Below are 54,378 nucleotides of genomic sequence, written 5' to 3'. Positions count from 1 at the left end.
AGGGCTTCTAAGATCCTTTGAGAGATTTTGGAGAGACGAACAATGCTCGAGGACGGAAAGATCTTCATCGGCAAAAGCACCAAGCCCGAGTATCTGGACTTGCGGCTTGCCAATCGCCACGGGCTCGTCACGGGCGCAACCGGCACAGGCAAGACAGTTTCACTGCAGGTTCTGGCGGAAGGTTTTTCGAACGCGGGCGTTCCGGTCTTCGCCGCCGACATCAAGGGCGACCTCTCCGGCATAGCGGCACCCGGCAACGCCAAGGAGCCTCTGGTCAAGCGCGCGCAGGAAATCGGCATCGAGTACAGGCCGGATCAGTTTCCCGTAGTGTTCTGGGACATCTTCGGCGAGCAGGGGCATCGCGTTCGCGCGACGATCTCCGAGATGGGGCCGCTGCTGCTCTCCCGCCTTCTCGATCTCAACGACACGCAGGAGGGTGTTCTCAACATCGCCTTCCGCATCGCGGACGAGCAGGGATTGCTGCTGCTCGACCTGAAGGATCTGCGTGCGCTGTTGCAGCTCATCTCGGACAATGCGAGCGAGCTCACCACCACTTACGGCAACGTGTCGAAGGCCACCATCGGCACGATCCAGCGTCAGCTCCTCGTGCTCGAAAACCAGCAGGGCGACGAGTTTCTCGGCGAGCCTGCCCTCGACATCAAGGACCTGATGCGCACCGACCGCGACGGGCGCGGCGTCGTCAACATTCTGGCGGCGGACAAGCTCATGAGCAATCCGCGCCTCTACGCCACCTTCCTGCTGTGGCTCATGTCCGAGCTGTTCGAGGAGCTGCCCGAGGTGGGCGATCTGGACCAGCCCAAGCTCGTCTTCTTCTTCGACGAGGCGCATCTGTTGTTCAACGATGCGCCGAAGGCTCTTGTCGAGACGGTGGAGCGCGTGGTGCGTCTCATCCGCTCGAAAGGCGTGGGCGTATATTTCATCACGCAGAATCCGGTCGACATACCGGAGACGGTGCTGGCCCAGCTCGGCAACCGCGTGCAGCATGCGCTGCGCGCCTACACGCCGCGCGAGCAGAAGGCGGTGCGTGTCGCCGCCCAAACCTTCCGGCAGAACCCGGCCTTCGATACGGAAAAGGCGATTACGGAATTGAGCGTCGGCGAGGCGCTGGTCTCGACGCTGGAGGGCAAGGGCGCGCCTTCCATGGTGGAGCGCACGCTCATCGCGCCGCCCATGGCGCAGGTCGGTCCCATCGAGCTGAGCGAGCGCCAGCAGATCCTGAATGCGAGCCCCATGAAAGGAAAATACGATCAGGCGATCGATCCGGAATCCGCCTATGAAATGCTGGCGAAGCGCGCCGAACAGGCGGCTGCCGACGCCAAGGCGGCAGAGGGCGGAGGCGGCATCCTCGACATGATCGGCGGTCTCTTCGGCACCGGTGGCCCGCAGCGTAAAGGCTCGATGACGGTGGGCCAGAAGGTCGCCCGTGAAGTCACCCGCACGGTCGTCAACCAGACGGTCGGCAACATCGCGGCCCAGATCGGCAAGTCCATCGGCGGACGCCAGGGCAGCTCCATCGGCCGCGCGATCGTGCGCGGAACGCTGGGCGGGTTGTTGAGGCGGTAAGTCTTGCGCAGGTGAGCCGGGAGCGTCGAAGGATGAGGCGCGTGTTCCCTCCCCCTTGCGGGGAGGGGTAGGGGTGGGGGTCGATCGACCGGGTGAGCGGCTGAACCAGTGAAGCGCTGATCCAATTCTCCCGAGCGGTTAGGACTGAGCCTTGTCCGGAGAGAGCACTCCCTCACCCCTGCCCCTCTCCCATCCGGGAGAGGGGATGTGCCGTAGGCCTGTCGTGCGGTCTGGATGAAGCGCAGCGCTTTGACTGCCTGACCCTTACCTCTGCCCGTAAGAGGGAGGGACGCGCGCCATTCCCGTCTTGTGATCCCAGGTTCCGCTCCGCACCCTTGGAATAACGGCCTTGAACTCTGCCCCCTTGCGGCCCGCCTGACTTAGGAGCACCTTGCCGCGCAACCGGACAGATTCTTCAACCTAAAGGACCCTCATGTCCCAGCTCGACCAAGTTCTCTCCAAGATCGATGCCGATCTCGATGCCTCCCTGGAGCGCCTGTTCCAGTGGCTGAAGATGCCCTCGATCTCCACCGACCCCGCCTACAAGGACGATTGCCGCAAGGCCGGACAGTGGCTCGTGGACGATCTGAAGAGCATCGGCATCGAGGCCTCGCTCCGCGAGACGGGCGGTCATCCCGCCGTCGTGGCTCATGCGAAGGGCGAGGCGAAGCCGCATGTGCTGTTCTACGGTCACTACGACGTGCAGCCGGTCGATCCGCTGGACCTGTGGGAGACGGCACCCTTCGAGCCGCGCATCATCACGCTGCCCGATGGCCGCAAGGCCATCAGCGCCCGCGGCTCCTCGGACGACAAGGGCCAGGTGATGACCTTTGTCGAGGCATGCCGCGCATGGAAGGCGGTGACCGGTTCTCTGCCGATCAACATCACCTTCCTCGTGGAAGGCGCGGAGGAGGACGGCTCCAAGTTCCTGCCGGAGTTCATCGAGGCCAACAAGGATGAATTGAAGGCCGATGTGGCGCTCGTCTGCGACACCGGCATGTGGGATCAGAACACGCCCGCCGTTACCTCGTCGCTGCGCGGCATGGTCTATGAGGAAGTGATCGTGCGCTGCGCGGATCGCGACCTGCACTCCGGCATGTTCGGCGGCGCGGCCCGCAACCCGATCCATGTGCTGTCGAAGATCATCGCCGACATTCACGATGAGAACGGCCGCATCACGATCCCCGGCTTCTACGACGGCGTTCCGGAAACGCCGACGCAGGTGCTCGAGCAGTGGAAGGGTCTGGGGCTCACGGAAGAGAGCTTCCTCGGCCCGATCGGCCTCAAGCATTCGGCAGGCGAAAAGGACCGCATGCTCATCGAGCAGATCCAGTCACGCCCCACCTGTGACGTGAACGGCATCATCGGCGGCTATACGGGCGAAGGCACGAAGACCGTGATCGCGGCGGAAGCCCGCTGCAAGATTTCCTTCCGCCTCGTCGGCGATCAGGATCCTGCGAAGATCTCCGACAACTTCCAGGCCTTCGTGCGGGCGCGCATTCCCGCCGACTGCTCGGTGGAGTTCATCAAGCACAAGGGCTCCCGTGCGCTGGCGCTGCCGCATGACTTCCCGGCGCTGACGGCGGCAAAGTCCGCGCTGCACGATGAATGGAAAAAGGAAACCGTCGTGATCGGCTCAGGCGGTTCGATTCCGGTCGGCGGCGACTTCAAGCGCATCCTCGGCCTCGATACGCTCTTCGTGGGCTTCGGCCTCGACGACGACCGCATCCATTCGCCGAACGAAAAGTACGACCTCAAGAGCTTCCACAAGGGCACGCGCTCATGGGCGCGGATTCTCGCGGCGCTTGCGAAGTAGGAGCAGGTCTAGCTGACGCACCTCTCCCCACCGGGGAGAGGTGGGGCTGCGCCCACGAAGTCCTGAACGGATCAGGTCAGCAACCCATACAGGCTATCGATGACCGCACGCGGAGGGATGTCGGTGTATTCGTCCGGCATTCCAAGCCTGTTGACCCAGACCGGCGTGAAGCCGAAGACGGCGGCGCCCGCGACGTCCCAGCGGTTGGAGGAGACGAAGACGATTTCGTCCAGATTCAGCGACAGCTCTTCGAGGGCCAGTTGATAGGCGTCCGGGCTCGTCTTGAAGATCTTCGCCGCATCGACGGAGAGCACCGCATCGAGAACGTTGCCGAGATCGGAAGAGGAAACGGAAGCGCTCAGCATGGCGGGATCGCCATTCGACAGGATGGCCGTGCGCAAGCCTCTGTCTCGAAGGGCCTGCAGAGTAATGCGGACCTCCGGATAAGCATCGAGCCCGCGATAGGCATCGAGCAGGAGAGGGCGGACGGAGTAATCTGCCGTGGAGCAGCGGGCAAAGGCGTAGTCGAGCGCCTTCTCGGTCAGGGACCAAAAGGATTCGTAGCGTCCGGCGAGAGAGAGAACCCAGGAATATTCGAGCTGCTTGGCGCGCCACAGCTCCGACAGCCGCGTGGCCTCCGGGCCAATCTGCGCCGCATGCCGCGCCACCGCCGAATGAACATCGAACAGCGTGCCATAAGCGTCGAAGACAACGGCTTTGGTGCCGGCGGGAATGACGGATGGCAACGGTGTAGCTCCTGGTAAGGTGGATCGACCGATCATCTCCCTTCATGCATCCCATCACAAGACTTTATCTTGTCCAAGCCTATCGGATGATTGACGCGTGGAGCCCGAAGGGATTCGATAGGGCAGGCATTCTGACCCAAAAGGACGAGACACGTGGCTTGGTATTCGCAGACCTGGAACTGGTTCAACGGCGCATGGCAGGAAGGCAATCCGCCTCTCATCGGTCCGCGTTCCCACGTGTCCTGGCTTGGCTCCTCGGTATTCGACGGCGCGCGCGTGTTCGAGGGCGTGATGCCCGATATGGACCTGCACTGCGCCCGCGTGAACCGTTCGGCGAGCACCATCGGTCTGAAGCCCACCATGGATCCCCAGGCCATCGTCGATCTGGTGCGCGAGGGCGTGAAGAAGTTCGCTCCCAACACGGCGCTCTACGTGAAGCCCATGTATTGGGGCGAGGCCGAGGGCCTGGCCACCATCGCGCCCGATCCGGAATCGACCCAGTTCTGCCTCTCGCTCTTCGAGGCCCCGATGCCGGTGCCGGGCGGGTTGTCGGTGATGAAATCGAGCTTCCGCCGCCCGACCCTGGAATCCATGCCGACCGATTCCAAGGCCGGCGCGCTTTATCCGAACAATGCCCGCGTGATCCGCGAGGCGAAGGAAAAGGGCTTCGACAACGCGCTCGTCTGCGATGCGCTGGGCAATGTGGCCGAGACAGCGACGTCAAACGTGTTCATGGCGAAGGACGGCGTGGTCTACACGCCGTTCCCGAATGGCACCTTCCTCAATGGCATCACGCGGCAGCGCGTGATGCAGCTGCTTCGCGACGACGGCGTGCAGGTGGTCGAGGGCACGCTGCGCTATGAGGATTTCGCGGCTGCGGACGAGATCTTCATTTCGGGCAATTACTCCAAGGTGATGCCGGTGCTGCGCATCGACAGCCGCGATCTCCAGCCCGGCCCGTTCTACCGTCGCGCCCGCGAGCTGTATTGGGCCTATGCCCATTCGCAGCCCGTCACCAAGGCGGCGTAAGGTAGCCGACCGTCATCCCCGGACTTGATCCGGGGGGTCATGCCTTCACCAGATAGCCTCATCCTAAAACGCTGGCTCGTAAAGCGCAGGAACCTCTCCTCCCCCTTGTGGGGAGGAGTTGGAGGTGGGGGTGTAAGCGCCACTGCTTCAAGACGTAACGCCGACAACCCCCACCCTGGCCCTCTCCACAAGGGGGAGGGAAATCTCGCCGCCGCTTGATAAGGCAGACTCTCGGGAAAGGGGAGAAGACAGGATAAAAAGCGAATGGCCGGGTCAAGCCCGGCCATGACGCAGTTGTGAATCTTAAAGTGCAGCCTTGGTGTGCTGCTGCCCTACATGGCTTCGGATCGTGCCCTCTCCCGGAGCCTCCGATGCGCCTGATCCTCAAAAGCCTCCTTGCCCTCAGTCTCATGACAGCGCCGGCCCTCGCGGAATCGGTCGATCTGGAACTCGTCTTCGCAGCCGACGGCTCCGGCTCCATCGACGACGACGAGCTTCGCCTGCAACGCAAAGGGTGGGCCGATGCGCTGACCAGTGCCGAGGTTCTGAACGGGATCAATGACGGCCCCACTGGCGCGATTGCGGTGGCCTATATGGAATGGGGCGGACCGAGTTCGCAGGTTCTCATCGTCGATTGGCATGTGATCCGGGACGAGGCGAGCGCGAAGGTGTTCGCCGACAAGCTCATGAGCGCTCCTCGCGGAGCCTATGGCTACAATTCCATCTCCAACGCCATCGATTTCTCCGTGCGCCTCGTGGAGCAGAACGCGCATGAGGGCACGCGCAAGGTCATCGACGTGTCGGGCGACGGCCCCAACATGAACGGCCGATCGCTGGAGCAGGCGCGGGCCGATGCGCTGGCCAAGGGGTTCACCATCAACGCGCTTGCTATCCGCAGGCCGGGCAGCGGCCGTCCGGGCGGTCCGGGCGGCATGTCGCTCGAGGATTATTACGGGCAGAACGTGATCGGTGGTCCGGGCTCCTTCGTGGAGATCGCCGACGAGACGCAGCCCTTTGCTCTTGCCGCGCGGCGAAAGCTGCTGACGGAAATCGCAGGGACGGGCGGGGCGACACGCCACGCCGCCCGCTGAAGCTCAACGGCGCGCGAGCCTGACTCCTGCCACCTTCATCCCGGCGAGAAGGACGGCGCCATAGATCGCTGCGCCCAGGATACCAAGCCCGCCAAGCAGGGTCTCGTTCTGCCAGAAGGGGAGGAGCGCGGTCCATCGGCTCAAGAGAGCAGGGGCGAACCATGCGAAAGCAGCAAGCGGCACGCTTGCGGCGGCCACGATCATGCAGGTTTTGCCGAGGGCGCGGTTCGGCGCCGTCCATCCGCGCCGATAAGCGAGGACGAAGAGAAGGATCAGGTTGACCCAAACGCCGATCGCCGTACCGATGGCAAGGCCGACGACGCCGTAAGTGTCCATCAGCAGGACCTTCACGACGATGTTCACGCCGACCGCCGTGAGCGAGGCGATGAGCGGTGTCGTGGTATCCGAGCGTGCATAGAAGCTCGAGACGGCTGAGCGGATCAGCACGGCTGCAGGAAGGCCCAGGCCGTAGGCCGCGAGCACAGCGCCTGCGCGCTGCGCCGCATCGGCGCTGAATGCGCCGCGCTGGAAGAGCGCGGACATGATGAGATCGGGCATCGCCAGAAACGCCACGAAGAACGGCGCCGCGAGAGCAAGCGTCAGGCCAACGGTGCGGTTCTGCGCGGCATAGGCGCTTGCCTCGTCGCCCGCCGCGATGCGGCGGCTCATCTCGGGCAGAAGCACGGTGCCGGCGGCAATGCCGATCACGCCGAGGGGAAGCTGATAGAGGCGGTCTGCGTAATAGAGCGATGAGACAGCGCCCGTCGGCAGGAACGAGGCGATGATCGTATCGGCGAAGATCGCAAGCTGCACGCCCGCGGAGCCGACGATGGCGGGGCCGAGCGCCTTGAAGAAACGTTTCATGGCCTTGTCGCCGCGCGGCTTTTCAAGGCGGGGAGAAACGTTCAGGCGGCGCGCCGATGCCCAGACCAGCAGCAATTCGAAAATGCCTGCGGCAGTGACGCCCCAGGCCGCCGCATAGCCCGCATTCGGGAAGAGGAACGCGACCGCAAGCGCCGCGATCATCGTCACGTTCAGGAGAACCGGTGCGGCCGCCGCCGCCCAGAAACGATCATGCGCGTTGAGGATGGCTGAATAGATCGTGACGACGGTGATCAGCAGAAGATAGGGAAACGTGATCCGCGTCAGCGACACGGCGAGTTCAAACTTCGCGGGATCGTCGGCGAAGCCGGGCGCCAGAAGCCGCACGACATAGGGCATGGCGAGAAACGCCACGATGAGAAGCGCGATCTGCACGATCAGCATGAGCGTCGTGATGCGACTGGCGAAAGACTTCGCGGCGCTCTGGCTCTCGCTTTCGAGCACCTGCGCATAGGTGGGCAGGAAGGCGCTGTTGAAAGCACCCTCGCCGAAGATGGCGCGGAAGTGGTTGGGAATACGGAAGGCCACGAAGAAAGCGTCGGCCACGGGGCCGACGCCCATCACGGCGGCGATCACCACATCCCGGATGAAGCCGGTAAGGCGTGAGACCAGCGTCCAGCCGCCGACGGAGACGATTTTTTTGAACATCGGTCAGGCCCGGCGCAGCATGTAGTTTTCGGGAACGAGTTGGTTCGAGACTTCCGCCGCGCCGCCGATCCGCTCGGCCACCACATAGAGCGGGCGGCGCTTCACCTCTGCGAAGATGCGGCCCACATATTCGCCGATGATGCCGAGCGACATGAGCTGGATGCCGGAGAAGAACATGATCGACACGATCAGGCTCGGGAAGCCGGGGAGGTCGGTGCCGAACAGAAGCGTCCTAACCACGAAGAAGAAGGCGGTTGCAATCGAGAGGAACGAAATCAGGAAGCCGAGATAGGTCCAGATCCGCAAGGGAACCGTCGAGAACGCGGCGATGCCGTCAAAGGCGAAGCGGAAGAGTTTTCTGAAGCTCCACTTGGATGCGCCGAACTGGCGCTCCTCCACCACGAAGGGCACGCCAGTGCCCTTGAACCCAATCCAGGCGTAAAGCCCCTTCGAGAAGCGCGCCTTCTCGCCGAGCAGGCGCAGAACCTCGACGCCCCTGCGGTCGATGAGGCGGAAATCGCCTGCGCCTTCGGGCAGGGTGATTTCGCCGAACCGCGCGAACAGGCGATAGAACAGGTGCGCGAAGCCGCGCTTCGTGCGGGTCTCGTCGGAGCGGTCGGTGCGCTGGCCGTAGACCATGTCGTAGCCCTCCCGCCAGCGCTCGACGAAAGCCTCGATCATCTCCGGCGGATGCTGGAGGTCCGCATCCATGATGACGACTGCGTCGCCCCGTGCATGGTCGAGACCGGCGGCGATGGCGATTTCCTTGCCGAAGTTGCGGCTGAAGGAGACCGCCCCGACGCGGGGCTCCGTGAGGCTCAGGGTTCGAATGGCCTCCAGGGTATCGTCCCGGCTGCCGTCATCCACGAAGATCACTTCCCAGGGAAGGCCGATCCTCTCCAGGACCGGAAAGAGGCGCGAGGAGAGCGGGCCGATATTGGCGCTCTCGTTATGGACCGGGATGATGACGCTGAGCTTGGGAGACGCCACGACTTTGAAACCCTTCATGTTCGGCCGCATCAAGAACCGAGTTTGCGCCTTTCCTCAAGAGGGGTAGGGTGCGGCAAAGCCGATTTTGAGGGGGCTATGCCTATATTCCGCAACGTCATTTTGTGCGCCGACGATTATGGCCTCACCGATGGCGTAAGCCGAGGCATCGCGGAGCTGGCGCAGATGGGCCGTATCTCGGCGACAGGCGCCATGACCAACATGCCGGGCTGGCGGCGAAACGCGGGGCATCTGGAGCCCCTGAAGGGACGGATCGGGATCGGCCTTCATCTCAACCTCACGACCGGCTCGCCTTTAGGCGAAATGCCGAGGCTTGCTCCGTCAGGGCGGCTGCCCCTTCTGGAGGCTCTCCTGGGCATGTCCTTCAAGGGGCGGCTCGATCGCGACGAGATTGCGCGCGAGATCTCGCGCCAGCTCGACGCGTTCGAGGATGCATTCGGTGAGGCGCCGTCCTTCGTCGACGGCCATCAGCACGTCCATGTGCTGCCCGACGTGAGAGCCGCCTTGCTGCAGGTGCTCAAGGAGAAGGGCTATGCCGGGCGCGTCTGGCTGCGGGATCCGTCGGACAGGGCGGTGGCGATCCTGAGCCGCTCCGTGGGACGTGGAAAGGCACTTCTCGTCAAAGGCCTCGCCCGGGGCTTCGCGCGGCAGGCGAATGCTTCCGGCTTTGCGACGAACAGGGGCTTCTCAGGCTTTGCTCCCTTCGACCTCTCTGTGCCTGTGGAGCGGATCTTCGAAACGGCGCTGTCGCGGTTGGGAGCAAGCCCGCTTGTCATGTGCCATCCGGGCCATGTGGATGACGAGTTGCGAACGCTCGATCCGGCCGTCGAGAGCAGGGCTGCGGAATTCGAGTACCTGAAATCCGACGCTTTCGGCGCCATGCTGCAGGATCGGGGGATTAGCCTCGTTCCCGGATTGTAGCGGCCAAAGCAAAACGGGCCTCCGAAGAGGCCCGTTTCATATCGCGTCAAAAGCCGGCTTACTTCGAAGCAGTCTCGAACATTTCCTCGACATGCTCCCAGTTCACCAGGTTCTCGAGGAAGGCCTTGAGGTAGTCCGGACGGCGGTTGCGGTAGTCGATGTAGTAGGAATGCTCCCACACGTCGCAGCCGAGGATCGGCTCGGCGCCATGGACCAGCGGGTTCTCGCCGTTCGGCGTCTTCATGATCGTGAGCTTGCCGTCCTTCACGGCGAGCCACGCCCAGCCGGAGCCGAACTGGCCGACGCCGGCCTGGATGAAGTCTTCCTTGAACTTCTCGACGGAGCCGAGGTCCTCGACGATCTTCTTCTCGAGCTTGCCGGGAAGCGCGCCGCCGCCATTGGGCTTCATCCACATCCAGAAGTGGATGTGATTGTAGTGCTGGCCGGCATTGTTGAAGAGAGCCTGGTTCTTGCCGTAGGAGCCCTTCACGACCTCCTCGACGCTCTTGCCTTCGAATTCCGTGCCTTTCAGCAGGTTGTTGCCGGTGTTGACGTAAGCCGCATGATGCTTGTCGTGGTGAAACTCCAGGGTTTCGCGCGACATATAGGGTTGCAGGGCATCATAGGCGTAGGGCAGTTCGGGCAGAGTGAACGACATCGGCGTCTCCTTCATCATTGAGCGACCTGTGATGCGTTAGTTAAAGCTCCCCCGGCTCAAGAGCAACGGCTGACGCGCGGACTTTTTTCTGCCCAATCTTTCCATGAGGTTGCCTTTCGCCTATAGAGGCATAGCTTTGCCTATGAAAACCTTGGTTTGCGTATGATGGAGACGGCATGATCATCGCTCTTCTGGCCCTCGCTTTTGCGATGATCGTAGGCGGGTTACTGGCCGTTTTCTTCGGCTGGGAAATCGTTCTGATAGAACGTGGCTGGACCATGGTCATCGCTGGCAGCTTCAGCGCCGCGTGCGGTGCTCTTCTGCTCGGCATCACGGCTGCCGTATCCAAGCTGACCGGTATTCAGACCGAGCTTGCCCGCCTTCAGGTTTCGTTCGATGAAGAACTCCGGGAGGAGGCGCCGACCTCGTCGACGGGACTTTCCATGGCCGCTCTTGCCGGCGGCTTGCTCGGTGGCCGCATGCTCGGTCGCAGCGAGAGCAAGGATCAGCCGGAAGAGAAGCAGCCAGACCTGCCGCTTTTCGGGGACGACAACAGACCCGACGAGCCTGTCCTCGAGAACCGCGAAGATCGGGAAGAGCCCGAGGCTGCGAAGCCCAGCGAGCCGCTGGTTCCGTTCCCGCCCAGGACTGTCGCTGAAAACGTGGAGCGCCGGGACGAGGACCTCGAGGTCAAGGTGCCCGATTTCCTGCTCGCCGACCGGCTGCGGGACACCTATGTGGAAACGCGGACGACGCCTTCCGAGACGTCCTTCTTCGACGATGAGCCCAAGCTGGACGAGCCTGAGGACGAACGCCGGAGCGAGCTTGATCGCGACGACATCCTCGAGCCGGCTGTCGAGCCTGTCGCAGAGCGCGAGCCGGAGCCCGAGTTTGAACCCGAAACCGAAATCCTGCTGGATGAGCCGGTTGCAGAGCAGGCTTCCGAGGAGAAGGCAGAAGAAGAGCCGCGCTCCGATGCTATGATCATCGGCACCTATAATTCCGGCGACAACACCTATGTGATGTTCTCCGACGGCTCCATCGAGGCGCAGACTCCCGGCGGCGTCTTCCGTTTCCAGTCTCTCGATGAACTGAAGGCCTTCATCGCCTCGGGCGGAGAAGGCGGAAGCTCCGCTACTTGAACAGGGGAGAGAGGGCCCGGAAATCGTCCGTCGCAGCCCTCTCCATCCATTCGAAAACCGTCATCTCCGTTGTCACCCAATGACAGCCTGCATGAAGCAGCCGCGCGCAGGCAGCGCTAACGCTGTGCGGTGAGCGGCTCGATACCGCATCGGCGACCACGAAGACGTCCAGGCCTGCGCTTCTGAGATCCAAAGCCGTTTGCAGGACACAGATGTGCGATTCCGCGCCGCAAAGGACGACCTGATTGCGGCCCTCGCCGCGCAGGAGTGACATTCTCTCCGCCGTCGCGGAATCGCGCATGGCCGAGAAAGTCACTTTGGGCAGGATCACAGTATCGTTGGGAAGGCTCTCGATGACGTCGGGCACCGTCGGGCCAAGGCCTTTCGGGTACTGCTCCGTGACTGTCATGGGGACGCCAAGCCGCGCGGCTGCCCGGAGAAGGATCTTCGTGTTTGCGACAACCGCTGCGCCATCGTGAATGGCGGTCATGAGACGGGCCTGCAGATCGACGACAACAAGGCTTGAATGCTTCGCGCTGAGGATCATGAGTTTGGTTCATCCCGATTGCTAAGGAGCGGATGGCTGGAGCGCGAGGTCCCGGCAGTCAGCCGCAGGCGCTCCTGCGCCTCGCGCAGTTTCTGCTCAGTGCGCGCTTTCTCCACGGCCATCCAAGTACGGTCGGCCACATCCCGCACCAGAGCGATATCCTCGGCGGGCCACACTCGAGGCTGGGATGAGCTCACGTAGAAGATCGCTACCAATTTGCCTTTTTTGAGAAGCGGGGCTGAGAGGATCGTCCTGACATTCGAGCTTGTATAGAAAGCTACCTTCTCGGGATCATCCTTTATCCAAGGATCATTCAGGGCGTCTTCCGTGGCGACAGGCAATCCCTTCCGAAAGGCGTTCAGAAGTTCGGGGGAAGATCGCTGATCTTTTCGACGCGTCCCTCATTGCTCAAGAGACCCTTCGACCACTCTCTTTCGACCACGACGAGATCTCTGTCCTCGAAGATCTCGCCGTAGCCTGAGCTGTCGACTTTCAGGAATTGAGCGAGATTCCTGGCTGACGTTTCGATGATTTTGAAAGGATCGTCCTCATTTCCAATCTGGTCGCTGAGCTTCGAAAGGAACTCCTGACGACGCTGCGCGAGGCTCAGCTCGTCTTTGATTCTTTCACGCTCGGTCAGATCTTGGACCACGCCGACGAGCCGGATGGGCCTGCCATGATCGTCATAGACGGCGGCGCCTCTGACCAGGACGCGCCCGAGCCGTCCGTCGATCCGGATGACCCTATGCTCGATTTGAAAGTCCGTTCTCGTTTTCAGGGAGAAAGCAACGGCCTGATCGAGGCGGTCGGCGTCGCTGGGATGGATCATGCCCTGAAGCGCCTCGAAGGTGAGGGAGGCGTCGGGCGGCAAGCCGAAACACATCTTGCAGATCGAGGTGCCCGTTACTTCACCGGTTTCGAGATTTCTCTCCCACGCTCCCAGCTTGCCGATGTCCAAGGCCATCCGCAGCTTGTCGCTGCTCAGTAGATATTCCAACTCGCCCGTTGAGCCTGCAGAAAGGTCTGCGTTTTTGAGTTGCCTCAAGCCGCCTGACGATAGGTTAGGCGCCCCAGCTGAGTTCGTCATCATAGATGCTCTTAAAGATGCTTTTCCCAGCCTCTAAGGTATTTCGCACACTCCGTCACTTTCATCTTTCGCATGCCCAATGCCTGCCGAGATGCGGGCTTTGCATTACTTGTCCGGATTGAAGAGGGGAGGCTCGCCTGGAATGGGCATCGTCATGGTGAAATGCAGTCCATGCTCCTGAAAATCCATCTTCACTTCTGCCTGCAACTGCGTGGTCAGCACGCGCTGCAAAAGACGCGATCCGAAGCCCTGGCGCGCCGGAGCAGTCACCCGTGGACCACCGTTCTCAATCCAGTTGAAATGCAGCATCGGGCGCTCGGCGCCAGGCTCGATATGCCAGCGCACTTCCACCTGTCCGCCGAAGGTCGACAGGGCTCCATGCTTGGCGGCGTTGGTTGTCAGCTCGTGCATGGCCATGCCGATCGGCACCGCGGCCTCCGAGGGCAGTTCCACATGCGGGCCTTCGATGATGATGCGGTTGCGCGTTTCATCCTCATAGGGCCCGAGCTCGGTTTCCACGAGCTCCTTCAGGTCCGCTTTCTGCCAAAGGTCTTCGGTGAGGAGATTGTGAGTGCGGGCAAGCGAAACGATGCGCCCGACGAAGCCCTGGTAGAAATCGTCGATGCTGGTCGCGGTGCGGGCAGTCGACCCCACGATGGCCTGGACGGTGGCGAGAGTGTTCTTCACCCGGTGATGCAGCTCACGGATCAGCAGCTGCTGTCGTTCTTCCGCATGCTTTCGATCGGTGATGTCCTGAACCACCCCGGACATCCCCATGAAGGCACCGTTCATGTCGTAGATCGTCCGCCCCTGAGACGCGACCCAGATGCGCTCTCCGGTATCCGCCCTTCGGATCCGGTACTCCAGGCTATAGTCCGCCCGTGCCTGCGCAGCCTTTTCCATGGCAGCAAGTGCCTTGGCAGCATCCGGGGGATACAGCTGCCCGGACAGCTGGGTCCAGGTCCGTTCCGTGCCGTGAGGAAGCCCGAAGATTTCGGTGCTTCTGTCGGATAGGGTCATGGCGTCTGTAGCTATGTCCCACGTCCAGTCGCCCATCTTCGCGGCATCAAGGGCGATGCGCAGCTGCAGCTCGCTGCTGCGCAACCGCTCCTCAGTCACTTTCAGGTCGTGGATGTCGACGCTTGTTCCGACCCATCCCTTGAACTCGCCGGTAGCCGAGTGGATGGGCGCTCCCTGAATGAGGTGCCAGCGATATTCGCCTTGCGCCGAACGGTAGCGCGCCTCCGTCTCGTAGGGGGTTTGACCGCTTACCACCAGCTTGAGTTCCTCGGTCATTCTGGCCCAGTCATCCGGATGAATGGCGCGGGTCCAGCTATGGCCGAGAGCCTCTTCCGGCGGGAAGCCCGAGTAAGTGACCCACCACTGATTGGTGTAGGTAAGCTCGGTATTGGGGTTGAGAACCCACACGAAAGCCGGGAGAGATTCGGCGATCATCTGGAAACGGGCTTCGGTCTCGCGCAGCTCCCGCTCGGCGCTGGCTTTCTCCACCGCTATCCAGGTGCGCTCCGCGACATCTTCCACGAGCGCTATTTCTTCGCTCGTCCACTCCTTGGGCTGCGAAGTGCTGGCATAAAGCAGCGCCGTCGGCCGCCCATTTCTCAAAACAGGCGCGCTGATGGTGGTCCTGACATTGGTGCTGGCAAACATCTCCTGAAGTTCCGGGGCACTCAGTCGAGGGTCTGTCTTTACGTCGTTTACGACAAGCGGCTGACCAGCTCTGAAGAGGTTCCAGACGTCCTGAGGAATGCTGCTGTAAGGCTGTATGTGCCCCTCATTGTTGATGAGGCCTTTCGACCACTCCCGCTCGATCAGCACGCTGCTTCTCTCGTCGCGGAATTCTCCGAGGCCTGAGGAATCGAGCTTGAGGAACAGGGCGAGGCTGCGGGCGGCCGTCTCCATGATGAGGGCCGGATCGTCGAGGGTGCCGATCTGATCGTTCAGTTCCAGCAGGAACTCCTGACGGCGGTGGGCGAGGGTCGCTTCTTCCCTGGCCTTTTCCCGGTCCGTTACATCCAGAAGAATCCCCGCGATGCGGATGGGCTTGTCTCCCTCAAAGACCGGGCCGCCTCTCGCGAGAACGCGCCCGACACGACCGTCACCGCGAATGACGCGATGCTCAATGTTGAAGTCGGTTCTGGTGCGAAGGGAATAGGCAACGGCCTGCGCGATGCGCTCCGCATCGCCGGGGTGGAAGGTCTTCTTCAAATCCTCGTAGGTGAGTTCGGCATCGAGCGGCAGTCCGAGATAGGTCCTGAAGGCGGGAGAGCCGGTAACGATATTGGTTTCGAGATCACGCTCCCACGAGCCGAGCTTGCCGATGTCGAGCGCCATGCGAAGCTTGCTGGTGCTCAAGCGCAGGGCTTGGTCCGTCGCTCTCAGCCGGTTTTCGAGTTCCGCAATCCTCTGCTGATCGGCGGCGCGGGACTGGTCTCCCTCTTTTGGAGGGGCCTTGTCTCGCTTGGGAGATGTCTTGTCCCGGGATGCCGACACACTTTCGCGCTTACTCATTCACGCTCACTCTCGACAGGGCTGCAGGTTATCGTGACGACAGGCTGCATCAGGCATGAAACCCTTCAATGCACTTGATCGCGAAAGCATAGGCGAGAGCAACCTCCTCAAGGCGGTCGAAGCGCCCTGCGGCCCCGCCATGGCCTGCATCCATGTTGAGCCTGAGCAGGATCGGACCGCCTCCCGTCATCGTAGCCCTGAGCCGCGCCACCCATTTGGCGGGTTCCCAATAGGTCACACGCGGGTCGGTGAGACCGGCGAGCGCCAGGATTGCAGGATACACCTGGGACTTAATGTTATCATAGGGCGAATAAGACAGAATGGTATGGAAAGCCGTCTCATCGGATGCCGGATTTCCCCATTCGGGCCATTCGGGAGGGGTGAGGGGTAGGTCCGCATCCAGCATCGTGTTGAGCACGTCGACGAAAGGCACCTCGGCGACGATCCCGGCAAAGAGCTCCGGCGCCATGTTGGCCACCGCCCCCATGAGCATGCCGCCCGCGCTGCCGCCATGGGCGACGATCCGTCCGCGGGAGGTATAGCCCGCCTCGATCAGGGCCTCGCCGCTGGCTATGAAATCCTTGAACGTGTTCGTCTTCTTCTCGCGCTTGCCGTCGAGGTACCAGCGCCAGCCTTTTTCCGTGCCGCCGCGGATATGGGCGATGGCATAGAGGAAGCCCCGATCCACGAGGGAGAGAATGCTCGTGCGGAAGCTGGCGGGCATGGACATGCCATAGGAGCCATATCCGTAGAGGAGGCAGGGAGCCGAACCGTCGAGGACGACCTCCCGCCGGTGCAGGATCGAGATCGGCACCTGCTCCCCATCGGGCGCGATGGCGAACAGGCGGCGGGTCACGTAATCGGCGGGGTTGTGCCCGCTCGGAACCTCCTGCCGCTTGCGCAGCGTGCGCTCGCCGGTGCGGAGATTGTAGTCCGTGACCTCGGTCGGAGTGGTCATGGACGAGTAATGGTAACGGATCACATCCGTGTCGAACTCGTAGCCGGGGCTGAAGGCGAGCGAATAGGCCTCCTCGGGAAAGGCGATGCTTTCCTCCCTGCCGCTTTCGATCTCCCGCAGGACGATCCGCGGATTCGCGTTCTCCCGCTCCAGGCGCACCAGATAGCGTGCAAGCGCCACGACGGAGAGGATCATCGTTCCGGGGCGATAGGGAACGAGATCCTTCCAATGGGCACGGCCGGGGGTCGCGACCGGCGCGGTCATGATCTTGAAGTCTTCCGCGCCATCGGCGTTCGTGAGGAGGATCAGGCTGTTCCCATGATGCTCCACGTCATATTGCAATTGCGGGGTGCGGGCTTCGATGAGGCGTGGCGCGGCGGAATCATCGGACCGGTCGAGGAGCCAGACCTCCGAGGTCTCGTGATCGCTCGCCTCGATCAGAACGAAAGCGTCCGATTGGGTCACTCCGAGCTTCACGAAGAAGCCCGGGTCCTTTTCCTCATAGATCGCCTCGTCCTGAGCCGGGTCAGTGCCGATCAGGTGGCGGCGGACCCTGACGGGCCGGTGGTTCTCGTCGAGCTCCACATAATAGAAGCCTGAATTGTCATTGAGCCACACGACCCCGCCCGAGGTGTGGGGCACCGCATCGGCAAGGTCTTGGCCGGATTCAAGGTCCCTGATGCGGATCGTGAAGTATTCGGAGCCCTTGACGTCCGAGCCCCATGCCAGAAGGCGATGGTTCGGAGAATGGTCCGCGCCTCCGAGTTGGAAAAACGCATGGCCCGCGGCTTCCTTGTCGCCGTCGAGCATGATCGTCTCATCGCCGCCGTCTCGAGGCTGGCGGCAGACGAGGGGATGCTGCCCGCCTTCCCGGTAGCGGGTGAAATAGGCGAAGGGGCCGTGCGGCTGGGGGACGGATGAATCGTCCTCCTTGATGCGTCCGCGCATCTCGGCCACGAGTTTGGCCTGAAAATCCTCTGTGCCGGCGAAGGCGGCAGAGGCATAGGCGTTCTCCTGCTCCAGGCAGGCGCGGATGGACGAATCGAGGGCTGCTGGATCCTTCAGAACCTGTTTCCAGTTCTCGTCCTTCAGCCAGGCATAGTCGTCCCGGATCGTCCTCCCATGCACCTCGAAGCTGTACGGCTTTGCCGGCGTGACCGGCGCAGCGGGCAGGGGGCGGGACGGAAGGCGCTCGATTTTCATGAAACTGTCCGGGTCAGGGGCTTGGGCAGGGATGATTATGCATACATAACTCGGATTTCCCATGCGAGGTCCGCGCCTTCGGCTTACAGTATCGTCGCCTTGTTTCTTCAGTCCGCGCTTTATAGCTACTTCTTCTGATTGCAATGACTACGAATTCAATATTGTGCTGCTGCAATCCGTTTCCGTGTTGCGCGTTCGTTAAACCTATGTTTATTGCACACTGAAAGTTGACCCCAAGTTTTCCAAAGTTTTCCTTTGAATGATCTTGTGTTCGGGGTGAATTTGACATACCTGAACGGGCAGGCACGGTCTCTGTGCGAGTAAAGTGCGGTTCAAGAATGACGCAAGCATTGCTTGCGCAATGACTGCTCGAAAATGGGGCCGAAAGGCATTTGAGCTGTTCTTGTGGGCCGGAAAGGAAGAAAATCAAAATGAGCGACAATATCGCTTCATCGAACTACATTGAGCTGGCTGCAGATATCGTCTCGGCCTATGTGAGCAATAATTCCGTTCCTTCGTCCGATCTTCCGATGCTGATCAACGAGGTTCACTCCGCCCTCATGCGTGTTGGCGGCGGCACCGTCGAGGCTCCGACCGAGGCTCCGAAGCCGGCCGTTCCCGTGAAGAAGTCAGTAACGCCCGACTACATCGTCTGCTTGGAAGACGGTAAGAAGTTCAAGTCGCTGAAGCGCCACCTGCGCACGCAGTACAACATGACCCCCGAGCAGTACCGCGAGAAGTGGGCCCTGCCGGTCGATTATCCGATGGTCGCTCCGAACTACGCCAAGGCCCGCTCCGAGCTGGCGAAGGAAATGGGCCTCGGCCAGCAGCGCCGCAAGCGCCGCTCCACCCGCAGCTGAACCCTGCGAGGTCTCACTGATCAAGCCGCCCTCCGGGCGGCTTTTTTATTTGGCCGGCCTGAGATTGAGGATGCTCTCATCGTGGCGTTTGTTGGCCCGTAAGCGCCTTTGACCGAGTTATCCTCACTCTTATCAACAGTTTTGAATCTCGTTGACAACTAGGAATATGAGCCCACTATCAGGAGTGGAGGGGCGAGTCCTTTCTTTCTTTATTTATAGGAACAAAACATGAACAAAAAAGAGAACGAAAACGTTCATCAAGTGATTGCTCCGACAGGGATTGTGGCTTCACGCAAGGCCCGTAAATCAAGGCGCTCCGGGTCGGCGAGGGGACTTGTTCGCCCTAAGCAGACTCTCTCAGGCGCCGATTCTCTCCCAAGCGAGGCCGGCAGACTTCTGGTTGTGCTGGACGGAGCGGAAACTCGCGTCTTGGTCGATTCCACTGACGCCGACAGCCTCATCGTCCACAGGAAGCGCGCAGGTATCTCGGTCGGCGCGGGACGCTTCGCGGTTGCGACTGCCGAGTCTCTCGTCCGGCAGGATCTGGCTCGTTGGCAGCCGGGTGCCAAAGGGCCTGCGCAGCTTGTTCTCAGCGAGGCGGGACGCTCCTACCTGCGGCGGCGCGCCTGTGCGGACCAGCCGGACATGTCTTACCTGCATCAGCACCGGGAGATCGTCATCGCAACGGTGCAAACCGAGACCGGTCCAAGCCGTGTGCGCATGGATTCGGAGGAAAGCCCGCTCGACTGGCTCCGTCGCCGCAAGGATCGCAATGGAGCGCCGATGATCGACGAGGCGGCGTATCAGGCCGGCGAGCGGCTGCGTACGGACATCATGCTGGCGGGCCTTCTGCCCGGCGTGACGGCCCGTTGGGACGCCATGCCTTCCGGCGGTGGACCCGCTTCACCCTCGGACGCGACGGATCGCATGATCGCGGCTCGCCAACGCATCCGGCACGCCTTCGATGCGGTAGGCTCGGACTTCAGCGATCTTCTCATGGACCTGTGCGGCTTCCTGAAGGGCCTGGAACAGATCGAGCGGGAGAGGGGCTGGCCGCAGCGTTCCGCCAAGATCGTCGTGCGCCTCGCCCTGGCGCGGCTCGCTGAGCATTACGGCATCGAGGCTGCCGCGCGCGGGCCAGCGGCTTCCCGCGGCATCAAGACGTGGCGGGCGGTCGTGATCGAGGGCGGGCGCGCCTAAAGGGTTGGGGTCACAGGGCGGCCTGAGCCGCCTGCGCGTCATGGCGAATGCGCTCGACCATGGATCTGACGCCGTTCGATCGTTGCGGCGTCAGATGCTCCGCGAGGCCGAGCTCCTTGAACAGGCCGAGGGCATCGGTGGCGAGGGCCTCGTCAGGCGTCTTGCCGTTGTAGAGAGCGATCATCAGGGCCACGAGGCCGCGCACGATATGGGCATCGCTGTCTCCAAGGAGATGAAGCGCCGGCTTGCCGCTGGAGCGGTCGAGGCGTGTCTCGAGCCATACCTGGCTGGCGCAGCCGCGCACCTTGTTGGAATCGGTATGCGCCTCTTCGGGCAGGGGCTCCATCATCCGCCCCAGCTCGATCACGTAGCGATAGCGCTCTTCCCAGTCGTCGAGCAGCTCGAAATTGGAGACGATCTCGTCGATATTCGGCAGCATGGCATCCCTGCTTTGTCTGCCGGTCATATAATCAATGCGAATGCTTTTGGCGACGGGGAGACCGCATATCAGCCACGAGGCTTGTGCGTCGTGGGGGCGCGGTCCTCCGCATTCAGCGTATCGCTCGGCTTGGGAGAGGCGGGGGTGAGGCCGGAGGTGGTGAGGATCTTGTCGACCACCGCCTGCTTGGCGGTATCGGGCAGGGCTTGCCACATGGTCTCGAGGTGTCCGGCCGATGCCTCCGAAGCGGACGGCGCGGCGGAGGGTGCCGCCGACTCCGTCTTCGGTGCGAAGAAAGCCTGGAGCGGATCCGGCCCTTCGCCACGCTGGCGCACAGGGGAGTAGTAGAAGATCGCACCGACGATGAGAACAAAACGCAGAATCGAAAACATGGGGCGGCTGCCGTGCCTGAAACGAATGAAAGGTGAAGCATCATAACGTGCCGCGCCTGCTCCGCGTAGGCGAGGGGACGGGAACCTGCGAACAGGATGAATGAAAGGTTAATCGACCGAGCGTTTTCTCCTGAGGCGTTAAGACCTTTGAAATCCAAGGAAAAAGAAACAGGGCTCGCTCGGTGTTCGTTTCCGCTGGCGTTCATTCTCCCGTCAGCGAGCGTGATCATGATGGGTGGGGAACGCGGGGTTTAGCGTTCGTTAAAGCGCGTCTGCCACGCTTTCGACAAGAAGAGAGAGGAGCGCCACAAAAGGCTCTCGACCCGTGACGTTCGGAGTGCCGGATCGTCATGGGAGAAGCGGCGTTTCTCCAGAAAAGGAAGATGATTGTGCGTGACGCTTTCGCTGCCGATACGGATGACGATCTGGACCTGCCCGCCGTTGTACGGCGCAAGGCCCCGCCGCGTCCGCAGCAGAAGCGCTCGGCCAGGCACGTCCCACGCAAGGCCGGTGCAGTCGAGCGCCTCCTTGCACAGGCCCTGAAGCATCCGGGCCGTGTGGCGGCCTCCGTATTCCTGACCGGCTGTGCCGGCATGATTGCCTGGAACGCGCTGCTTTTGCAGAACGTGCGTCATCCCGCGCCCCTGTTCACCCAGCAGGATCCGGCTGGTGAGCCCATGTCTCCCGCGCCGGCTCAGGTGGATGTCGCGGCACAGCCGCTCCCGCCGGTCCGTCCAGGAACCGAGGCTCCCGAGGCGCATGCCATGGCGGCACAGGACCATTATGTTCCGGCGGCGCCGGTGGAGGCTGCTCCTGCACCGGCGACGGCACCGCGTCCTGCAGCGCGCAGCGGTATCGGCGATCTGATCCGCAACAACGGGGTCCCGAGCCCTGCGCCGCAGCGCACGCAGCAAGCAGCCGTTCAGGCTCCTGCCCCTGCCGCCGTGCCGTCCCGTTCCCCGACGGTGCGCGATCCTATCGCGGAGATGATCCGCCTCGGCGGTCCTGTGCCCACGCCGCCTGCCAATGTGGGACGCTCGGATGGCGGAGACATCGTGCTTGCCGGCCAGCGCGCGCTGGCGCGGTTGGGCTACGGCGTGAAGGTCGATGGAGCCATGGGCCCCGGAACCCGTCAGGCCATCGAGCGCTTCGAGCAGGACAGGCGCCTGCCCGTCACGGGCACACTCAATGCGCGCACGGCGCGCGAACTCTCCACGCTGTCGGGCATTGCCGTCCAGTAATGGCCCGTCTGCGCTCCGATTTCTGGGTATCCGCTTATCTGCGCCGCTGCGGCGTCGAGGGTGTCGATGCCGCATTGCGCAAGCGCGGGTCTGCGGAGGCGGGGGCGATTTTCGTGAAGGTCGATCATCTCGATGGCACCGCAAGTCTCTATGGACCGGCGCCGCAGCTTTTCGTCGAAGACACGAGCGAGCGTCTCTTCGCGCCCATCCTTCAGGACGTGATGCCCCTCGATGTGGAGGAGAGGATGGCAAAGGAACTGCGCTTCGACTCCGATCTCTGGCTGGTGGAGGTGGATGACCGCGAAGGCCGTCACTTCCTCGATCTCGCGCCTGACGCTTAAGGCTTTCCAGCTCTATCCGCAGAGAGCTTTCCTACCCAGGATCGACTCGACGAGAGCGAGAGCGACCGGCTGAGGAACATCCCGCATCTCGTGCATGAGTTCACGGATCGCGGAGAGTGGATAGGAGAGGGCAGGATGCAGGGACAGGAAGATGCGAGCCGCTTCCTTGTTCTCCAGTCCAAGCGCTTTCAGCGCCAACGCGAGAAGCGCGTGGCGGCCGATCTGCAGAATGCGCCATTCCGTCGAATTCGGAAAACCGAATCCTGCGCTCAGCAGCCGTTCGAAATGCGCGATATCTCCATCTGCAGCGGCTGCCGATAGGCACTTCACGTCTTGCTCGGATGCGCGGAACGATGAGGACGCCGCTTGTATAGGATCGTGTGCGATGCGCTCCCGGATCACGGCGCGCCTCTCGCTTGAGGCGGACAGATAAAGGCAGGCCTCATGCGCCAGCGTGAGGTCGGTGCGCTGAAGCAGGATTTTGGCGAGGGCATGACGTTCGACGGCCCGCCTGACCAATTGGTGAAACGCGGGAAGTGATGGCAGGAATGCGGGATTCGCCGCGAGAGCATCTTCGCTTGCTTCCTCGCGCAATACGAGAATCCGGTCGATGGTTGCCGCATCGAGTTCATTGGACGATGCCAGATACAAACGTCCCGCGGGCGTAGCGAGATATTGCACGGCGGGCCCTGAGACGGATTGCGTTCGATGCGGCTGCGCGCCGGGGTGCAATTCAGGCGTATATCGTTGTAGGTAATCGAGAACCGAGGCGGGCGTATCCGGGCACCGAATGAGGATGCGCGCGATATCGGCCAGCGTCTCGCGATCCGCTTTGGGCAGGAAGCCCAGTGCCAGCGCCTCGAATGTTTCGATGCTCTCGCGGTCGCGTGCGGGAGCGGCCACGAACATTTCCGCATTGACCTTCAGAAGGGCAGCGCAGGCATCCGCACCGCTCAGATCGGACAGGTCGGACCAGAGATCCGGGTTGGCAGAGGGCGTCATACTCAACTCTCTCTTCAGCGGAAGCCCATCCGGACCTTAAAGGCCGACTGTTAGCGCATCTTTAAATCCTCGGAGCGGTTACTTTGGATGCGTGTGCGTCAATGCACACATGATCGTGTCCATCCGGAACAGAAAGCGCGGCCGTGTTGTTGTTCTGGCAACAGACTTTGCAAATTTCGGGTGAGGCATACCCGATGGAAACGGTCTGTTAACCATAAGGCATTTTGTGTGAGTCAGTTACAGAGGCAAGTCGTGACACTATAGAGGAGGACAAAATGCAGGACGCGTGGGCAAGATCGCCCGGAGTGGTCGTCGCTTTCCCGGACGCTGCGGACAGGCCGCAACGCCCGCACCTGAATGCCGGCGAGCCGCGAGGCGAGATCCTCCTCTTCACGGGCGTGCGTTATGAGCGGCCCGAACCCAATCCCGGTCCTTCTCGTCCCTACGCCAGCAACCGTCCCGGTCGCCGTCGCTCGTAATTTCCATTTGAGTTTATTTCAAAGACGAGACGCTTTTCGCGTCAGCTGATTGCCTGCGTCAGGTTGCGCACCATCAGCACCGCATCCGGTCCATAAGTGAGGAGTTTTGCCTCAAGGCCCGGAACATCCTTCACGCGAAAACCCAGGCGCTCCCAGAATGCCTGAGAGTTGTTGACGGCGACCAGTGACAGATTATCGAGCCCTGCGTCTTGCGCGTTCTGCATCAGAAGCTCGCCCGCTTGCGTGGCATAACCCTTGCCCCGCGCTTCCGGCAGCAAGGCGACGTCATGCACGTAATAGGTCGTGGCGTCGGACGGGATCGCGCCGAGCAACGCATTCAAGGCTGGCGGCGTGCCGAAATGCCAGGGATGGGTGAGGGCGTAGCCGATAAGGCGCCCGTTCTCCTCGAGCGCAAGGCAACCCTGCGGATAAAGGCGCAGGCGCTCCTCGAAGACCTGAAGATCCTCGGGGTGATCGACATGGATCGTGTCGGCGAGAATCTGAACCTGCGGGAGGTCCTGCGAAGTCATCGGGCGCCAGGGCATCTCGGTCTCAGCTTTGCTCTGCCTGCTCGGTCACGCACGAAACGGCCTTTGCGGCTTCCTCTGCCTGCGGGCGTTGGCTCGGAGTAGGGGCGGCCACGCGCACGATCACGAAGCCCTGCTGCTCAGGGGCGACGATACGCACGTCCCGGGACGGATCGTTCTCGTCCTCGGCCGCGCGGGCCTCGTCGAGCTGGCGCGCCGTCATGGCCACGATCTCAAGTTCACCACGCACTGCGGCGCGGTCGGTCACCGCGAAGAACACGCCGCCCGATTCCTTATGGAAGGAGAACGTCAACAGGTTCTGTCCGGTCTTGGCGGAGACCCGCATGGGGCCGTCACGCAGATCGAAGGCACAGGCCGCGACCGCGACCGCAGGGTCGGGCATGGGCATCCAGGTGTCTGCACCGCCGGGGGCGCTGATGATCTGCGCGGTTTCGGCGGTGAGCGTCGACTGAACTTTAGCAAAGGCATCCTGCTCGGCCAGATGCGGTGTCGCGAGAATGGAGACGATGTGAACGCCGACCGCCAGGACGAGGCCGCAGAGGGTGGCGATCAGAAAGCGGCTGAAGCCTCTCATGCACCGCACTCCACACGCTGGATGGTGGGAAAAACGCTCTCATCGAGGCCGGTGCCAGCCGCGCCGGGCGTGTCGTAGAGCCTCAGCACGATGCTGAAATTCCCCGAGGCCGGAAGCTGGAGCCAGTTTCCGTCCTGCAGGCTGCGCGAGAGGGCGATCATGAACTGGTCCCCGCCATCGCGCAGGATCTCGGCGGAAGTGAAGCTGCTCCGACCCAATTCGCTGCGCGCCAGTCGGCCGTCCTGATCATAGACCGAAAGGGTCCAGAGACGCGCCGTCGGGACGACGGAGCCGATCCGGTAGGTGCAGGCGGAATCCAGGGGGCGGCCCTCGCTGTCGGTCATGGCCGTAAACCCGAGGCCCTCACCGATCGCCAGGGGGACCTCACCGCGCTGGGCGAGAATGGCGCGCATGTAAGGGTCGGCATTGGCTGAGCCGAGGGAAGGCCAAGCCTTCCAGGGACCGATCTGCAGGCTGCCCAGAGGAGGATCGCCCTTGAGAACCCAATAGGTCGAGCCCAGCCCCAGCGCCAGGGCCAGAAGGAGCGCGTAGACGACCAGGAAGGCTGTAGGGACGATGCGATAGGTCACGGGTTTCGATACTGCCACAGGGGCGCGCATCGAAGCGGCCCCGGAGGCATCCGTCAATATGGCCTCGGTGTTCATTGTTACGGCATGGCCACTTGGCGAGAGGCTTCCACGGAGCCCGTCACGCGCGGGACGGTGCTTTCCTTCACGGTGGATATGGTTCGCTCGGCCGATTGAAACAGGCTGCCGATATTCCCCAGGGCTTCATAGGATTTCCGGGAGAGCGTACCTGCCAGGAAGGCCTGCGAGGCGGCGTTCTGGGCCTGATCGGCCGCCGGGCGGCTCGATGTCGCCACCCGGGCAAAGGCTCCGGAATCGACGCCCGGAATTGGCCTGATCTCCAGGTTCTGGTGCGCGAAGTTCATCACCTCTTGCCAGGTCTGGGCCGGAAGCGTGCCGCCGGTCATGTTGTTCATGGGCTTGGAATCGTCGTTCCCGTACCACACGGAGGCGACGAGGTTGCCCGTATAGCCGACGAACCACGCGTCCTTGTAGCCGTTGGTGGTGCCGGTCTTGCCGGCGACTGGTACGCCCTCGATCGCAGCGCGCCTGCCGGTGCCCTCGGTCACCACCTTGTTGAGCATGAAGTTCATGTCGTTGACGACGCGAGGCTCGAGCACCTGCTTGGGCGGGGCATCGCGGTCGTGGCGATAGATCACCTCGCCGGACGAGTTGCGGACTTCCCAAGCCGCATAAGGCGTCGCCTGTTTTCCGCCATTGGCAAGGACCGCATAGCCGGAGGCCATGTCGATCACGGTCACCTCGGCGGCGCCGATGGGGAGGGGGGCTTCGTTCGCCAGCGCGTGGGTCAGGCCCATCCGCTTGGCGGTGTCGATGATGATGGCGCGTCCGGCCTTGGCATTGCCCTTACCGATTTCGAGGGACATGCGGACCGGAATGGAATTGATGGAGCGCGCCAGGGCGGACGAAAGAGGCATCGCGCCGGAGAAGGAGCGGCCGTAGTTCTGCGGGCACCAGTTGCCGAGGCAGATAGGCGCATCCACCACCCGCGAATTGGGGTTCAGCTTGGGGTTCGTGGTGAGGGCGGCAGCATACACGAAGGGCTTGAACGACGATCCCGGCTGACGCAGGCCGTTGGTGGCGCGGTTGAACTGGCTCTGGCCGTAATCGCGGCCGCCGACGATGGTGCGCACGGCCCCGTCCACGTCCATCACGACGATGGCGCCTTGCCCCGCCTTGTATTGCCGTCCGTGCTGGCGCAGCTGGTTTTCCAGCACTTCTTCCGTGTGACGCTGAAGGGCGGTGTCGAGCGGCGTCTTCACGGTCAGGACGCGCTCGTTGCCGAACTTCTTCTGAGCTGCCAGCGCCTGAACCTGTTGATAGGCCCAGTCGAGGTAGAAGTCGGGAGTGGTCTCGCGCTCGCGGTTCACCGGGGTTGCCGGGTTGCGGCGGGCGGTCTGGATCTGGCCTTCGGTGAGGAAGCCTGCCTCGACCATGTTGCGCAGCACTTCATTGGCGCGGGCGCGGGCTGCGGGCAGGTTCACGTGAGGGGCGTATTTGGTCGGAGCCTTGAACAGGCCGGCCATCATGGCGGATTCGGCGAGGGTAAGATCCTTCGCGGGCTTTCCGAAGTAATACTCGGCCGCCGCCACGATGCCGTGAGCGCCGCCGCCCATATAGGCGCGGTCCAGGTAGAGCTTGAGGATCTCGTCCTTGGTCAGGTGGAATTCGAGCCAGATCGCCAGGAAGGCTTCCTTGATCTTGCGTTCGAGCGAACGCTCGTTCGTCAGAAAAAGGTTCTTCGCAAGCTGCTGGGTGATGGAGGAACCGCCCTGCACCACGCCGCCGCCCTGGGCATTGACCAGAAGGGCGCGGAAGGTGCCGATGGGGTCGATGCCCCAATGCTCGTAGAAGCGTCGGTCCTCCGTCGCGAGCGCGGCCTTGATCATGTAATCGGGGAAATCCTCGAGCTTGTAGGAATCGTCGAGGTTCAAGCCGCGGCGGCCGACCTCTTGCCCATAACGGTCGAGGAACGTGACGGCGAGGTCCTGGGTTTTGAGCCAATCGTCCTCCGTCTCACGGAAGGCGGGAAGGGCCAGGGCCAGCATCACGACGGCGCCTACCGCGCCCAGGGTCGTCGCCTCGCTGGTCAGGTCGAGAACAACGCGCAGGGGCCCCCGGAAGCGCAGGCACTTCATCTTCTCCGAATAGAATTCGTAAGCCGAGCTCAGTCCCCGCCCGCTCTGGAACAGGAACGAGTTCAACCATGCGTCCAGCCATAGCGCGGCACGCTTGATCCGTGTCGAGAGCGGGGGGGAAGGTTGCTGGGGCACGGTGGTCCTTCAGGGCAGGTCAGGAGGCCTGAGATGCCTTGCTTATGATCGTTAATTTCCCTAGCGGCAACGTTTGCACGTTACACGCCGCATTATCAACAACTCACAAACAGGTTCTGCGGTTCAAATAGATCTACCTCGTCCGAGGGGAAGGCTCGATCCGAGGAAGATTTGGCGCTTGTGCGATGCCGCACATTCCTTCAAACCGCCTCAAAGAGAGACCAAAGAGCCCGCATGTCCAAAACCGCACCCCAAACCCGCTCCAAGCCGGAGGAGCAGCCCTTCTGGCGCGTGAAGACGCTCGAGGCCCTGACCCTCGACGAATGGGAGAGCCTGTGCGACGGCTGCGGACGCTGCTGCCTGGTCAAGCTCGAGGACGAGGATACGGGCGAGGTTCTCTACACCGATGTGGCCTGTACGCTCCTCGACGACGGCACCTGCCGCTGCCGCGACTATCCGAACCGCCAGGCCAAGGTCTCCGATTGCGTTCGGCTGACGCCTGAGACGGTGCGCGGCTTGTCCTGGCTGCCCCATACCTGTGCCTATCGCCTCGTGGCCGAAGGGCGGGACCTGCCGTGGTGGCACCCCCTCGTATCGGGCGATCCCGAGACGGTGCATGCCGCCGGTGTCTCTGTGCGGGATCGGGTCGCGGGGCCCGAGGAGGAGTTTTCCATCGCGGAGCTTCTGGAGCGCCTCACCGATTGGCCGATGGAGGATGCGACCTCCGAGGAACCGGCCTAAGCGCTCCCTTTCTCTTCCGCTACATCTTCTCCAGGAATGGGCGTCTCTTCGCCAAGCGCCTCGCGCACGTAGAGCTTCTTGACCAGCACGTAGGTGACGACGGCAAGCGGGAAGCCGAAGACGAGCCCCGTGGTGCCAAACAGGATACTCCCGACGAGGATCGCGAAGAGCGCGAGAGCAGGAGGGATGCTCACCATGCTTCTGGCCACGAGCGGGAAAATCACGTTGCCCTCGATCTGCTGGATCACAAGAACCGCGAGTATCGTCCAGAGAGCCGTCTCGCCGCTGATGCTGAAGGCGAACAGGATCGCCGGAATCGCTCCAAGGATCGGCCCGAGGAAGGGGATGAAATCGGCAAGGCCTGCGATCAGGCCCAACGCATAAGGTGAGGGCAGGCCGATCAGCCAGAAAGCCAGGGTGGAGAGTACGCCGACGCATACCATTGCGATCAGCTGGGACATGAGCCAGAGCCGGAGCGCCTGGCCCGAGGCATCGAGCGAGCTCTCGACGCGCTCATGGTGGCGTTTCGGGAAGAGCTTGATGAAACCCTTCTTATAGAGATTGGGTGAGGCTGCGATGTAGATGCCGGCAATCACCACGAGCAGAAAGTCCGTGAAGCCGCTGAGAACCGCGCCGCCGATGCCCGCAATGCGCGTTGCGAGGCCGCCGCTCGGCATGTTGTTCACGATCTCGTTCAGATCGTCCGACACAGCGCCGAAACCGAGATTCTTGCTGAAATTGTCGATGACGAAGGGAAGGCGTTCCACCACGTTGGAGAACTGGGCACGGATCTGCGTGCCGAAGAGGGCGATCAGGCTCAAGAAGATGACGAAGATGATGATGCTGGCCATCCACAGGCCCCAGCGCTCCGGGACTCGGGCGTAGCGCACTAGCGCATCCGCGGATGTGTGCAGGATCAATGCGACCAGGATGGCGCCGAAAGCCAGCAGGAGAACGTCCGCCAGTTTCCATAGCAGGAGGGCGAGCAGGCCGAGGCCCATGACGATGAAGGTTTTCCGCACGAACTCGGCATCGCCCATGATCCTGCGGAAGGAATAACCGTCCTCGTCCATTCATCATCCCCTGTTTCGTCAGGGGGACAATCGAAACGGTAAAGCTGAGTTCCCTCGAAAGATCCGGCGCATATCCCGAGGGAGAATTTGGTTCATGCTTGGCCGTTGTTATTTTGAGTTATGAGTTTTTGCCGCTGGATAGGAACGTATTTTGGAGGAAAATGTTGATAAGGCAGAAGGAGGGTTCATGTAATGGCCTCTCATGTGATCTGCTTTTTGCTTGGCGCTGTTTTTCCTCTGGCGACTGTAAGCTGGATGATTGTCCATTATTAGCGTGTATTTATCAAGTATATTGAATGATATAAGCGAATACTGCTGTTTTGCTTGAGTATCAGAAGCCCGCCTCAAGGTTTGAGGCGGGCTTCTTGCTGATTGTGTCCAAGGGATTACCGTGAGGCCACGGCTGCGCGCTTGATGAGCTCCTCCCGTAACGGGGCCGGCAGCTCAATGCCGCTCAGGCGCCAGGTCGTGTCTCGCAAGCGCATAGTAATCCTGAACTGCTGATCTTTCGGGCTGTCCACGGGAACAGGGACCGTCACGCTCCGAAAGCCCTGGGATTCGGAGAACAGAAAGGTGCGCCACGCCTGCTCAATCGAACTGATGTCGAAAGTCAGGGAAGCGCCAGTATTGCCCGTGCTGCCGGCGGCCTTCTCGGGCCAGCCGTTTTCGAACAGGTCGATGAGGGCCTGAGGCGAGACGAGCTCCTCCACGACCGGGTTGAGAACGGCAGCGCCCGCTTCGGTCGCAATATCCAGCTCCGCCCCTTCGAGATCCTGCCCCTTAAGGTATTCGCCGAGGATCTGGCGGGAGAGGGAGCTTCTCAAGGCATTGAAATTCACACGTTCGGTAATCCTGGCCGTGTCCTTGGCCTCGATTGCCTTGCTGAGGTCGTAGAGGGCCACGAAGGGCGAGACCATGAAGATCGCCCAGGCGAGAAACAGAAAAAAGCTGATCCGTAATGTCCAGCGCATAAGCTCTACCAATCATAGGTTACAAAGCCTGCTGTCCTCGCGCAATTAACGGTATGGGGCAGCCGGGGAAGTTTCCTATGTGGGAATCGCCCGGCCATAAAAAAGGGCGACCGATTGGCCGCCCTTTTCGAGGTCGATGTTGATCCGATCAGCCGCGTGCGCGGGCGCGGATCATGAAGGTGTCGTAGGCGTATTCCGCCACTTGGAACCAGAGATACTCTTCGTTGCGGAATCCGCGGATCGAGTCGATGACCTTCTTGAAGTCGGCGTTCTTGGCCGAAACCTCGTCATAGACCTCGTTCGTGGCCTTCAGGGCTGCTTCCATGATCTCCTGAGAGAACGGACGCAGCTGCGTGCCGGCGCCGAGGAGGCGGCGGAGAGCTGCCGGGTTGCGGGCGTCGTACTTGGCCAGCATGTCGTTGTTGGCGTAGCCGGCCGCGGTCGTCAGGATGGCCTGATAAGCCTTGGGCAGCTCTTTCCATTTTGCGCTGTTGATGAAGAGATGGATCGAGGGGCCGCCTTCCCAGAAGCCGGGATAATAGTAGTACGGCGCGACCTTCGAGAATCCGAGCTTCTCGTCGTCGTAGGGGCCGACCCACTCGGCGGCGTCGATGGTGCCGCGCTCGAGCGACGGGTAGATGTCGCCGCCCGGGATCTGCTGAGGGACCGCACCGAGCTTGGCGAGCACCATGCCGGCGATGCCGGCGATACGCATCTTGAGGCCCTTCAGGTCTTCGACGGTCTTGATCTCCTTGCGGAACCAGCCGCCCATCTGCACGCCGGTGTTGCCGGCGGGCATGCCGTACATGTTGTGCTTGGCGAAGAACTCGTTGAGCAGATCGTTGCCGCCGCCGTGATAGAGCCAGGCGTTCTGCTGGCGGGCGTTGAGGCCGAACGGGGCTGCCGTGCCGAGAGAGAAGGTCGGGTCCTTGCCGAAGTAATAGTAGGAGCAGGTGTGGCCCATCTCGATGGTGCCGTTGCCCACGGCATCGGCCACCTGGGGAGTGCCGACGATTTCACCGGCCGCGAAAGGCTGGATCTGGAACTTGCCGTCCGTTGCTTCCGAAACGTACTTCGCGATCACTTCGGCTGCGCCGTAGATCGTGTCGAGGGATTTCGGGAAACCGGACTGCATGCGCCACTTCATTTCCGGCATCGACTGGGCGATGGCGGGGGCTGCAACCGCTGTCGAGGCGGCGCCGACTGTAGCGGCCTGAAGAAATTGACGACGCTTCATATTATTGAACTCCTCCCTGGATCGTGACTTTTGTCACTTGCGCTCAATTGACACTGAATCCAGGGAGCCCCGCAAGGAGGATTCAGGTCATTACGACCAATGACTTAGATGCCTTTTGAAAACATTGTTCCAATGCTTAATGAGCATTCGTTTCCAAGGGCACGTCAATGGTGCAGACCACTCCCTCAGGCTCGTAGGAAATGTGCGCGACGCCGTTCAATTCCCGTGCCAGGCCTCTCTGGATCAGGCGCGAGCCGAAGCCCGTGCGCCGGGGAGGGGTCACGGCAGGCCCACCGTGCTCCTCCCAGCGGAAAGCGAGGCGCGCGCATGAACCGTCCGAGATCCTGGACCAGGAAATCCGCACGCTGCCCGAGGGCGTTGTGAGGGCGCCGTATTTCAGCGCATTGGTGCAGAGCTCGTGAATGGCCATGGACAGGCTCAACGACATGGCAGGCGGAAGCCGCAGTTCCTCGCCCTGAACCACGATCCTCTTCTCGTCATCCATATTATGCATGCGGAAGGGGCCGCAGGCTTCACGGACGACATCTGAGAGATTGGCGCCTTCCCAGTTCTCCCGGGTTAGAACGTCGTGTGCGCGGGAGAGGGCGAAGAGGCGGGCCTCAAAAGAGGTTCGTGCGGCGCCGATGTCGCCGGATGCCGCGATGCCGAACTTGTGGAAGCTTTGGACGGCAAGGGATTGCACGGTGGCGAGGGTGTTCTTCACCCGGTGGTTCAACTCGTTGACCATCAGGCGCAGGTGTTCTTCCGCGCGTTTGTGGTCCGTGATGTCGTATTGAACGCCGTCCCAGATATACGTTCCGTTGCTCAGCCGTCGGGGCATGCTGATCATGCGGTGCCAGCGGATCTCGCCGGTCTTGGCGTGCCGGAGCTTCAATTCCGTGTCGAAGGTCTGGCGCTCTTTGTGAGCCTTCATTCCCCGCGCATGCATCTGCTCGCGATACTCGGGCAGGATGAGCTGGGCGATGAGGCCCATGTTGGCCAGCGCGTCTTCGGCGCGGATGCCCGTGAGCTTCTCGCAGGCCTTCGAGATGTAAACCGGGCGCCGATCCTCGTACTTTGGGGAATCGAGGAACTGGAAAACCATGCAGGAGGGCAGGTTGTCGGCAAGGGCGCTGAGACGGGCCTGGCTCTCGCGCAGTTCTTCCTCTGTCCGGCGGCGTTCCGTCCAGTCGCGGAAGCTCACGCCCAGGCCGCCATTATAGGGGAAGACACGAAGCTCAAGGAAGCGTCCCTGCACCCCTACGGCCTCCGTCTCGAACATCACGGCGGTTCCCGTGGCGGCGACCTCCTCGTAGCGGCGCCTGAGTTCGGTTCCCTCCGAGTTGGGGAACACGTCCCAGATGACGCGTCCAAGCATGTCCTGAGCGGGAGCGCCGAAATACTCCTGAGCGGCCCGATTGATATAGGCAAAGCGCCAATCGCCATCGAGCGCATAGAAGGCGTCTCCGATGCCCTCCAGGATGACGGAGAGCCGGGCCTCGACTTTCGCCTCCACGGATTGGACGATGGCGTGCTGAATGACATCCCCCACCGGCCCCGGATTCTTGTAGGAATTCGGGATGACGAGATCGCTTGAGAGTGTCTGCTGCTCTGGCAAGCTGGAGAGGGTGAGGCGCTGCACGGTCATATATTGAAATATAATCACGTTACATATGGAGCGCAATCCTTGAACTTACCTAGAGGCCCCCTAGAAAAACAAGTTAGAACAAAATCTTAAGGGTGCTTAACGCGCCAGAGTTTGGCATGCCAACCCAAGAGCGTCTTCAGAAAATCAGCTCTTAGGTTCGCTGAAGACTTCCGCTGCACAGACGAGTGCAAAAAGCGCGATAACCCCGACCAGCTCCGCAACGCTTCTCGCGAAGGTCGAAGGGTCTGCGACATAGAAAAGCGCGCCCATGACAAGCGCAACAATTGTAGCCCAAGCGATCATGGGCCGTCTCCCGGCATATTTATGTGCGCTCCGATAACTCGGAAAAGACAAAAAAGTTCCTAATCCTAATCCAGAATTTTTTCGCTCAAGCCCGCTCGTGAATGTCGCCGCCCGCCATATCTGCCAAGTTTGACCGGAGGGGGGAGGGGTAGAGCCTTGCGTTCCATCATCAATTGCCCTGTCGAGACTCTCCCTTGCCCGCCGGATACGCTTTTGGACGAAGCGCGGGCGGCGCAGGATTTGCTGGCGCACGAGCATTTCTTGACGCGGGTTGAGGCCTTTCGCGCCCTCGAAATCCGATCTCCGAAAGAGCCGATTGCCTGCCCGGATCGTTTGCGGATCGCAGCCCTGAACTCCGAGCGCCTCAAGCACCCTCATGCGGTTCGGCAGATCGTGGATCGGGAAGCGATCGACATACTGCTCCTCAGCGAAGTGGATGTTGGAATGGCGCGGTCCGGCAACGGCCACACCATCCACGAATTTATCGGCTCATCGGGGGAGGGTTATCTCTACGGCGTCGAGTTCGTCGAACTCGATCTCGGCGATGCCGTGGAGATGCGGCGGCATGCAGGCGAACGCAATGCGTGCAGCCTTCATGGCAATGCCATCGTCAGTCGCATGACCTTCGAGCACCCGCATCTGATTCCGCTCGAGGAAAGCGGCAGATGGTTCAGCGGCTTCAAGGGAGCGCAGAGGCGGATCGGCGGGCGAATCGCGATCGCCGCACGCATGGTCGGCGGTCCATGCCCCATGTGGTTCGTGAGTTTGCATCTCGAAAGCAAGACGGATCCCGCCGACCGTCAGTCGCAAGTAAGGCAATTGCTGCAAGCTCTCGATCGTCTCGCGCCGAACGAGGCCTGCATCATCGGCGGAGACTTCAACACGAAAGCATTGCCGAGGGACGAGGGCGCGCGGCACGTTCTCGAAGAGCCTTCCCGACACGAACCGCTCTTTGCCGATCTGGGCGCGGCAGGGTTCTCCTGGTCCGGAGCCAATCTTGCGCTGCCGACTCAGCGCGATGGTCCTTCAAAAAGCCACCCGCGACCTTTTGCAAAACTCGATTGGTTCTTCGTGCGCGGCGTCTCGGCGCAAAACCCCCGGATCGTGCCTTCGGTGGATGGGCAGGGGCGGCCGATCTCCGATCACGAAATGATCGTCATGGATGTTGTGTTTTGAAGGAGATCTGCAGGGGAGAGGCTATCGAATGTTGCCTTGCTTGATAGTGCGTCGGCTCGAGCTTCATCCACAGCCCCTTGAATTGCGCTTGACAGCGCGACGCTGATAGAGTACAAAACATGAACACTGACGAAGTGTGAATGAAACCCCGCCCGGCTTCATTCGTATGCAAGACCTCCACCGCTCAAGCGCCGCTTGGGCGGTTTTTTGTTGGGCAATGACGCTTCCCTCAGGGAGCGTCGGCCAGCAGGCGAAGCCGGGTTCTCTTCCGCACGATGCGCGATGTATCCCAGAATCGAGATTCCCGACGAGAAGCGGCAGCAGGCTTACACGTATTACGTAAGCGCTCCTCAGCTCACCCTGAACGACATAGCAGCCTATCTCGGCGTCGGCTCCAGCACCTTCGTTCGCCTGCGGCAGCGTTGGGGATGGCCGCCCCGCCTTGCCGCGCTCAATCAGAACGAGTTGAGCAAGGCTGCAAAGGATCCGGCTGATCCCGAGATCGAGGCCAAGGCGGTCGCGTCGTCTCTGCGCGAAGCCGCACGGTCCCTGGCGCGGGCCACGCGTTCGCAGATCAACGCGCTCATGGAGGAGCAACGCAGCGGATCCATTGACGATCACGACCGGACCGCCCGGACGCTGGCCTCTTATGCCAAGACATTGACGGCCGCACGGGCGCTCATGGAGCAGGAAGGTTCAAGGCTCGATGAAACCGAGCATCACGACGAAACGCCCCGCAGCCTCCACGAGCTCCGCGACGAGCTTGCTCGCCATCTTGAGCGGGTTATCGCGGAAGAAGAAGCTCGCGGAAGCGACGGCCTCCTTATCTAAAATCGAACTGGAGCAGCTTCTTCGCTACTGGCCCATCCTCTGCCGGCCCGAGCAGCGATTGCCTGGCCTGAGCCGTCATCACGACCCCTGGACGATCTGGCTGATGCTAGGCGGGCGCGGGGCGGGAAAGACGCGCGCCGGTTCCGAATGGGTGCGAAGTATCGCCTTGGGCGAGCCCGATATCGCTCAAGCGCCGCACCGGCGCATCGCCTTGATCGGGGAGACGTTCTCGGACGCGCGCAACGTGATGGTGGAGGGACCCGCGGGCATTCTCGCGATCCACCCCCGCCATGAGCGGCCAGCCTGGTCGCCGTCGCTGCGCAAGCTCGAATGGCCCAATGGGGCAGTGGCTCAGGTGTTCTCGGCAGAGGATCCGGATTCTCTGCGCGGACCCCAGTTCGAGGCCGCATGGGCAGACGAGCTCGCCAAGTGGAAGCACGTGGAGGAAACCTGGGACATGTTGCAATTCGGCCTGCGCCTCGGCGCGCATCCGCGCCAGATGGTGACGACGACGCGTCCCATTCCGCTGCTGAAGCGCTTCCTCGCCGATCCCTCGGTCGCGGTGTCGCGCGTGAGAACAGCGGACAACGCGGCCAATCTCGCGCCCGTGTTTCTCGAGGCCGTTGTCGGGCGTTACGCCGGCACGCGGCTCGGGCGGCAGGAACTCGATGGCGACATCATCGAGGATCGCGCAGATGCACTCTGGACGCGCGACGTGATCGAAGGGAACAGGGCCGATGCCGCACCGCCGCTCATGCGGATCGTCGTTGCCGTCGATCCGCCCGCCTCGTCCTCAAAGCGCGCGGATGCGTGCGGGATCGTGGCAGCCGGATTGGATGACGGCGGCATGGCATATGTGCTGGAAGATGCAACCGCCTCGGGCCTCAAGCCGCCCGAATGGGCGGCGAAGGCTGTGGCGCTCTATCGAAGGCTTCAGGCCGACGCCCTGATCGTCGAGACGAACCAGGGCGGGGAGATGGCGACCAACGTGATCCGCGAGGTCGATCCGTCCGTGCCTGTCATGAGCGTGCGCGCCACACGCGGAAAATATCTGCGCGCGGAACCGGTGTCCGTGCTCTACGCCCAGGGCCGCGTACGCCATGTGGGCGTGATTCCGGAGCTGGAGGACGAGATGTGCGATTTCGGTCCGGGAGGGCTCACCTCGGGCCGTTCACCGGATCGCATGGATGCGCTCGTCTGGGCGCTCACGGAATTGATGCTGCAAGACAGAAAAGAACCGCGCGTGCGGATGCTGTGATGAGCGATAGCGCACGGTTTGCGCAAAGGGCGGGCGGAGGGCAGTCCATCCGTGCCCGTCCGCCTCGCCATCTGCCTCATGCCATCCGTTGAGGGATGCCAGAGCCTGAGAAACCGATGGTCGCGCCAGCCAAGGGCTGAGAGCCGATCGGCTGGCGCGTGAATGTCGCAAGTCGTCCCGCAACGCCTCAAGACTATCCCGATGGACGTGACTGTCTAATGACGATTGCGGACAAGCTGCACGTTTGTTCGGCAAGCCGTGTTGAAATCATCGCCATTCTGAACAGGCAAAGGGCGTTCATCCTTTCCGACGCAACCATGCGTCTTCATTCATCGGCCCAAGCCTGGGCAGGAGCTTTTCATGCTGACCAAATTAAGCCGCTGGTTTCAGGCCCCGCCTGAGGCTAAGGCCTCGCGCGCGCATTCGGCGGTCGCGTTCTATTTCGATGGCCGCGCCGTGTGGACGCCGCGCGATTATGCGGCGCTGGCGCGCGAGGGATTTCAGAAGAACGCCGTCGTCCATCGCGCGGTGCGCCTCGTCGCGGAAGCTGCCGCATCGCTCCCGCTGACCTTGAAGCATGAGGGGCGCGACCTGGATGCGCATCCGCTGCTGTCGCTCATGGCGCGGCCGAATGCGCGGGAGGGCGGGCAGCGTTTTCTCGAAAGCGTTTATGGGCATCTCATGGTGTCGGGCAACGCATATGTGGAGGCGGTTGGCGTCGATGGTGCGCCGTCCGAACTCTATGCCTTGCGGCCTGATCGGATGCGCGTGGTTCCGGGCGCGGACGGGTGGCCTGCCGCCTACGAATACAATGTCGGAACGGAGACCATCCGTTTCACCATGTCCGAGTCCGCTCAGCCGATCCTGCATCTGACTCTGTTCCATCCGGCGGATGATCATTACGGATTGTCGCCTATGGAAGCGGCGGCAACCGCGCTCGACATTCACAACGCGGCGGGAGCCTGGAACAAGGCGCTGCTCGACAACGCAGCCCGTCCGTCGGGCGCGCTCGTCGTCGGCGGTGCGACGCTCACCGACGCGCAGTTCGACCGGCTGAAAGGCGAGCTCGAAACCAATTATCAGGGTGCATCCAATGCAGGGCGGCCGCTGCTTCTCGAGGGCGGCCTCGACTGGAAGCCCTTGTCGCTCTCGCCGAAGGAGATGGACTTCGTGGAGGCGAAAGCCTCCGCTGCGCGGGAGATCGCCCTGGCGTTCGGAGTACCTCCGCTGGTGCTGGGACTTCCGGGCGACAGCACGCATGCCAATTACGCGGAGGCCAACCGCGCCTTCTACCGCCAGACCGTGATTCCGCTGGCGAAGCGAACCATGGAGGCCTTTGCGCAATGGCTCTCGCCCGGTTTCGGCGAGGCGCTGCAGCTCGAACCCGACCTCGATGCCATCGAGGCTTTGGCCGATGAGCGCGAAAGCCTGTGGCGCCGCGTCTCGACGGCATCGTTTCTCACGGATGACGAGAAGCGCGAGGCGGTGGGCTATGGACGCAAGCCTGCCTCGGCCTCTCTCACATCCAGCCGGAATCAGGCCTGAGACCTGCGGCCAACCCTTCCAACCTGATGGGGGCATTTCTCCTCAGGCGCTGTTCTTGAGCTATCGCCCCAGGAATCGCCCGAGGTTTTTATGAGAACAAACAATGAACATTTTCGACAAGGTCGCCGAGGCTGTCATCAGCCGGGGCGATCTGGCTCACCTCGCCCTTTTCGTCTGGGCGAGCGGGGCTTCCACGTTGCTTGCCATGACCCTTCGCGACCTGTTCGCGGCCAACCGGCGCTTCGATGAGTTCGTGCGCGAGCTGTCCCTCTTCAACCGCCGTCATACGGGAGAACCTTCATGATCCGATCCTCGCCCCGTCCTGCCCGGAAGCCCCGATCCGAGCGAAATGGGCAGAGCCTCTCATCGCTCGTGTTCCGCGACTTCGTGCGGCAGCTCGAAAAGCTCGACGCCAAGCCGCCCAGGCCTCCTCGTGGAGCAAGGGCATGAAACCTGGGGCCATTCCCATCACGCAGGAGATGAAGTTTCTCGGCGAGCCCCTGAATGCCGTCGATGTGGACGGCATGTTCGAAGGTTATGCCAGCCTGTTCGGCGTGGCCGATCTCGGCAAGGATGTGGTCATGCCGGGCGCGTTTGCGGAAAGCCTGAAGAAGCGCGATGCGAGTGCGGTGAGGCTGCTCTGGCAGCACGACCCCGCAACGCCTATCGGCCGCTGGCTCTCCATCGAGGAGGACCGGCGCGGCCTTCGGGTGCGCGGCAAGCTCAACCTCGCGGTCGAGCGGGCGCGGGATATTCACGCGCTCATGCGCGAGGGTGCGGTGGACGGCTTGTCGATTGGCTTTCGGGTGGAGCGGGCGAGGGCGGAACGGCCGACCGGCTTGCGGCGGCTCGAAAAGCTCGACCTGTGGGAGATCTCCGTCGTGACCTTTCCGATGCTGCCGGGAGCGCGCGTCGAGACCGTCAAGCAGATGCCGAAAAACCTAGCCTCCTCCATTCGCGCCAGCGCGGCTCGATTATTTTCCTGAACCTTGGCCAAGCGTGCGCGTTACATGCAAGCCCGCGGGGATGCGGACGCTGCGGGCGATGCCCGTGATGCCGTCCGCTTTCCCGGGAGGTTTTTCATGAAGAAGCTCGCTTTCGTCGCCCTCATCGGCCTGGCGGCCGCGGCCTGCACCACCACTGAGGAACGCGTCGGCGGCGCTGCGGTCGGCGCCGGTGTCGGCGCTGTGGCAGGCCCGCCCGGTGCGATCGTCGGCGGAGCCGTCGGCGCTGCCGTTGGTCCGACCGTTTCCAACAATGTGGAAGCGAACACGCGCCGCGCTCGCCGCCGCTAATCAATTCCCGTCACCGGGAAGCAATGGGCCCGCCTTCCGGCGGGCCTTTTTCGTTGAAGCCCACCCATTTTTTGAACCCTTTGGATTAATATGATTCCTGTTGTCGAAACTAAATCCCTCTCCGACGACGTCTCGTCGGCCTTCGAGGATTTCGCCCGCGCCTTCGAGGCCTTCAAGGACACCAACGATACGCGCCTGTCGGAGATCGAGACGCGCCTGTCGAGCGACGTGGTGACGGAAGAAAAGCTCACCCGCATCGATGCCGCGCTGGACGACGCCAAGCGCCGCCTCGACCGCCTGGCCCTCGACCGCTCCCGTCCGCCGCTGGGCCGCGACGACGCTCCACGCGATCCGGCCCGCAACGAGCACAAGACGGCGTTCCAAGCCTATATGCGGTCCGGCGAGGCTACCGGCCTGAAGCGCCTGGAGGAGAAGGCACTCTCCGCCGGTTCCGGTCCGGACGGCGGCTACCTCGTTCCCGATACCGTCGAGACGGAAGTGCTGCGCCGCCTCTCAGGAATTTCGCCGATCCGTGCGATCTCGTCGGTGCGCGTAATCTCCGGCGGCCAGTACAAGCGTGCCTTCTCCACGACGGGTCCGGCCACCGGCTGGGTCGGCGAGACGGCTTCCCGTCCTCAGACCGCAAGCCCGACGCTTTCCGAGATGAGCTTCCCGGCCATGGAGCTTTATGCCATGCCGGCGGCTACCCAGACCCTTCTCGATGACGCGGTGGTCGATATCGACCGCTGGATCGCCGAGGAAGTCGAAGCAGCCTTCGCGGAGCAGGAGAGCGCCGCTTTCGTGAATGGTGACGGCGTCAACAAGCCCAAGGGCTTTCTCGCCTCGGATATCGTGAAGGACGATACCTGGAGTTGGGGCAAGCTCGGTGCGGTGCATACGGGTGGCGCAGCGTTTCCGTCGAGCAACCCGTCCGATGTGCTGGTGGAGCTCGTCTATGCATTGAAGGCCGGCTACCGCCAGAACGCTTCCTTCGTCATGAACCGCAAGACGCAGAGCGCGATCCGCAAGTTCAAGGATACGAACGGCCAGTATCTCTGGGCTCCGCCTGCAAGCCTCGGGCAGTCCGCCACGCTCATGGGCTTCCCCGTGGTGGAGTCCGAGGACATGCCCGATATCGCAGCGGGCGCCTGCGCCGTCGCCTTCGGCGATTTCAAGCGCGGCTACCTGATCGTCGACCGCGCGGGCATGCGAGTGCTGCGCGATCCGTATTCCGCGAAGCCTTACGTGCTGTTCTACACCACCAAGCGCGTGGGCGGCGGCGTGCAGGATTATGCGGCGATCAAGCTCTTGAAGTTCGCGGCTTAAGCAAAAAGTGGGCGGGATCAGCGTCTCGCCCATGCTCCGTCGGCAGCTTGGAGGTTGCGCATGGCCTGACGGATCCAACCGAGATGCTCCACGATGGGCGTCACGGCCGTTAGGCCTCCGCAGGCGCTGGGCGAGCGTGTGCGAAACGCGCCGCTCGACCAACTGATGATGCCGTAAAGCAGATAGCTGTTCGGTGTTTCAGCCAGAATAGGCCCGCCGGAATCGCCCCGGCAGGCGCCCGCGCCGCTGGTTTCGGCCAGCCGATCGCGGTCCACAACGATGAGGACGCGATTGGCAACCTCGATCGGCCCAAGGGAGACGAGGTTCGCCTGCCGAAGGACACGCGCGGTTCCTCTTCTGCTTTCAGCCGAGACGCCGAAGCCTGCGATGGTCACCTCGTCGCCCACGCCGATCCTGCCGGACAGGGTAGGATCGAGGGGCAGGAACTCGGAGCCGAGAGGCCGCTCAAGCCTCAGGATCGCCAGATCGACTCCGGGCTGCGTGCGCGGCGTCGTGCCGGTCACGAAGCTGGGATGGGTCGCCAGGGCGACGACCCTGACGCGCTGCGGCTTGAAGGCCCGATTGACCGCGGTGACCCGATAGGCTGCCGGATCGGTGACGCAATGGGCTGCCGTGAGAACCAGGTCCGCTCCGATCAGAGCGCCGGAGCAAAGCTCGCCCAGGGAATTCTCGATGGACACGACCGAGCGCCGCAGCCCGTTGGGATCGCGCGACGGCGCGCCCAGCAGAACCGCTTGCGCGGAACTCGTCATAATGGTGAGGGCGACAAGAATGAAAAATGGAAGCGCGCGCATCTGGCAATATGGGGAGAGAGGAATCGTTACGTATGGGAAGGACTGCTAAGGTAAGATAGTTCCACTCGCCCGCAAATTTCCAGCGTTAGTTGCCGCTCCACAACGCCGCGCGATTCCAGCCTTTCAGCGTACTGTCGATCCATTCCTTCTGTGGGCCCAGGAGAATGCCCTGCGTGGCGCCTCCGCAGCTCTTGCCGCGTGACGGCGATGACCAGGATGTGATCGCGGCGACCGAATTTCCCGATGCCATCGGCCCGCCGGAATCGCCTTGGCAGGCTCCCATGGCGCCCGAGCCCTGGGCCCAGAGCAGGATTTTGCTGGGGCCATAGGGCTCCATCACGCTCAGATGAGCCGTGCGGAACGTGCCCGTCGTCTTGGCGTCGCCCTCGCGTGCCAGCCCATAGCCGCCAATGAGGATCGTTTCGTCCTTGGCCGGCTTGGCCGCGGTGAGCGTTGCCCGTTCGAAGCGCTCAGGGAATGTCTCCGGAATGCGCACGAGGGCGAGATCGATGGAGCGCTGCCGAGCCTCGATAGCCTTTGCGTTGTAGCCGGGATGCACGGCTTTGCCGGCTGGCTTGATCAGCACCGGCTCGCCGGTCTCGTCCCGGAAATGCACCCGATGCTCGTCCGCGCCCGTCACGCAATGGGCGGCGGTGAGCACAACGTCGCGCGCCACCACGACGGCACTGCAGACGCCGCCATTCGAACTCAACACCATCACGCTCTGGCGGGCGAGGGGGCCTTGGTCCTCGGCCCCTCCGACGATGGCCTTCGCCCCTGTCGCGGCCAGCGGCAGGGCAAGGAAGAGCGTGATCAGACGATTCATCATGGAAGGATTCCTGTTTCGATGATCCCGATATTCGTTGATGGCCCCGCCGTCGAGCCCATAACGCTGCCCGAGATGAAAGCCTATCTCCGCATCGACCACGAGGCGGAGGACGATCTGATCGCCGGGCTCATCAAGGCCGCAAGGCTCGTGGTGGAAACCGCCTCGCGGCGGGCTCTGATCGAGCAGCGCTGGCGGGTTGTCATGGATCGCTGGCCTGATGGCGGCAAGGTGAGGCTGCCGGTTGCGCCCTTGCTCGCCGTGGACGGCATCAAGGTGCTGGATGCCGATGGCACGGCTACGGACGTTCCGGCCGCCTCCATCGATGCGGATGCCGTGAGCGATCCGCCAGGCATCGCGGTTGACGATGCGCCTCAGCCCGGCAAGGCGAGACACGGAATCGAGATCGAGCTGCGCGCAGGCTTCGGCTCCACGCCCGATGCGGTTCCCTCTACCTTGAGGCTCGCGATCAAGATCCTCGTCGCCCATTGGTTCGAAAACCGAGGCGACGTGGCGGGCGAGCAGATCCTGCCGCCTCAGGCGATGGCGCTCGTGGCTCCGTTCCAGCGGGCGCGCCTCTGAAGCGCTGCACTCCATCAGAGCCCCACGCCCTGCGGAGCGGGTTTGCTTGCGTCTCGAAGGGCAAGGCGTCGCCAATCCGCATTCGAGCTTTCGTCGAGATTTTGCTTCGCGGCTTCTCAAGATGAGGGCTGCGCTTTGCCGATGTTTTCTTGAGTTGTTACGATGAAATCAAAATCATTGCCCATCGGCGCACGTTCGCGCCGGTTCGTTCTCGAAGTGCCTCTCGAGAGTCCCGACGGGTTCGGTGGGGTCATCCGCTCCTACAGATCTGGGCCGCAGCTCTGGGGCGCGATGGAGATGCTCTCCGGTTCCGAGCGCGTGCGTGCCGACAGGCCCGAACAGGGCCTGACGCATAGGATCACCTTGCGCTACCGCGATGGAGTGACGGGCGCCATGCGTCTGACTTCGGGCTTGCGCCGCTTCGCCATTCGCGCGTCTTCCGATCCGGATGGCTCGCGGCGCGATCTCGTCTGCCTCGTCGAGGAGATCAAGTCATGACGAGTCCGATCCTCGCCCTGCGCCGCGCGATCATGGATGCATCGTCAGTGGATGCGGAGTTGGCCTCGCTCATGGGCGGGTCCGTGCGCCTTTACGATGAGCCGCCCCGGAATGCGGAGCCGGTTTATGCCTTGTTCGGCGATGTGGAGGCTAAAGATTGGTCGACCGATACGGACCGCGGACACGAGCAGGTCCTCTCCCTTGTGGTGTGGTCGGAGCGGGGCAGCGCTCGCAGCGGACTGGCAGCGGCTGAACGCTTCGCAATGCTGCTCGATGATGTGCCGCTCGCCCTCGACGGCCATCGGCTTGTGAACCTGCGCGTGACGGCAATCGCATCCCATCGCGACAAGGACACGCAGCTTTCCCGGGTCACTCTTCATCTGCGCGCCGTAACCGAGCGTGCTTGAGCCTTTGCTCATTTCCAGAAAGGACTTCTTCATGCCTGCTCAAAAGGGCAAGGATCTGCTCATCAAGATCGGCGACGGCGGCAGCGGCTTCGTCACCGTGGCGGGCCTTCGCACCCGTCAGATTTCGTTCAATGCGGAAACCGTCGATGTGACACACGCGGAATCCGCTGGGCGCTGGCGTGAGCTTCTGGCCGGCGTCGGCGTGCGCCGCGCAGGCATCACAGGCTCCGGCGTGTTCAAGGACGAAGCGTCGGATGCGCGCATGCGCCAGGTGTTCTTCGACGGCGATATTCTCACCTATCAGATCATCGTCCCCGATTTCGGGCGCATCGAAGGACCATTCCAGATTACGAGCCTCGAATATCGCGGCGATCACGCGGGCGAGGTGACTTTCGAGATAGCCTTTGAATCAGCCGGTGCGCTGACATTCGTGGCGCTGTGAGGGTCGGCGACATGGCTAATAGAAGACGAGGCGAAGTCGCGCTGCAACTGGGCGATAAACGCTACACCCTTTGTCTGACGCTCGGCGCTCTTTCCGAGCTGGAGGAGGCGTTCGGCGTCGACGATCTCATGGCTCTCGCGGAGCGCTTCGGCACAGGCCGCTTGGCGAGCCGCGATCTCTTGCGATTGCTCACTGTCGCTTTGCGTGGCGGCGGTCATGATGTGAGCGCGGTGGATGTGGCGAGTCTTCCCCTCACGGAGGGCATTGAGCCCGTGGCATCGGCTATCGCCGATCTTCTCATCGTCACCTTCGGCGCGGACACATCGTCAAACCCTCTGAATCCGCAGGGCGCATGAGCGAACAGCAGCTCTTCCCCTGGGAAGACGCGATGATGCTGGGCTTGAGCGTCCTGCGGTGGAGTCCCGATCAGTTCTGGCGCGCAACGCCGCGCGAACTGTTCGTGGCGTGGGAAGGACTGAGCGGCGGACGAAGAGTTGAGCCGGTGGTTGGCAGCGACTTGATGCGGATGATGGAGGCTTTTCCGGATGCCAATGCGAGCAGTTAGCTCCATCGTGGGAGCTGATTGCTCATGCAACGGAGGTTGCAGCCTTTCAAAGAGAGATCAACGTGTCTGATTCAAAGATCTCTATCAGGAAAGCTTCTCTTCCGTTCTGATGTATTTCGCTCCCTTGAGCTCGAGACACGTCAAATAGATTTCCTTCCACTCAAGGTGACGGACCAGACCAGGTTCTTGAGAGGCGACTGCTTTGCGGGCTTCGTAGTTGCATTCAAGCCGCATGCGTTCGAATTGAGAATCGCTAATGCCTGGCCTTTCAAAGATATCGACGGTTGCCTTTTGGGGCATGCAAGCACTTAGAAAAACGATGCTGCATGTCGAACACATCACAAAAAGAGAGAGTTTTATGGCAGACGGAGGAAAAGCTCCTGATAGCATCATTTCCAATGCAGTCGCCGAAGATCGCAAACGCCAGCTCAACACCCTCATAGGGCTCTCCGAAAAATTCGGTGACTCTTTGTCCAATGCTTTCGCGAAGAATATTGCCGAGGGCAAGAAATTCGACGTTGTTATCAAGAAGGTGCGTGAGTCTCTTGTGGAAACAGGGTTGCGCTTGGCTTTGGCACCTCTGCAGATGGCTTTGAGCCAGAGCATAAAGGGCATGACTTCAGGCGCTATGGGTAGTTCGCTGCCTATGGGCGGCGGCGATCTATTCGGCGGCCTTTTCAAAGGCATAGGCTCGGTTTTCAGTTCTCTTTTCGGTGGCGGAGGTGCGGCCTCAGCCACGCCTTTCGCGAAAGGCGGCGTGTTCTCGCGCGGCATGGTGATGCCGTTCGCGCAAGGAGGCGTCGTGGGAGCGCCGACTTACTTCCCGCTCGGACGCGGTCTCGGCGTGATGGGCGAGAAGGGCGCGGAAGCCGTGATGCCGCTGGCTCGCGGGCCTGACGGCAAGCTCGGCGTGCGCTCCGGCGGAAGCGGGCCTGGGGCCTCCATCACGGTGAACATCTCGACGCCGAATGCGGAGAGCTTCCGCCGGTCAGAGGCGCAGGTCTCCGCCGCGTTGGCGCGGGCCGTCGCGCGTGGCCAGCGAGGGATGTAGTTTGGCTCAGGCGCTCTCGTTGTCGAGCATCGCCATGATCTCATCCTTGATCTGCAGGCGGCGACGCTTGAGCTCTTCCTCGACCTCTTCCGGCTTCGGCTCAACCCGCGTCTCCACGCGGTGAATGGTGCGGTTCAGCTCGTTGTACTCGTCATAGAGCCTGCCGAAGCGATTGTTGCTCTCCTTGAGCTGGCGGATCCGGTCGACCTTGTCCGGGAAGTCTTCGAGGAGGTCGTTGGGGGCGTTGCTCATCGCCGGGCGTCTCCTTGTTGAATGTCCTGCTCGCACGACAACGCCAGGCGCTCTTTTTTCGTTTCAAATCTCAGAAGGATGGATCATGGCATCCGATTTCCATGAGGTCCGCTTCCCCCTCGACGTCAGCTTAGGGAGTCGGGGAGGGCCGGTGCGGCGGACCGATATCGTCACGCTTGCTTCCGGCCGCGAGCACCGCAACAGCCGTTGGGCCTCCTCCCGCCGCCGCTACGATGCGGGTCTGGGCGTGAGAAATGTGGATGCGCTGCATGCGGTGATCGCCTTCTTCGAGGAGCGGCGCGGCAAGCTCTACGGTTTCCGCTTTTGCGACCGGACCGATTGGCGCTCCTGCCCGCCCTCGAAGGACCCGACTGCTCTCGACCAGCGCATCGGGGCGGGTGACGGCACGACAAAGACGTTCCAGCTCGTCAAGATCTACGGCTCGTCTTTCGCGCCATATGTGCGCACCATTGCCAAGCCGGTGGGCGGATCGGTGCGGGTGGCCCTGAACGGCGTCGAGCAGCCAGTGGGCTCCGCCTTCAATTGCGATCCGGCGACCGGCCTCGTGACATTTCCTGTTCCGCCTGCTGCTGGAGCTGCGATCACGGCGGGCTACAGCTTCGACGTGCCCGTGCGGTTCGATACGGACGAACTCGACATCGACCTTTCCACCTTCGAGGCGGGGGGCATTCCGCAGATCCCGCTGATCGAGATCGTTCCTTAAGGTTTCAAACCCATGCGCAACATTCCTTTGAACCTTGCGGCTCATATGGCTGACGGGGCGACGACGCTTTGCCATTGCTGGAAGCTCATCCGCCGTGACGGCGTCAGCTTCGGCTTCACGGATCACGACCGCGATCTCGATTTCGGCGGAACCGTATTTGCCGCGCGTTCCGGCCTGGAAGCTGCCGAGGCGACAGCCGAACTCGGCTTCGTGGTAGGCGGTGGCGAGGTTTCCGGCGCGCTCATGTCGGCAGGCCTGACTGAAGACGACATTTCCTCGGGCCTCTATGATGATGCGAGCGTGGAAACCTGGCTCGTGAACTGGAACAATGTGGAGGAGCGGCTGCTTCTCGACATCGGCTCCATTGGCGAGATCCGCCGATCCGACGGCAGCTTTATCGCTGAGGTGCGGGGCCTCATGCATCGCTACGACGAGGAGCGCGGGCGGCTGTTTCGCGCAACCTGCTCGGCGGATCTGGGTGATGCGAAGTGCAGGGTGAACCTCTCGTCGCCTGCCTATGCCGCGACGGGCGCCGTCACGCGCACCGATGGCTTCCTCGGCATCGCCGCCTCCGGCATCGATTTTGCCGATGGCTGGTGCACGGGCGGGAAACTCACGTGGCTCAGCGGCAGCAATGCGGGCGTGTCCGTTGAAATCAAGGTGCACCGCGCAATCGGCGGCACGGACGAGTTCGATCTCTGGCAACGCGCGCCGCAGGCGATTCAAGCGGGCGACACATTCCGCGTGACCGCGGGCTGCGACAAGACCCATGGCATGTGCCGCAGGAAATTCCGGAACGTGGCGAACTTCCGTGGCTTCCCGCACATGCCTGGCAACGATTTCATCATCCGCATGCCGCGACAGGGCGAGCCAGGGCTCGATGGCGGGAGCTTCTTCAAATGAGCGATGCTCTTTCCTCTCGCGTCGTCACCGAGGCGCGCTCCTGGATCGGGACGCCTTATCGCCATCAGGCATCGCTGAAAGGCGTCGGATGCGACTGCCTCGGCCTGCTGCGCGGAATCTGGCGTAGCGTGATGGGAGCCGAGCCCGAGCTGCCGCCGCCTTATTCGCCCGATTGGGCGGAGGCCGGCGCGGACACTCTTCTCGCCGCGGCCCGAAGGCACCTCATCGAGATTGATGTCACGGCATTCGCACCGGGTGACGTGCTGCTCTTTCGGTGGCGCGACAACCTTCCGCCCAAGCATTGCGCCATCGCGACGTCCGCCAGCACCATGATCCATGCCCACGACGGCGCCTCGGTTGCAGAGGTTGCCTTCGCTCCCTGGTGGCGGCGCCATCTTGCCCATGCCTTTCGATTTCCGGAACACTGATCATGGCCACACTCGTTCTTCAAACCGTGGGCTCCGTCGTGGGCGGCATGGTGGCCGGGCCGCTCGGGGCCATGGCGGGCCGTGCGCTGGGCGGCCTGGCGGGCGCTGCCATCGACAATGCTCTTCTGGGCGGCGGCGACACGAAACACGTGGAGGGGCCGCGCCTCAAGGAAATCGAGGGGCTCACCTCGACGGAGGGCGCAGCCATTCCCCGCGTCTATGGCCGCGCGCGGATCGGCGGACAGCTCATCTGGGCCACGCGCCTGGAAGAAGTAGCAAATACCAAGACGGAGCGGTCCGGAAGCCAGGGCGGCAAGGGCATGGGCGGCCCGAAAACATCCACCACCACCTATTCGTATTTCGCCAATCTCGCGGTCGGGCTCTGCGAAGGACAGATCGCTTTCGTCCGGCGCGTGTGGGCGGACGGACGCGAGATCGATCTCTCCACCATCACCATGCGCGTGCACCGCGGATCGGAGACGCAATCGGCGGACCCGCTGATCGTGGCGAAGGAGGGCTCCGATCTCGCGCCGGCCTATCGCGGCCTGGCCTATGTGGTCTTCGAGCGCTTGCCACTCGCGGATTACGGAAACCGCGTTCCGCAATTTTCGTTCGAGGTGGTTCGGCCCGTAGACGGGCTCAACCGGATGATCCGGGCCGTCTGCCTGATCCCGGGCGCGAGCGAGTTCGGCTATGACACGCTTCCCGTCATGCAGGTTCTCGACCTCGGAAAGACGAGCCCCGAGAACCGTCACCAGTTGCGCAACGCCAGCGATGCGATGGCCTCGCTCGATGCGCTGGAGGCTTTGTGCCCCAACCTCAAGCGCGTCTCGCTCGTCGTCAGCTGGTTCGGCAGCGATCTCAGGGCGGGCTCATGCCTGATCGAGCCCCGGGTCGATACCAAGACCAAGACGACGGATGGCGCGACTTGGTCCGTGGCTGGTTTGACGCGTGATCAGGCGAAGGTGGTCTCGCTCGTTAAGGGGGCGCCTGCCTATGGCGGAACGCCCTCGGATGAATCGGTCATCCGCCTCATCAAGAGACTGAAAGCGAGGGGCTTCGAGGTCGTTCTCTATCCCTTCGTGATGATGGATATTCCCGCCGCCAACACCCTGCCAAACCCCTATGGCGGAACGGGGCAACCCGCCTATCCCTGGCGCGGACGCATCACCTGTCATCCCGCGCCCGGAGAGCCGGATACACCGGATGGAATGAGTGCGGCCGCAAGTCAGGTTGGGCAATGGTTCACCCGTTCCTGGGGCTATCGCCCGTTCGTTCTTCACTATGCAAATCTTGCGGAGAAAGCCGGAGGAGTCGATGGCTTCATCCTGGGGAGCGAGCTGATCGGCCTCACGCGCGTTCGCTCCGCTCCGGGAAGCTATCCGGCCGTGCAGCAATTGAATGCGCTGGCCGGTCAGGTGCGCGGCATTCTCAGGAAATCCACGCAGATCGTCTATGCGGCCGACTGGACGGAATACGGCGCGCATGTTCTCGGCGGAGGAGCGGAGGTGCGCTTCCCGCTCGATCCGCTTTTCGCAAGCGCCGATATCGATGCGGTCGGGATCGATTACTACCCGCCCATCTCCGATTGGCGTGACGGTCCCGGCCACGCGGATCTGGCCGAGGGTCGCAGCATCTACGACGTGGACTACCTGCGCGCCCGGCTCGGAGCAGGCGAAGCCTTCGACTGGTATTATGCCAATGCCGCCGAGCGCATGTCGCAGACACGCAGGCCGATCTCCGATAGAGCCTATGGCAAGCCCTGGGTATTCCGCGCGAAGGATCTCGTCTCCTGGTGGACCAATCCGCATGTGGAGCGATACAACGGCGTCGAGACGTCACGCACCGCGTGGGTTCCTAAGTCGAAGCCGATCTGGCTCACGGAGATCGGAATCCCTGCCGTCGACAAAGGGCCCAATGGCCCGAACGTCTTTCCCGATCCGAAGTCGTCGGAATCCGCCTATCCGCCATTCTCGCGAGGGGTGCGGGACGATCTCGTTCAGACCCGTGCCCTGGAGGCGATCCTGTCCCGGTTCGATCCGGCGCAACAGGGTTTTTCCTCCGCATACAATCCTGAATCGCCGCTTTACGACGGTCGCATGGTCGATCCGGCGAATGTCTTTGTCTGGGCATGGGACGCGCGGCCTTTCCCAGCTTTTCCCGATTTCGACATGGTCTGGAGCGATGGGCCCAATTGGGAGACGGGGCATTGGATCACCGGCCGGATCGAGGGCGCGCCGCTCGACCGTCTGATCATCGGCATCCTCAAGGATTTCGGCTTGAGCAATCCTGGCGCGATCCAGGTCGACGGTTTCGTGGACGGTTATGTCATCGACAAGCCCATGTCGGCGCGCGGAGCGCTCGAGCCGCTCATGCGCATGTTCGGGATCGAGGCGGCCGTCAGCGGCGGCACGATTGCGTGGAAAGGGCGCGGAGGGCGGGGGATCATCGCCCTGACCAAGGACGATCTGGTGATGAACGAGGGCGAGCCCTCGCTGAAGCTCACGCGCTCGCAGGAGACGGAGCTGCCGCAGCAGGTGGAAATCGGCTACACCGATGGCGAGTTGGATTACCGCCGCGCAGCTGTGGCGTCCCGCCGTCTGTCCGGATCGAGCCGCCGGGAAGCCCGCGCGGATTGCGCGATCATCACGCGACGCGCCGAGGCGCAGCGTCTGGCGGATACCTGGCTGCAGGATCTCTGGGCGGGCCGGGAAGGGGCTGAATTCGAGCTGTCGCCCCGCCGGATCGAGTTCGAGCCCGGAGACGTGGTTTCGCTTCCCACCGATGCGGGGCCGAAACTGCATCGGGTGGTGCGGATCGCCGACGGGGCGACGCGAAAGGTGAGCACGCGCGCGGTGGAGCCTGCCGTGTTCGAAAGGCCGGGCTCCGCGATCGAGAAGCCGGTGCGCCGCCCGCCGGCAGTTCCTGGAAAACCGCAGGTCGTTATCCTCGATCTTCCCGCCGCCATCGGCGATCCCGTACCCCTGCAATACATGGCGGTTGCCGCAAATCCATGGCCGGGCGCGGTGACGATCTGGCGCTCGGGCAATGGGGCGAGTTTCACGCCACACCGGATCGTCGATCTCCCGGCAGTAGTCGGGCGAACGAAGAATGCGCTTCCCGCGGGACCTCTCTGGCGATGGGACGCACGGGCCGTTCTCGATGTCGAAATTTCTTCGGGGGCCATTGCCTCCCTTGATGACGAGACCACGCTCGCCGGAGGCAATCTGTTTGCCGTCGGGGGAACGGACGGGCGCTGGGAAATTCTCGCCGCAGCGCGTTCCGAGATGATCGGGGACCGCACTTATCGCCTCTCACGGCTCCTGCGCGGCTTGGCGGGAACGGAACCGGAGGCGGGACGTCCCGTGCCGGAAGGCGCTCTCATCGTCCGTCTCGACGAGGCGGCCGCGCCTCTGACGGTCGATCTCGCCGATCTCGGACAGACCTGGCGCTACAGGGTGGGGCCCTCGGGGCGAGACCATGCGAACCCGGCCATGGCGGAGATAACGGCAACCGTCAGCCGAGAGGCTCTCAAGCCTTTTGCGCCTGTCCATGTGACTCTTCAACGAGACGCGGAGGGCATGCGCATCGCATGGGTTCGACGGGCCCGGCGCCACGGCGACGGCTGGGAAGCCGTTGACATTCCTCTCGCAGAAGACGTCGAGCGCTATGAGATCGACATCCTGAAAGCGGGAAGCGTCATTCGTACGCTCACAAGCTCACAGGCCTTCGTGCATTATCCGCCAGAACAGGAGCTCGCGGATTTCGGAGCGCCTCAAACGACGCTCAGTCTTCGTGTGGCGCAAGTCAGCGCCGTTGTCGGCAGAGGCTTCGAGAGAAGCGTCGTGCTCCCGGTTCTCTGAAGTTTTTTCCACTCGTTCATTTCACGGCACATTCATCGATGACCTCAACGCCTCACTTGGCCTTGCCGCTGCTTGCAGCGGCGCAGGCTCAAAAGCATGTCACGCATAACGAAGCCATCGCGGCTTTGGACGCTCTCGTCCACCTCGCCGTGAAGGAGCGCGGTCGCACGTCTCCTCCTGCAACTCCAGCCGAAGGTGACCGCTATCTCGTCGGCGCAGGCGCAGCGGGGGCCTTCTCAGGTCAGGAAGCCAAAATAGCTCTCTTTGACCTTGGCTCCTGGCGTTTCTTCTCTCCTCGGGCAGGCTGGAAAGCCTATGTCGAGGCGGAGGGTGCCATCGTCGTTTTCGATGGCGCGGAATGGCAGGATATCAGGCAATACTGCAATGTGCTCGATGGGCTCGATCGCCTCGGGATTGGAACGGCTCCCGACGATTTGAACCGCCTCTCCGCAAAGCTCAATGCGGCCTTGTTTGCTGCGTTGAGTGCGGATGAGGGAGGAACGGGCGATCTGCGCTTCGTCCTCAATAAATCCGGCGCGGCCAATGTTCTCTCGCAGCTTTATCAGCGCGGCTTCAGCGGGCGTGCGGAAACGGGGCTGATCGGCAACGACGATTTCAGTATTCGCGTCTCGCCTGATGGATCACGCTGGATCGATGCTCTCTCCATCGACCGGGAGACAGGCGTCGGAACGCTGCCGCAGGGGCTTTCGAATGTGCCGCGGCCCAACCTGCTGATCAACAGTTCCTTCGTTGTGAACCAGCGCGGCTTTGCAGGCGGATCGCTGGCAGAGGGCGTCTACAGCTTTGACCGCTGGAAAGGCGGGGAGGGTGGTTGCGCGCTTACCCGTGCGGCGGATGGAACCATCACGCTGACCGGAGCGCTCGACCAGGTTGTCGATGTCGTGCATGCCTCGGCGCTGCTCGGCGTCGCCAATCTCGCAGGTATGGCTCTCACCATCTCTGTGCGGGATCCGTCCGAGCCTCTGCCTGTCGTCATCGGCACGAAGACGGCGACGATCCCCTCGGGATCGGGTGTCCGTTCTGCGACGGTCGTTCTCGACGAAGCCGAGACGGGGCATGTCACGGTCCGGCTGAAGCCTTCGAGCCCATGTTCCTTCAGGCATGTGAAGCTCGAAGCTGGCGCATATCCGACGCCATGGATCGGCGAGCCGCTCGACCGCGAGGAATTTCACTGCAGGCGCTATTATCAGATGCTGCCCTTCAGCGGTTCATCGCCGAAAATCTTGTGCGCGTTCGGGCAAAGAACGGCGAGCAACGTCATCGATATTCCGTTGAGCCTGTCCACGCCCATGCGTGCCAGTCCGGCCCTGGAGACGAGCGCGGCCACTTGGGTGACTGCCTCACCTGTGGGAAACCAGATCGCTTTTTACAGCAACAGCAATGCGGCCTGGCTGTCGCTCGGCGGCACTCTGACGTTCACGACGAACCTGCCGGCTGGCTCGTCATGTCTCGTGATGAGGCTGCAGGCGGGTTCCGCCTTCAACGGGTCGGCCGGCTCTATCGGAAATCTTCATCTGGGGAATTCCGCCTTTCTCGCCCTTCAGGCCGAGCTCTGAGCATTGCCATGCCAGCGTCTTCATCTTTCGAGACAGCCCTCGCGCAAGTGCTGAAACACGAAGGCGGCTTCGTCTGGCATCCTCAGGATCCGGGCGGAGCTACGAATTTCGGGATCACGGTTCAAACGCTGTCTCGCGCTCGCGGGCAGCCAGCTTCTGCCGAAGATGTCCATCGGCTCACGATGGGCGAGGCATCGTCCATTTACCGCCGGTTCTATTGGGATGTTCTCTGCGC

Annotated in this window: 57 protein-coding genes (1 of these 57 cut by a window edge); 33 read left to right on the top strand and 24 right to left on the bottom strand. The window is 62.4% G+C overall.

Features of this window, described 5'->3' with window-relative positions:
• The first annotated feature begins 42 nt into the window (after positions 1–42).
• Together BLP10_RS02385 and BLP10_RS02380 are read left to right on the top strand one after the other, a co-directional pair.
• Entirely contained in the window at positions 43–1,584 is a 1,542-nt protein-coding gene (locus tag BLP10_RS02385) for a helicase HerA-like domain-containing protein (RefSeq protein WP_091129223.1), read from the top strand.
• Positions 1,585–2,017: 433 nt separating this feature from the next.
• On the top strand, positions 2,018–3,400 hold the full coding sequence (locus BLP10_RS02380; RefSeq protein WP_091129219.1) for a dipeptidase: 1,383 nt from the start codon (positions 2,018–2,020) through the stop codon (positions 3,398–3,400).
• A gap of 71 nt (positions 3,401–3,471) precedes the next feature.
• Here BLP10_RS02380 and BLP10_RS02375 read toward each other — a convergent pair whose 3' ends face one another.
• Positions 3,472–4,182 carry a haloacid dehalogenase type II gene (locus tag BLP10_RS02375; RefSeq protein WP_091129215.1) on the bottom strand — a complete coding sequence of 237 codons (711 nt, stop codon included), beginning with the start codon at positions 4,180–4,182 and terminating at the stop codon, positions 3,472–3,474.
• 117 nt (positions 4,183–4,299) lie between these two features.
• Here BLP10_RS02375 and BLP10_RS02370 point away from each other — a divergent pair, with 117 nt between their 5' ends.
• Both BLP10_RS02370 and BLP10_RS02365 read left to right on the top strand, forming a co-directional pair.
• Positions 4,300–5,175, top strand: a complete 876-nt coding sequence (locus BLP10_RS02370; protein WP_091129211.1) for a branched-chain amino acid aminotransferase — start codon at positions 4,300–4,302, stop codon at positions 5,173–5,175.
• 371 nt (positions 5,176–5,546) lie between these two features.
• On the top strand, positions 5,547–6,266 hold the full coding sequence (locus BLP10_RS02365; RefSeq protein ID WP_091129206.1) for a DUF1194 domain-containing protein: 720 nt from the start codon (positions 5,547–5,549) through the stop codon (positions 6,264–6,266).
• Between the two features lie 3 nt (positions 6,267–6,269).
• Here BLP10_RS02365 and murJ read toward each other — a convergent pair whose 3' ends face one another.
• Together murJ and BLP10_RS02355 are read right to left on the bottom strand one after the other, a co-directional pair.
• Entirely contained in the window at positions 6,270–7,796 is a 1,527-nt protein-coding gene (gene murJ / locus BLP10_RS02360; protein ID WP_091129203.1) for a murein biosynthesis integral membrane protein MurJ, read from the bottom strand.
• Positions 7,797–7,799: 3 nt separating this feature from the next.
• Complete coding sequence (locus tag BLP10_RS02355) at positions 7,800–8,804, bottom strand: glycosyltransferase family 2 protein (protein ID WP_091130087.1); 1,005 nt, start codon at positions 8,802–8,804, stop codon at positions 7,800–7,802.
• 78 nt (positions 8,805–8,882) lie between these two features.
• Here BLP10_RS02355 and BLP10_RS02350 point away from each other — a divergent pair, with 78 nt between their 5' ends.
• The gene (locus BLP10_RS02350) at positions 8,883–9,725 is read left to right on the top strand and encodes a ChbG/HpnK family deacetylase (RefSeq protein WP_091129199.1); all 843 of its coding nucleotides are present in this window, start codon (positions 8,883–8,885) and stop codon (positions 9,723–9,725) included.
• 58 nt (positions 9,726–9,783) lie between these two features.
• On the opposite strand, the gene BLP10_RS02345 is transcribed toward BLP10_RS02350, so the two are convergent.
• Positions 9,784–10,383 carry a superoxide dismutase gene (locus tag BLP10_RS02345; RefSeq protein ID WP_091129196.1) on the bottom strand — a complete coding sequence of 200 codons (600 nt, stop codon included), beginning with the start codon at positions 10,381–10,383 and terminating at the stop codon, positions 9,784–9,786.
• A 176-nt stretch (positions 10,384–10,559) separates the two neighbouring features.
• On the opposite strand from BLP10_RS02345, the gene BLP10_RS02340 reads away from it, so the two are divergent.
• Positions 10,560–11,525: a hypothetical protein gene (locus BLP10_RS02340; RefSeq protein ID WP_091129194.1), complete on the top strand. Its 966-nt coding sequence runs from the start codon at positions 10,560–10,562 to the stop codon at positions 11,523–11,525.
• Here BLP10_RS02340 and BLP10_RS02335 read toward each other — a convergent pair.
• From BLP10_RS02335 to BLP10_RS02315, 5 genes are all read right to left on the bottom strand, one after another.
• Entirely contained in the window at positions 11,518–12,072 is a 555-nt protein-coding gene (locus tag BLP10_RS02335) for a hydrolase (protein WP_091129190.1), read from the bottom strand. The two genes, BLP10_RS02340 and BLP10_RS02335, sit on opposite strands and share 8 nt — an antisense overlap.
• Positions 12,069–12,434, bottom strand: a complete 366-nt coding sequence (locus tag BLP10_RS02330) for a GAF domain-containing protein (protein ID WP_091129186.1) — start codon at positions 12,432–12,434, stop codon at positions 12,069–12,071. Before BLP10_RS02330 ends, BLP10_RS02335 begins: the two co-directional genes overlap by 4 nt.
• Entirely contained in the window at positions 12,431–13,036 is a 606-nt protein-coding gene (locus tag BLP10_RS02325) for a PAS domain-containing protein (protein ID WP_175493743.1), read from the bottom strand. The genes BLP10_RS02330 and BLP10_RS02325 overlap by 4 nt, the downstream gene beginning before the upstream one ends.
• A 228-nt stretch (positions 13,037–13,264) precedes the next feature.
• Positions 13,265–15,688 carry a PAS domain-containing protein gene (locus BLP10_RS02320; RefSeq protein WP_091129178.1) on the bottom strand — a complete coding sequence of 808 codons (2,424 nt, stop codon included), beginning with the start codon at positions 15,686–15,688 and terminating at the stop codon, positions 13,265–13,267.
• 49 nt (positions 15,689–15,737) lie between these two features.
• Positions 15,738–17,849: a S9 family peptidase gene (locus BLP10_RS02315; RefSeq protein WP_091129174.1), complete on the bottom strand. Its 2,112-nt coding sequence runs from the start codon at positions 17,847–17,849 to the stop codon at positions 15,738–15,740.
• 431 nt (positions 17,850–18,280) lie between these two features.
• Between BLP10_RS02315 and BLP10_RS02310 the strand changes: the two genes are divergently transcribed.
• Positions 18,281–18,709, top strand: coding sequence for a Ros/MucR family transcriptional regulator (locus BLP10_RS02310; protein WP_175493742.1), 429 nt, complete (start codon positions 18,281–18,283; stop codon positions 18,707–18,709).
• Between the two features lie 429 nt (positions 18,710–19,138).
• Positions 19,139–19,909 (top strand): DUF6456 domain-containing protein, encoded by a 771-nt coding sequence (locus BLP10_RS02305; RefSeq protein ID WP_244510351.1) that lies wholly within the window; start codon positions 19,139–19,141, stop codon positions 19,907–19,909.
• Between the two features lie 10 nt (positions 19,910–19,919).
• Here the strand turns inward: BLP10_RS02305 and BLP10_RS02300 are convergent, their stop codons facing one another.
• Together BLP10_RS02300 and BLP10_RS02295 are read right to left on the bottom strand one after the other, a co-directional pair.
• The gene (locus BLP10_RS02300; RefSeq protein ID WP_091129171.1) at positions 19,920–20,348 is read right to left on the bottom strand and encodes a SufE family protein; all 429 of its coding nucleotides are present in this window, start codon (positions 20,346–20,348) and stop codon (positions 19,920–19,922) included.
• Between the two features lie 68 nt (positions 20,349–20,416).
• A complete protein-coding gene (locus BLP10_RS02295; RefSeq protein ID WP_091129167.1) occupies positions 20,417–20,740 on the bottom strand; it encodes a hypothetical protein in 324 nt (107 codons plus the stop codon).
• Between the two features lie 389 nt (positions 20,741–21,129).
• On the opposite strand from BLP10_RS02295, the gene BLP10_RS02290 reads away from it, so the two are divergent.
• Entirely contained in the window at positions 21,130–21,981 is an 852-nt protein-coding gene (locus BLP10_RS02290; protein ID WP_175493741.1) for a peptidoglycan-binding domain-containing protein, read from the top strand.
• Positions 21,981–22,322 carry a DUF1491 family protein gene (locus BLP10_RS02285; protein ID WP_091129160.1) on the top strand — a complete coding sequence of 114 codons (342 nt, stop codon included), beginning with the start codon at positions 21,981–21,983 and terminating at the stop codon, positions 22,320–22,322. The genes BLP10_RS02290 and BLP10_RS02285 overlap by 1 nt, the downstream gene beginning before the upstream one ends.
• 12 nt (positions 22,323–22,334) lie before the next feature.
• Here BLP10_RS02285 and BLP10_RS02280 read toward each other — a convergent pair whose 3' ends face one another.
• Positions 22,335–23,324: a DUF2336 domain-containing protein gene (locus tag BLP10_RS02280; RefSeq protein ID WP_091129157.1), complete on the bottom strand. Its 990-nt coding sequence runs from the start codon at positions 23,322–23,324 to the stop codon at positions 22,335–22,337.
• 275 nt (positions 23,325–23,599) lie between these two features.
• On the opposite strand from BLP10_RS02280, the gene BLP10_RS02275 reads away from it, so the two are divergent.
• On the top strand, positions 23,600–23,803 hold the full coding sequence (locus BLP10_RS02275; RefSeq protein ID WP_091129153.1) for a hypothetical protein: 204 nt from the start codon (positions 23,600–23,602) through the stop codon (positions 23,801–23,803).
• Between the two features lie 41 nt (positions 23,804–23,844).
• Here BLP10_RS02275 and BLP10_RS02270 read toward each other — a convergent pair whose 3' ends face one another.
• From BLP10_RS02270 to BLP10_RS02255, 4 genes are read right to left on the bottom strand one after another with little or no spacing between them, the layout of a single operon-like run.
• On the bottom strand, positions 23,845–24,348 hold the full coding sequence (locus BLP10_RS02270; protein WP_091129150.1) for a GNAT family N-acetyltransferase: 504 nt from the start codon (positions 24,346–24,348) through the stop codon (positions 23,845–23,847).
• A 7-nt stretch (positions 24,349–24,355) separates the two neighbouring features.
• Positions 24,356–24,925: a DUF1254 domain-containing protein gene (locus BLP10_RS02265; protein ID WP_091129143.1), complete on the bottom strand. Its 570-nt coding sequence runs from the start codon at positions 24,923–24,925 to the stop codon at positions 24,356–24,358.
• On the bottom strand, positions 24,922–25,545 hold the full coding sequence (locus tag BLP10_RS02260) for a DUF1214 domain-containing protein (protein WP_175493740.1): 624 nt from the start codon (positions 25,543–25,545) through the stop codon (positions 24,922–24,924). The genes BLP10_RS02265 and BLP10_RS02260 overlap by 4 nt, the downstream gene beginning before the upstream one ends.
• Before the next feature lie 47 nt (positions 25,546–25,592).
• On the bottom strand, positions 25,593–27,806 hold the full coding sequence (locus tag BLP10_RS02255; RefSeq protein ID WP_091129136.1) for a transglycosylase domain-containing protein: 2,214 nt from the start codon (positions 27,804–27,806) through the stop codon (positions 25,593–25,595).
• A gap of 234 nt (positions 27,807–28,040) precedes the next feature.
• On the opposite strand from BLP10_RS02255, the gene BLP10_RS02250 reads away from it, so the two are divergent.
• Complete coding sequence (locus BLP10_RS02250; protein WP_091129132.1) at positions 28,041–28,547, top strand: YcgN family cysteine cluster protein; 507 nt, start codon at positions 28,041–28,043, stop codon at positions 28,545–28,547.
• Here the strand turns inward: BLP10_RS02250 and BLP10_RS02245 are convergent.
• From BLP10_RS02245 to BLP10_RS23050, 5 genes are all read right to left on the bottom strand, one after another.
• A complete protein-coding gene (locus BLP10_RS02245; RefSeq protein ID WP_091129128.1) occupies positions 28,544–29,620 on the bottom strand; it encodes an AI-2E family transporter in 1,077 nt (358 codons plus the stop codon). The genes BLP10_RS02250 and BLP10_RS02245 overlap by 4 nt on opposite strands.
• 386 nt (positions 29,621–30,006) lie before the next feature.
• The gene (locus BLP10_RS02240) at positions 30,007–30,591 is read right to left on the bottom strand and encodes a DUF2939 domain-containing protein (protein WP_091129124.1); all 585 of its coding nucleotides are present in this window, start codon (positions 30,589–30,591) and stop codon (positions 30,007–30,009) included.
• A 148-nt stretch (positions 30,592–30,739) separates the two neighbouring features.
• On the bottom strand, positions 30,740–31,828 hold the full coding sequence (locus BLP10_RS02235; protein ID WP_091129119.1) for a TRAP transporter substrate-binding protein: 1,089 nt from the start codon (positions 31,826–31,828) through the stop codon (positions 30,740–30,742).
• A gap of 136 nt (positions 31,829–31,964) precedes the next feature.
• The gene (locus BLP10_RS02230) at positions 31,965–33,476 is read right to left on the bottom strand and encodes a sensor histidine kinase (protein WP_091129115.1); all 1,512 of its coding nucleotides are present in this window, start codon (positions 33,474–33,476) and stop codon (positions 31,965–31,967) included.
• 144 nt (positions 33,477–33,620) lie between these two features.
• On the bottom strand, positions 33,621–33,779 hold the full coding sequence (locus BLP10_RS23050; RefSeq protein ID WP_175493739.1) for a hypothetical protein: 159 nt from the start codon (positions 33,777–33,779) through the stop codon (positions 33,621–33,623).
• Positions 33,780–33,935: 156 nt separating this feature from the next.
• Here BLP10_RS23050 and BLP10_RS02225 point away from each other — a divergent pair, with 156 nt between their 5' ends.
• From BLP10_RS02225 to BLP10_RS02195, 8 genes are all read left to right on the top strand, one after another.
• A complete protein-coding gene (locus tag BLP10_RS02225; protein WP_091129111.1) occupies positions 33,936–34,955 on the top strand; it encodes an endonuclease/exonuclease/phosphatase family protein in 1,020 nt (339 codons plus the stop codon).
• Positions 34,956–35,237: 282 nt separating this feature from the next.
• The gene (locus BLP10_RS23045) at positions 35,238–35,786 is read left to right on the top strand and encodes a hypothetical protein (RefSeq protein WP_175493738.1); all 549 of its coding nucleotides are present in this window, start codon (positions 35,238–35,240) and stop codon (positions 35,784–35,786) included.
• Complete coding sequence (locus BLP10_RS02220) at positions 35,731–37,044, top strand: DNA-packaging protein (RefSeq protein WP_244510350.1); 1,314 nt, start codon at positions 35,731–35,733, stop codon at positions 37,042–37,044. Before BLP10_RS23045 ends, BLP10_RS02220 begins: the two co-directional genes overlap by 56 nt.
• A 360-nt stretch (positions 37,045–37,404) precedes the next feature.
• Positions 37,405–38,589: a phage portal protein gene (locus BLP10_RS02215; RefSeq protein ID WP_091129105.1), complete on the top strand. Its 1,185-nt coding sequence runs from the start codon at positions 37,405–37,407 to the stop codon at positions 38,587–38,589.
• 103 nt (positions 38,590–38,692) lie between these two features.
• Positions 38,693–38,893, top strand: coding sequence for a hypothetical protein (locus BLP10_RS02210; RefSeq protein WP_091129102.1), 201 nt, complete (start codon positions 38,693–38,695; stop codon positions 38,891–38,893).
• 142 nt (positions 38,894–39,035) lie between these two features.
• Positions 39,036–39,575 (top strand): HK97 family phage prohead protease, encoded by a 540-nt coding sequence (locus BLP10_RS02205; RefSeq protein WP_175493737.1) that lies wholly within the window; start codon positions 39,036–39,038, stop codon positions 39,573–39,575.
• A gap of 96 nt (positions 39,576–39,671) precedes the next feature.
• Positions 39,672–39,884, top strand: a complete 213-nt coding sequence (locus BLP10_RS02200) for a hypothetical protein (RefSeq protein WP_139165410.1) — start codon at positions 39,672–39,674, stop codon at positions 39,882–39,884.
• Between the two features lie 90 nt (positions 39,885–39,974).
• Positions 39,975–41,210, top strand: coding sequence for a phage major capsid protein (locus BLP10_RS02195; RefSeq protein ID WP_091129094.1), 1,236 nt, complete (start codon positions 39,975–39,977; stop codon positions 41,208–41,210).
• Between the two features lie 17 nt (positions 41,211–41,227).
• Here the strand turns inward: BLP10_RS02195 and BLP10_RS02190 are convergent, their stop codons facing one another.
• Entirely contained in the window at positions 41,228–42,025 is a 798-nt protein-coding gene (locus tag BLP10_RS02190) for a S1 family peptidase (RefSeq protein ID WP_091129090.1), read from the bottom strand.
• A gap of 85 nt (positions 42,026–42,110) precedes the next feature.
• Positions 42,111–42,854 (bottom strand): S1 family peptidase, encoded by a 744-nt coding sequence (locus BLP10_RS02185; RefSeq protein ID WP_425286925.1) that lies wholly within the window; start codon positions 42,852–42,854, stop codon positions 42,111–42,113.
• 18 nt (positions 42,855–42,872) lie between these two features.
• Between BLP10_RS02185 and BLP10_RS02180 the strand changes: the two genes are divergently transcribed.
• The 7 genes from BLP10_RS02180 (at position 42,873) to BLP10_RS23455 (ending at position 46,396) form a co-directional block, all read left to right on the top strand.
• Positions 42,873–43,433: a head-tail connector protein gene (locus BLP10_RS02180; protein ID WP_091129088.1), complete on the top strand. Its 561-nt coding sequence runs from the start codon at positions 42,873–42,875 to the stop codon at positions 43,431–43,433.
• 162 nt (positions 43,434–43,595) lie between these two features.
• Entirely contained in the window at positions 43,596–43,931 is a 336-nt protein-coding gene (locus tag BLP10_RS02175) for a phage head closure protein (protein WP_091129084.1), read from the top strand.
• Entirely contained in the window at positions 43,928–44,338 is a 411-nt protein-coding gene (locus BLP10_RS02170) for a DUF3168 domain-containing protein (RefSeq protein WP_091129080.1), read from the top strand. The genes BLP10_RS02175 and BLP10_RS02170 overlap by 4 nt, the downstream gene beginning before the upstream one ends.
• A 31-nt stretch (positions 44,339–44,369) precedes the next feature.
• The gene (locus BLP10_RS02165; RefSeq protein WP_091130068.1) at positions 44,370–44,780 is read left to right on the top strand and encodes a phage major tail protein, TP901-1 family; all 411 of its coding nucleotides are present in this window, start codon (positions 44,370–44,372) and stop codon (positions 44,778–44,780) included.
• 11 nt (positions 44,781–44,791) lie between these two features.
• Positions 44,792–45,136 (top strand): gene transfer agent family protein, encoded by a 345-nt coding sequence (locus BLP10_RS02160; protein WP_091129078.1) that lies wholly within the window; start codon positions 44,792–44,794, stop codon positions 45,134–45,136.
• Positions 45,133–45,345 (top strand): phage tail assembly chaperone, encoded by a 213-nt coding sequence (locus BLP10_RS02155; protein WP_091129075.1) that lies wholly within the window; start codon positions 45,133–45,135, stop codon positions 45,343–45,345. The genes BLP10_RS02160 and BLP10_RS02155 overlap by 4 nt, the downstream gene beginning before the upstream one ends.
• Positions 45,346–45,958: 613 nt before the next feature.
• On the top strand, positions 45,959–46,396 hold the full coding sequence (locus BLP10_RS23455; protein ID WP_244510349.1) for a phage tail tape measure protein: 438 nt from the start codon (positions 45,959–45,961) through the stop codon (positions 46,394–46,396).
• Between the two features lie 6 nt (positions 46,397–46,402).
• Here BLP10_RS23455 and BLP10_RS02140 read toward each other — a convergent pair whose 3' ends face one another.
• Positions 46,403–46,648 carry an HP1242/YdcH family protein gene (locus BLP10_RS02140; protein ID WP_091129065.1) on the bottom strand — a complete coding sequence of 82 codons (246 nt, stop codon included), beginning with the start codon at positions 46,646–46,648 and terminating at the stop codon, positions 46,403–46,405.
• Positions 46,649–46,733: 85 nt separating this feature from the next.
• On the opposite strand from BLP10_RS02140, the gene BLP10_RS02135 reads away from it, so the two are divergent.
• The 6 genes in view from BLP10_RS02135 to BLP10_RS02110 are tightly spaced (at most 38 nt apart) and all read left to right on the top strand, a layout consistent with a single transcriptional unit that may run on beyond the window.
• Positions 46,734–47,372: a DUF2460 domain-containing protein gene (locus tag BLP10_RS02135; protein ID WP_091129062.1), complete on the top strand. Its 639-nt coding sequence runs from the start codon at positions 46,734–46,736 to the stop codon at positions 47,370–47,372.
• A gap of 12 nt (positions 47,373–47,384) precedes the next feature.
• Positions 47,385–48,275, top strand: coding sequence for a DUF2163 domain-containing protein (locus BLP10_RS02130; RefSeq protein ID WP_091129060.1), 891 nt, complete (start codon positions 47,385–47,387; stop codon positions 48,273–48,275).
• Positions 48,272–48,703: an NlpC/P60 family protein gene (locus tag BLP10_RS02125; RefSeq protein ID WP_091129058.1), complete on the top strand. Its 432-nt coding sequence runs from the start codon at positions 48,272–48,274 to the stop codon at positions 48,701–48,703. Before BLP10_RS02130 ends, BLP10_RS02125 begins: the two co-directional genes overlap by 4 nt.
• Positions 48,704–48,705: 2 nt before the next feature.
• Positions 48,706–52,566: a baseplate multidomain protein megatron gene (locus BLP10_RS02120; RefSeq protein ID WP_091129055.1), complete on the top strand. Its 3,861-nt coding sequence runs from the start codon at positions 48,706–48,708 to the stop codon at positions 52,564–52,566.
• Positions 52,567–52,604: 38 nt separating this feature from the next.
• Positions 52,605–54,143 carry a DUF2793 domain-containing protein gene (locus BLP10_RS02115; RefSeq protein WP_091129053.1) on the top strand — a complete coding sequence of 513 codons (1,539 nt, stop codon included), beginning with the start codon at positions 52,605–52,607 and terminating at the stop codon, positions 54,141–54,143.
• Positions 54,144–54,151: 8 nt separating this feature from the next.
• A protein-coding gene (locus BLP10_RS02110; RefSeq protein ID WP_091129049.1) for a glycoside hydrolase family 108 protein crosses the window boundary here: on the top strand, positions 54,152–54,378 show its 5' end (the start). 529 nt of this gene lie beyond the right edge of the window; only the first 227 of its 756 coding nucleotides appear in the window; the start codon lies at positions 54,152–54,154; its stop codon lies beyond the right edge, outside the window.

It is taken from the genome of Microvirga guangxiensis (assembly GCF_900102135.1).
GTDB classification, from domain to species: domain Bacteria; phylum Pseudomonadota; class Alphaproteobacteria; order Rhizobiales; family Beijerinckiaceae; genus Microvirga; species Microvirga guangxiensis.
The sequence above is the reverse complement of the archived record's forward strand: the minus strand, read 5'-3'. Positions and strand labels throughout refer to the sequence as shown.

What these genes read in the sequence shown, in the direction of transcription:
- BLP10_RS02180 (WP_091129088.1), top strand. Translation starts at nt 42,873, where the DNA reads ATGATCCCGATATTCGTTGATGGCCCCGCCGTCGAGCCCATAACGCTG.
- BLP10_RS02270 (WP_091129150.1), bottom strand. Translation starts at nt 24,348, where the DNA reads ATGCCCTGGCGCCCGATGACTTCGCAGGACCTCCCGCAGGTTCAGATT.
- BLP10_RS02130 (WP_091129060.1), top strand. Translation starts at nt 47,385, where the DNA reads ATGCGCAACATTCCTTTGAACCTTGCGGCTCATATGGCTGACGGGGCG.
- BLP10_RS02245 (WP_091129128.1), bottom strand. Translation starts at nt 29,620, where the DNA reads ATGGACGAGGACGGTTATTCCTTCCGCAGGATCATGGGCGATGCCGAG.
- BLP10_RS02345 (WP_091129196.1), bottom strand. Translation starts at nt 10,383, where the DNA reads ATGTCGTTCACTCTGCCCGAACTGCCCTACGCCTATGATGCCCTGCAA.
- BLP10_RS02140 (WP_091129065.1), bottom strand. Translation starts at nt 46,648, where the DNA reads ATGAGCAACGCCCCCAACGACCTCCTCGAAGACTTCCCGGACAAGGTC.
- BLP10_RS02310 (WP_175493742.1), top strand. Translation starts at nt 18,281, where the DNA reads ATGAGCGACAATATCGCTTCATCGAACTACATTGAGCTGGCTGCAGAT.
- BLP10_RS02200 (WP_139165410.1), top strand. Translation starts at nt 39,672, where the DNA reads ATGAAGAAGCTCGCTTTCGTCGCCCTCATCGGCCTGGCGGCCGCGGCC.
- BLP10_RS02385 (WP_091129223.1), top strand. Translation starts at nt 43, where the DNA reads ATGCTCGAGGACGGAAAGATCTTCATCGGCAAAAGCACCAAGCCCGAG.
- BLP10_RS02205 (WP_175493737.1), top strand. Translation starts at nt 39,036, where the DNA reads ATGAAACCTGGGGCCATTCCCATCACGCAGGAGATGAAGTTTCTCGGC.
- BLP10_RS02315 (WP_091129174.1), bottom strand. Translation starts at nt 17,849, where the DNA reads ATGAAAATCGAGCGCCTTCCGTCCCGCCCCCTGCCCGCTGCGCCGGTC.
- BLP10_RS02235 (WP_091129119.1), bottom strand. Translation starts at nt 31,828, where the DNA reads ATGAAGCGTCGTCAATTTCTTCAGGCCGCTACAGTCGGCGCCGCCTCG.
- BLP10_RS02165 (WP_091130068.1), top strand. Translation starts at nt 44,370, where the DNA reads ATGCCTGCTCAAAAGGGCAAGGATCTGCTCATCAAGATCGGCGACGGC.
- BLP10_RS02365 (WP_091129206.1), top strand. Translation starts at nt 5,547, where the DNA reads ATGCGCCTGATCCTCAAAAGCCTCCTTGCCCTCAGTCTCATGACAGCG.
- BLP10_RS02125 (WP_091129058.1), top strand. Translation starts at nt 48,272, where the DNA reads ATGAGCGATGCTCTTTCCTCTCGCGTCGTCACCGAGGCGCGCTCCTGG.
- BLP10_RS02115 (WP_091129053.1), top strand. Translation starts at nt 52,605, where the DNA reads ATGACCTCAACGCCTCACTTGGCCTTGCCGCTGCTTGCAGCGGCGCAG.
- BLP10_RS02280 (WP_091129157.1), bottom strand. Translation starts at nt 23,324, where the DNA reads ATGACGCCCTCTGCCAACCCGGATCTCTGGTCCGACCTGTCCGATCTG.
- BLP10_RS02350 (WP_091129199.1), top strand. Translation starts at nt 8,883, where the DNA reads ATGCCTATATTCCGCAACGTCATTTTGTGCGCCGACGATTATGGCCTC.
- murJ (WP_091129203.1), bottom strand. Translation starts at nt 7,796, where the DNA reads ATGTTCAAAAAAATCGTCTCCGTCGGCGGCTGGACGCTGGTCTCACGC.
- BLP10_RS02155 (WP_091129075.1), top strand. Translation starts at nt 45,133, where the DNA reads ATGAGCGAACAGCAGCTCTTCCCCTGGGAAGACGCGATGATGCTGGGC.
- BLP10_RS02375 (WP_091129215.1), bottom strand. Translation starts at nt 4,182, where the DNA reads ATGATCGGTCGATCCACCTTACCAGGAGCTACACCGTTGCCATCCGTC.
- BLP10_RS02160 (WP_091129078.1), top strand. Translation starts at nt 44,792, where the DNA reads ATGGCTAATAGAAGACGAGGCGAAGTCGCGCTGCAACTGGGCGATAAA.
- BLP10_RS02275 (WP_091129153.1), top strand. Translation starts at nt 23,600, where the DNA reads ATGCAGGACGCGTGGGCAAGATCGCCCGGAGTGGTCGTCGCTTTCCCG.
- BLP10_RS02215 (WP_091129105.1), top strand. Translation starts at nt 37,405, where the DNA reads ATGCTGACCAAATTAAGCCGCTGGTTTCAGGCCCCGCCTGAGGCTAAG.
- BLP10_RS02335 (WP_091129190.1), bottom strand. Translation starts at nt 12,072, where the DNA reads ATGATCCTCAGCGCGAAGCATTCAAGCCTTGTTGTCGTCGATCTGCAG.
- BLP10_RS02135 (WP_091129062.1), top strand. Translation starts at nt 46,734, where the DNA reads ATGGCATCCGATTTCCATGAGGTCCGCTTCCCCCTCGACGTCAGCTTA.
- BLP10_RS02285 (WP_091129160.1), top strand. Translation starts at nt 21,981, where the DNA reads ATGGCCCGTCTGCGCTCCGATTTCTGGGTATCCGCTTATCTGCGCCGC.
- BLP10_RS02355 (WP_091130087.1), bottom strand. Translation starts at nt 8,804, where the DNA reads ATGAAGGGTTTCAAAGTCGTGGCGTCTCCCAAGCTCAGCGTCATCATC.
- BLP10_RS02190 (WP_091129090.1), bottom strand. Translation starts at nt 42,025, where the DNA reads ATGCGCGCGCTTCCATTTTTCATTCTTGTCGCCCTCACCATTATGACG.
- BLP10_RS02175 (WP_091129084.1), top strand. Translation starts at nt 43,596, where the DNA reads ATGAAATCAAAATCATTGCCCATCGGCGCACGTTCGCGCCGGTTCGTT.
- BLP10_RS02185 (WP_425286925.1), bottom strand. Translation starts at nt 42,854, where the DNA reads ATGATGAATCGTCTGATCACGCTCTTCCTTGCCCTGCCGCTGGCCGCG.
- BLP10_RS02380 (WP_091129219.1), top strand. Translation starts at nt 2,018, where the DNA reads ATGTCCCAGCTCGACCAAGTTCTCTCCAAGATCGATGCCGATCTCGAT.
- BLP10_RS02170 (WP_091129080.1), top strand. Translation starts at nt 43,928, where the DNA reads ATGACGAGTCCGATCCTCGCCCTGCGCCGCGCGATCATGGATGCATCG.
- BLP10_RS02300 (WP_091129171.1), bottom strand. Translation starts at nt 20,348, where the DNA reads ATGCTGCCGAATATCGACGAGATCGTCTCCAATTTCGAGCTGCTCGAC.
- BLP10_RS02240 (WP_091129124.1), bottom strand. Translation starts at nt 30,591, where the DNA reads ATGCGCTGGACATTACGGATCAGCTTTTTTCTGTTTCTCGCCTGGGCG.
- BLP10_RS02265 (WP_091129143.1), bottom strand. Translation starts at nt 24,925, where the DNA reads ATGAGAGGCTTCAGCCGCTTTCTGATCGCCACCCTCTGCGGCCTCGTC.
- BLP10_RS02340 (WP_091129194.1), top strand. Translation starts at nt 10,560, where the DNA reads ATGATCATCGCTCTTCTGGCCCTCGCTTTTGCGATGATCGTAGGCGGG.
- BLP10_RS23045 (WP_175493738.1), top strand. Translation starts at nt 35,238, where the DNA reads ATGTATCCCAGAATCGAGATTCCCGACGAGAAGCGGCAGCAGGCTTAC.
- BLP10_RS23455 (WP_244510349.1), top strand. Translation starts at nt 45,959, where the DNA reads ATGACTTCAGGCGCTATGGGTAGTTCGCTGCCTATGGGCGGCGGCGAT.
- BLP10_RS23050 (WP_175493739.1), bottom strand. Translation starts at nt 33,779, where the DNA reads ATGATCGCTTGGGCTACAATTGTTGCGCTTGTCATGGGCGCGCTTTTC.
- BLP10_RS02320 (WP_091129178.1), bottom strand. Translation starts at nt 15,688, where the DNA reads ATGAGTAAGCGCGAAAGTGTGTCGGCATCCCGGGACAAGACATCTCCC.
- BLP10_RS02250 (WP_091129132.1), top strand. Translation starts at nt 28,041, where the DNA reads ATGTCCAAAACCGCACCCCAAACCCGCTCCAAGCCGGAGGAGCAGCCC.
- BLP10_RS02230 (WP_091129115.1), bottom strand. Translation starts at nt 33,476, where the DNA reads ATGACCGTGCAGCGCCTCACCCTCTCCAGCTTGCCAGAGCAGCAGACA.
- BLP10_RS02120 (WP_091129055.1), top strand. Translation starts at nt 48,706, where the DNA reads ATGGCCACACTCGTTCTTCAAACCGTGGGCTCCGTCGTGGGCGGCATG.
- BLP10_RS02260 (WP_175493740.1), bottom strand. Translation starts at nt 25,545, where the DNA reads ATGCGCGCCCCTGTGGCAGTATCGAAACCCGTGACCTATCGCATCGTC.
- BLP10_RS02325 (WP_175493743.1), bottom strand. Translation starts at nt 13,036, where the DNA reads ATGGCCTTGGACATCGGCAAGCTGGGAGCGTGGGAGAGAAATCTCGAA.
- BLP10_RS02195 (WP_091129094.1), top strand. Translation starts at nt 39,975, where the DNA reads ATGATTCCTGTTGTCGAAACTAAATCCCTCTCCGACGACGTCTCGTCG.
- BLP10_RS02210 (WP_091129102.1), top strand. Translation starts at nt 38,693, where the DNA reads ATGAACATTTTCGACAAGGTCGCCGAGGCTGTCATCAGCCGGGGCGAT.
- BLP10_RS02295 (WP_091129167.1), bottom strand. Translation starts at nt 20,740, where the DNA reads ATGTTTTCGATTCTGCGTTTTGTTCTCATCGTCGGTGCGATCTTCTAC.